Annotated in this window: 46 protein-coding genes (2 of these 46 running past the window's edge); 31 read left to right on the top strand and 15 right to left on the bottom strand. The window is 67.5% G+C overall.

The annotated features are described in order from the left end of the window. The 4 genes from JNO53_RS09720 to JNO53_RS09705 all read left to right on the top strand — a co-directional run. On the top strand, positions 1–2,647 hold the 3' portion of the coding sequence (locus JNO53_RS09720; protein WP_203110254.1) for a TonB-dependent receptor. It extends 119 nt beyond the left edge of the window; the window shows 2,647 of its 2,766 coding nt (coding positions 120–2,766); its start codon lies beyond the left edge, outside the window; the stop codon is at positions 2,645–2,647. Positions 2,648–2,803: 156 nt separating this feature from the next. Next, on the top strand, positions 2,804–3,868 hold the full coding sequence (locus JNO53_RS09715) for a phosphatidylinositol-specific phospholipase C1-like protein (protein ID WP_203110253.1): 1,065 nt from the start codon (positions 2,804–2,806) through the stop codon (positions 3,866–3,868). 36 nt (positions 3,869–3,904) lie between these two features. Further along, positions 3,905–5,347 carry an alkaline phosphatase gene (phoA, locus tag JNO53_RS09710; protein ID WP_238401800.1) on the top strand — a complete coding sequence of 481 codons (1,443 nt, stop codon included), beginning with the start codon at positions 3,905–3,907 and terminating at the stop codon, positions 5,345–5,347. A gap of 101 nt (positions 5,348–5,448) precedes the next feature. After that, complete coding sequence (locus JNO53_RS09705) at positions 5,449–5,934, top strand: hypothetical protein (protein WP_203110252.1); 486 nt, start codon at positions 5,449–5,451, stop codon at positions 5,932–5,934. On the opposite strand, the gene JNO53_RS09700 is transcribed toward JNO53_RS09705, so the two are convergent. Genes JNO53_RS09700 through JNO53_RS09690 form a run of 3 tightly spaced genes read right to left on the bottom strand, consistent with a single transcriptional unit; the run spans position 5,879 to position 10,218 of the window. After that, on the bottom strand, positions 5,879–8,200 hold the full coding sequence (locus JNO53_RS09700; protein ID WP_203110251.1) for a CHASE2 domain-containing protein: 2,322 nt from the start codon (positions 8,198–8,200) through the stop codon (positions 5,879–5,881). The two genes, JNO53_RS09705 and JNO53_RS09700, sit on opposite strands and share 56 nt — an antisense overlap. Next, positions 8,197–9,519 (bottom strand): FecR domain-containing protein, encoded by a 1,323-nt coding sequence (locus JNO53_RS09695; protein WP_203110249.1) that lies wholly within the window; start codon positions 9,517–9,519, stop codon positions 8,197–8,199. Before JNO53_RS09695 ends, JNO53_RS09700 begins: the two co-directional genes overlap by 4 nt. A 12-nt stretch (positions 9,520–9,531) precedes the next feature. Continuing rightward, positions 9,532–10,218: a response regulator transcription factor gene (locus JNO53_RS09690; protein ID WP_203110247.1), complete on the bottom strand. Its 687-nt coding sequence runs from the start codon at positions 10,216–10,218 to the stop codon at positions 9,532–9,534. Between the two features lie 337 nt (positions 10,219–10,555). Between JNO53_RS09690 and JNO53_RS09685 the strand changes: the two genes are divergently transcribed. From JNO53_RS09685 to JNO53_RS09670, 4 genes are all read left to right on the top strand, one after another. Beyond that, the gene (locus JNO53_RS09685) at positions 10,556–11,179 is read left to right on the top strand and encodes a hypothetical protein (RefSeq protein WP_203110245.1); all 624 of its coding nucleotides are present in this window, start codon (positions 10,556–10,558) and stop codon (positions 11,177–11,179) included. 82 nt (positions 11,180–11,261) lie between these two features. Continuing rightward, positions 11,262–12,542 carry an Nramp family divalent metal transporter gene (locus JNO53_RS09680; RefSeq protein ID WP_238401799.1) on the top strand — a complete coding sequence of 427 codons (1,281 nt, stop codon included), beginning with the start codon at positions 11,262–11,264 and terminating at the stop codon, positions 12,540–12,542. Between the two features lie 16 nt (positions 12,543–12,558). Then, positions 12,559–13,188, top strand: coding sequence for a uracil-DNA glycosylase family protein (locus JNO53_RS09675; protein ID WP_203110242.1), 630 nt, complete (start codon positions 12,559–12,561; stop codon positions 13,186–13,188). Further along, complete coding sequence (locus JNO53_RS09670; protein ID WP_203110240.1) at positions 13,185–13,730, top strand: DUF488 family protein; 546 nt, start codon at positions 13,185–13,187, stop codon at positions 13,728–13,730. The genes JNO53_RS09675 and JNO53_RS09670 overlap by 4 nt, the downstream gene beginning before the upstream one ends. Here JNO53_RS09670 and JNO53_RS09665 read toward each other — a convergent pair whose 3' ends face one another. The 3 genes from JNO53_RS09665 to JNO53_RS09655 are packed head-to-tail and all read right to left on the bottom strand — an operon-like array spanning position 13,731 to position 16,749. Further along, the gene (locus JNO53_RS09665; RefSeq protein WP_203110238.1) at positions 13,731–14,990 is read right to left on the bottom strand and encodes an adenosylmethionine--8-amino-7-oxononanoate transaminase; all 1,260 of its coding nucleotides are present in this window, start codon (positions 14,988–14,990) and stop codon (positions 13,731–13,733) included. It lies immediately after the preceding gene. After that, the gene (gene bioD / locus JNO53_RS09660; RefSeq protein WP_203110235.1) at positions 14,987–15,613 is read right to left on the bottom strand and encodes a dethiobiotin synthase; all 627 of its coding nucleotides are present in this window, start codon (positions 15,611–15,613) and stop codon (positions 14,987–14,989) included. The genes JNO53_RS09665 and bioD overlap by 4 nt, the downstream gene beginning before the upstream one ends. Beyond that, the gene (locus tag JNO53_RS09655) at positions 15,610–16,749 is read right to left on the bottom strand and encodes an 8-amino-7-oxononanoate synthase (RefSeq protein WP_203110233.1); all 1,140 of its coding nucleotides are present in this window, start codon (positions 16,747–16,749) and stop codon (positions 15,610–15,612) included. The genes bioD and JNO53_RS09655 overlap by 4 nt, the downstream gene beginning before the upstream one ends. 102 nt (positions 16,750–16,851) lie before the next feature. On the opposite strand from JNO53_RS09655, the gene JNO53_RS09650 reads away from it, so the two are divergent. The 11 genes from JNO53_RS09650 (at position 16,852) to JNO53_RS09600 (ending at position 28,773) form a co-directional block, all read left to right on the top strand. Next, a complete protein-coding gene (locus tag JNO53_RS09650; protein ID WP_203110231.1) occupies positions 16,852–17,316 on the top strand; it encodes an Rrf2 family transcriptional regulator in 465 nt (154 codons plus the stop codon). Beyond that, the gene (locus tag JNO53_RS09645; RefSeq protein ID WP_203110229.1) at positions 17,306–18,199 is read left to right on the top strand and encodes an NAD(P)/FAD-dependent oxidoreductase; all 894 of its coding nucleotides are present in this window, start codon (positions 17,306–17,308) and stop codon (positions 18,197–18,199) included. The genes JNO53_RS09650 and JNO53_RS09645 overlap by 11 nt, the downstream gene beginning before the upstream one ends. 3 nt (positions 18,200–18,202) lie before the next feature. Then, positions 18,203–18,880, top strand: a complete 678-nt coding sequence (locus tag JNO53_RS09640; RefSeq protein WP_203110227.1) for a class I SAM-dependent methyltransferase — start codon at positions 18,203–18,205, stop codon at positions 18,878–18,880. A 49-nt stretch (positions 18,881–18,929) separates the two neighbouring features. Next, positions 18,930–19,526 carry a TetR/AcrR family transcriptional regulator gene (locus JNO53_RS09635; RefSeq protein WP_203110225.1) on the top strand — a complete coding sequence of 199 codons (597 nt, stop codon included), beginning with the start codon at positions 18,930–18,932 and terminating at the stop codon, positions 19,524–19,526. Positions 19,527–19,822: 296 nt separating this feature from the next. After that, on the top strand, positions 19,823–21,088 hold the full coding sequence (locus JNO53_RS09630) for an efflux RND transporter periplasmic adaptor subunit (protein ID WP_203110223.1): 1,266 nt from the start codon (positions 19,823–19,825) through the stop codon (positions 21,086–21,088). 47 nt (positions 21,089–21,135) lie between these two features. Beyond that, on the top strand, positions 21,136–24,315 hold the full coding sequence (locus JNO53_RS09625) for an efflux RND transporter permease subunit (RefSeq protein ID WP_203110221.1): 3,180 nt from the start codon (positions 21,136–21,138) through the stop codon (positions 24,313–24,315). 8 nt (positions 24,316–24,323) lie between these two features. Beyond that, positions 24,324–25,733, top strand: coding sequence for an efflux transporter outer membrane subunit (locus JNO53_RS09620; protein WP_203110219.1), 1,410 nt, complete (start codon positions 24,324–24,326; stop codon positions 25,731–25,733). 244 nt (positions 25,734–25,977) lie between these two features. Beyond that, positions 25,978–26,433 carry a carboxymuconolactone decarboxylase family protein gene (locus JNO53_RS09615; RefSeq protein ID WP_203110217.1) on the top strand — a complete coding sequence of 152 codons (456 nt, stop codon included), beginning with the start codon at positions 25,978–25,980 and terminating at the stop codon, positions 26,431–26,433. Then, positions 26,430–27,290 (top strand): sigma-70 family RNA polymerase sigma factor, encoded by an 861-nt coding sequence (locus JNO53_RS09610; RefSeq protein WP_338015335.1) that lies wholly within the window; start codon positions 26,430–26,432, stop codon positions 27,288–27,290. The genes JNO53_RS09615 and JNO53_RS09610 overlap by 4 nt, the downstream gene beginning before the upstream one ends. Positions 27,291–27,391: 101 nt before the next feature. Then, the gene (locus JNO53_RS09605) at positions 27,392–27,931 is read left to right on the top strand and encodes an NADPH-dependent FMN reductase (protein ID WP_203110214.1); all 540 of its coding nucleotides are present in this window, start codon (positions 27,392–27,394) and stop codon (positions 27,929–27,931) included. After that, positions 27,928–28,773, top strand: a complete 846-nt coding sequence (locus tag JNO53_RS09600; protein WP_203110212.1) for an arylamine N-acetyltransferase family protein — start codon at positions 27,928–27,930, stop codon at positions 28,771–28,773. Before JNO53_RS09605 ends, JNO53_RS09600 begins: the two co-directional genes overlap by 4 nt. A 3-nt stretch (positions 28,774–28,776) precedes the next feature. Here the strand turns inward: JNO53_RS09600 and JNO53_RS09595 are convergent, their stop codons facing one another. The 3 genes from JNO53_RS09595 to JNO53_RS09585 form a co-directional block, all read right to left on the bottom strand. Continuing rightward, positions 28,777–32,070 (bottom strand): glycoside hydrolase family 3 N-terminal domain-containing protein, encoded by a 3,294-nt coding sequence (locus JNO53_RS09595; protein ID WP_238401798.1) that lies wholly within the window; start codon positions 32,068–32,070, stop codon positions 28,777–28,779. 46 nt (positions 32,071–32,116) lie between these two features. Further along, entirely contained in the window at positions 32,117–33,166 is a 1,050-nt protein-coding gene (locus JNO53_RS09590; RefSeq protein WP_203110210.1) for a LacI family DNA-binding transcriptional regulator, read from the bottom strand. Between the two features lie 133 nt (positions 33,167–33,299). After that, positions 33,300–36,569 carry a TonB-dependent receptor gene (locus JNO53_RS09585; protein ID WP_238401797.1) on the bottom strand — a complete coding sequence of 1,090 codons (3,270 nt, stop codon included), beginning with the start codon at positions 36,567–36,569 and terminating at the stop codon, positions 33,300–33,302. Positions 36,570–36,731: 162 nt separating this feature from the next. On the opposite strand from JNO53_RS09585, the gene JNO53_RS09580 reads away from it, so the two are divergent. Both JNO53_RS09580 and JNO53_RS09575 read left to right on the top strand, forming a co-directional pair. Next, a complete protein-coding gene (locus JNO53_RS09580; protein WP_203110208.1) occupies positions 36,732–38,240 on the top strand; it encodes a tryptophan halogenase family protein in 1,509 nt (502 codons plus the stop codon). Positions 38,241–38,462: 222 nt separating this feature from the next. Then, positions 38,463–39,692, top strand: a complete 1,230-nt coding sequence (locus JNO53_RS09575; protein ID WP_238401796.1) for an MFS transporter — start codon at positions 38,463–38,465, stop codon at positions 39,690–39,692. A gap of 15 nt (positions 39,693–39,707) precedes the next feature. On the opposite strand, the gene JNO53_RS09570 is transcribed toward JNO53_RS09575, so the two are convergent. The 4 genes from JNO53_RS09570 to egtB all read right to left on the bottom strand — a co-directional run bounded on the left by JNO53_RS09570 (position 39,708) and on the right by egtB (position 44,379). Then, positions 39,708–41,255, bottom strand: coding sequence for an MFS transporter (locus tag JNO53_RS09570; protein WP_238401795.1), 1,548 nt, complete (start codon positions 41,253–41,255; stop codon positions 39,708–39,710). A gap of 64 nt (positions 41,256–41,319) precedes the next feature. Next, complete coding sequence (locus JNO53_RS09565) at positions 41,320–42,024, bottom strand: retropepsin-like aspartic protease family protein (protein WP_238401794.1); 705 nt, start codon at positions 42,022–42,024, stop codon at positions 41,320–41,322. A 43-nt stretch (positions 42,025–42,067) separates the two neighbouring features. Further along, entirely contained in the window at positions 42,068–43,054 is a 987-nt protein-coding gene (egtD, locus tag JNO53_RS09560) for an L-histidine N(alpha)-methyltransferase (RefSeq protein WP_203110206.1), read from the bottom strand. Further along, positions 43,054–44,379 carry an ergothioneine biosynthesis protein EgtB gene (egtB, locus tag JNO53_RS09555; protein ID WP_203110204.1) on the bottom strand — a complete coding sequence of 442 codons (1,326 nt, stop codon included), beginning with the start codon at positions 44,377–44,379 and terminating at the stop codon, positions 43,054–43,056. Before egtB ends, egtD begins: the two co-directional genes overlap by 1 nt. 293 nt (positions 44,380–44,672) lie before the next feature. On the opposite strand from egtB, the gene JNO53_RS09550 reads away from it, so the two are divergent. Next, complete coding sequence (locus tag JNO53_RS09550; RefSeq protein ID WP_203110202.1) at positions 44,673–46,241, top strand: DUF1570 domain-containing protein; 1,569 nt, start codon at positions 44,673–44,675, stop codon at positions 46,239–46,241. A gap of 40 nt (positions 46,242–46,281) precedes the next feature. Here the strand turns inward: JNO53_RS09550 and JNO53_RS09545 are convergent, their stop codons facing one another. Together JNO53_RS09545 and JNO53_RS09540 are read right to left on the bottom strand one after the other, a co-directional pair. Then, positions 46,282–47,655, bottom strand: a complete 1,374-nt coding sequence (locus JNO53_RS09545; RefSeq protein ID WP_203110200.1) for a class II 3-deoxy-7-phosphoheptulonate synthase — start codon at positions 47,653–47,655, stop codon at positions 46,282–46,284. A 102-nt stretch (positions 47,656–47,757) separates the two neighbouring features. Beyond that, positions 47,758–50,703 carry a M16 family metallopeptidase gene (locus JNO53_RS09540; protein WP_203110198.1) on the bottom strand — a complete coding sequence of 982 codons (2,946 nt, stop codon included), beginning with the start codon at positions 50,701–50,703 and terminating at the stop codon, positions 47,758–47,760. Positions 50,704–50,791: 88 nt separating this feature from the next. Between JNO53_RS09540 and JNO53_RS09535 the strand changes: the two genes are divergently transcribed. From JNO53_RS09535 to JNO53_RS09495, 9 genes are all read left to right on the top strand, one after another. Next, positions 50,792–51,370 (top strand): NifU family protein, encoded by a 579-nt coding sequence (locus tag JNO53_RS09535; RefSeq protein WP_203110497.1) that lies wholly within the window; start codon positions 50,792–50,794, stop codon positions 51,368–51,370. Between the two features lie 24 nt (positions 51,371–51,394). Continuing rightward, a complete protein-coding gene (locus JNO53_RS09530; protein WP_203110196.1) occupies positions 51,395–52,003 on the top strand; it encodes a malonic semialdehyde reductase in 609 nt (202 codons plus the stop codon). A gap of 128 nt (positions 52,004–52,131) precedes the next feature. Further along, positions 52,132–52,743, top strand: coding sequence for a tRNA (adenosine(37)-N6)-threonylcarbamoyltransferase complex dimerization subunit type 1 TsaB (tsaB, locus tag JNO53_RS09525; protein ID WP_203110193.1), 612 nt, complete (start codon positions 52,132–52,134; stop codon positions 52,741–52,743). Beyond that, a complete protein-coding gene (rimI, locus tag JNO53_RS09520) occupies positions 52,740–53,195 on the top strand; it encodes a ribosomal protein S18-alanine N-acetyltransferase (protein ID WP_203110187.1) in 456 nt (151 codons plus the stop codon). The genes tsaB and rimI overlap by 4 nt, the downstream gene beginning before the upstream one ends. Before the next feature lie 151 nt (positions 53,196–53,346). Beyond that, a complete protein-coding gene (locus tag JNO53_RS09515) occupies positions 53,347–53,787 on the top strand; it encodes a MucR family transcriptional regulator (protein ID WP_203110181.1) in 441 nt (146 codons plus the stop codon). Between the two features lie 75 nt (positions 53,788–53,862). Beyond that, positions 53,863–54,294 carry a Fur family transcriptional regulator gene (locus JNO53_RS09510; RefSeq protein ID WP_203110179.1) on the top strand — a complete coding sequence of 144 codons (432 nt, stop codon included), beginning with the start codon at positions 53,863–53,865 and terminating at the stop codon, positions 54,292–54,294. Next, complete coding sequence (locus JNO53_RS09505) at positions 54,294–55,142, top strand: lysophospholipid acyltransferase family protein (protein ID WP_203110177.1); 849 nt, start codon at positions 54,294–54,296, stop codon at positions 55,140–55,142. Before JNO53_RS09510 ends, JNO53_RS09505 begins: the two co-directional genes overlap by 1 nt. A 55-nt stretch (positions 55,143–55,197) precedes the next feature. Continuing rightward, positions 55,198–56,541 carry a tRNA (N6-isopentenyl adenosine(37)-C2)-methylthiotransferase MiaB gene (gene miaB / locus JNO53_RS09500; protein WP_203110175.1) on the top strand — a complete coding sequence of 448 codons (1,344 nt, stop codon included), beginning with the start codon at positions 55,198–55,200 and terminating at the stop codon, positions 56,539–56,541. Between the two features lie 117 nt (positions 56,542–56,658). Next, a protein-coding gene (locus tag JNO53_RS09495) for a PhoH family protein (RefSeq protein ID WP_203110173.1) crosses the window boundary here: on the top strand, positions 56,659–57,671 show its 5' portion. It continues 16 nt past the right edge of the window; the window shows 1,013 of its 1,029 coding nt (coding positions 1–1,013); its start codon is at positions 56,659–56,661; the stop codon falls past the right edge of the window.

The raw sequence follows: 57,671 nt of genomic DNA, 5'->3' as shown, positions 1-57,671 counted from the left end.
GCCAGCCGAGGCCGAAGCAAACGCGATCGTCGTCACCGGCTACCGCCAGAGCCTGCAGGAAGCGATCGACATCAAGCGCGAGACGATCGGTTTTTCGGATTCGATCGTCGCCACCGACATCGCCGATTTCCCCGAGCAGAACCTGTCGGAGGCGCTGCAGCGCATTCCGGGCGTCACGATCGAGCGCGAGAAAGGCCTCGGCACCCGCGTCAACGTGCGCGGCCTGCCGACCGAGTTCACGCTGGTTACGATCAACAATCTCGCCACCGCGTCCGGCTCGGGCGGTCGCGACGTCGAGTTCGACATCTTCGCGTCGGAGCTGATCCAGTCGGTCACCGTCCAGAAGTCTCCGACCTCGGCGGACGAGGAAGGCGGCATCGCCGGCTCGGTGAAGATCAGAACGGCGCGCCCGTTCGACAATCCCGGCCTGCGCGTGGTCGGCTCCGTGGAAGGCGCATACAACTCGATTTCCGAAGAGATCGATCCGCAGTTCTCCTTCCTTGCGAGCGACACCTTCGGGGACTTCGGCGTGCTTCTCTCGGTATCGAAGGGGCAGCGGACCAACCGCACCGATTCCAACTCGGGCATCAACTTCCGTCCCATTTCGCGCTGGACCGACCGCGGCGACGCGCAGACCGACCAGGCTCTCGAGGTGCTCGAGCGTGACGCCGGCATCGTGTTCGACGACGTCAACGATGCGAACGAAGTCGACCGGGTGGTCTTCCTCGACAAGGTCGGCGACCGGATCTACCTCAACGATCAGGACAAGCTGGGCTTCTCGGGATCGCTGCAGTACCGCCCGAGCGATCAGTTCAGCCTGACGTTCGACGCCTTCCTCGGCTCGTTCGACACGGTCGAGGACGAATACGACGCCGCCGCCTATTCCGCGTCCAGCCGCTCGACGCTCGGCATCATCCACGATTACGACGATACGACCCTGTCGGAGCACGGCATCGTCGTCCTGCGCGACGTGTCCTACACCGCCACCCAGCACGAGTTCCTGAGCAAGGAACGGATCACCGAGACCGACTACCGCCAGTTCGGCGGGGAGATGAATTGGGAAACCGGCAACTGGGAAATCGACCTGCTCGCCGGTTACTCGGGCGCGAGCAAGTCGCGCGACAACGCCAATCTGAAGCACGTCGCCTATGCCCCGTCGCGCACCCGCTACACCGAAACCGGCGGCGAAACGATCCCGAGCGACGATCCGAACACGATCGACATGTACAACTCGCCCGAATCCTATCTCTTCGAGGCCTACGAGACGACCTACGAGGAGATCGAGGACGACAAGTACACCGCCCAGCTCGATGTCACCTACAACTTCGACAGCGTGCTGAAGCGCATCAATTTCGGCTCGCGCTACACCAACAAGACGACCGAGCGTCAGTACGGCGAGGAGAAGATCCAGGGGCCGACGCGCGGCGACACGTCGTACGTGAACGAGCGGACGCTGGCGGACAGCGAGCTCGGCTATGTGACCGATATCGTCGGCGGCAAGGACTATCAGGCGCGCGACCTCGACTGGCAGCAGATCTCGAACGACTATGCGCGCGATTTCTTCCGGCCCGAGGGCTTCCTCTCGCCGTTCGACGACGGCCAGTTCTACCGCGTGAAGGAGGAGACGATCGCCGCCTACGGCATGGCCGATTTCGAGTTCGACATCGCCTCGATGCCGGTCTTCGTGAATGCCGGTGCGCGCTACATCAAGACGACCGTGCGCTCCTCGGGCTTCCATCAGGTGCAGAACCCCGACGGCTCGACCGGCTACACCGACGAGCCCGTCTCGAGCGAGGGCAGTTACGAAAAGGTCCTGCCGTCCTTCAACGCGCATATCGAACTGGCGGACGACCTGCTGGTCCGCGCGGCCGCCTCGCAGACGCTGATCCGCCCGGCGCTGACCGATCTCGCCTACAAGCGCACGGCAAGCTGGAACGATTTCCGCTTCACCGACGGCAACCCCAGCCTGAAGCCGACCTATGCCGATCAATGGGAAGTCGGCATCGAGAAGTATCTCGGCAGCGACGGCCTGCTCGCCGCGTCCTACTTCTGGAAGAACATCAAGGGCGTGGTGCAGAACGAGCTGACCGGCGTGGTCGAGGACGTGACCAAGTACAACGCCAACGGCACGATCGACGGGGTCTACGACTTCGACGTCTATCAGCCGGTGAATGCCGAGGGGTCGTACAAGGTGAGCGGCGTCGAGCTGGTCGCGGTGGTGCCGTTCTGGTGGTTCCACGAGTCGCTGGAAGGCTTCGGCGTGAACGCCAACTACACCTTCCTCGACAGCTCGCTGACGGGCGAATCCGATCTCGACATTCCGACCTCGCCGATCGGCCTGTCCGACAACACCTACAACGCGACGCTGTTCTACGAACGCGGCCCGTTCGCGGCGCGCGTGTCCTACAACCACAAGAGCGCTTATGTGGAGCGGATCGAGCGGAACATGTATCCGGTCTATCGGGATGCCTACGGGCAAGTCGACCTGTCCGTCAGCTATCAGGTGACCGACAACTTCCGGGTCGAACTCCAGGGCATCAACGTGACCGACGAAGCGACCACGGGGTACACGATGGATCCCGCCTTCCCGACCACCTACGAATTCTCGGGAAGCCGCATCAGCCTGGGCGTTCGCGCTCAGTTCTGATCGCCGGGCCGGCGGTTACAGGAGCGCCCTCACGCCTGGCGTGAGGGTGCCCCACCCCTTGCCTCGGCCGATCGTCTCACAAGCTTAACATGGGCCGCCTATCGGCGCGGCAGCCGGCGAGATCTCGGCCCTCTCCGTCACCACAGGAGTAAAGACATGTTTTGGCTGAGCGCCATCCTCCTGATGCTCGATCCTCTGCCAGTTGCGGCGGAGGAGCCGGTCAGGATCAACGATCTGGTGATGGTGGGCACGCACAACAGCTACAAGCTAGCAATGCCGGACGAGCGTATGGCGCGGCTGCGCGAGCACGACCCGCAGGCCGCGGACTCGCTCGATTATGCGCACCGCCCGCTGACCGAGCAGCTCGATGCAGGTGCGCGGCAGATCGAGCTCGACGTCTATTACGATCCGCACGGCGACCATTTCGCCGAGACGTCGGACGATCCCGCGCTTCGGCGGCCCGGGTTCAAGGTCCAGCACATCCCGGGCCTCGACGACCGCACGAGCTGCCCGACCCTGGTGCAGTGTCTTGCCGTCATCAAAGGATGGTCGGACGCCCATCCGGGCCATGCGCCGATCCTCGTCATGATGAATGCGAAGGACAGCACCGGCGACGCCACCCCGATCGTGGAGGCGCTGCCGTTCACCGAAACCGCCTTCGACGCGCTCGACCGCGAGATCCGGTCGATGCTCCCGGCAGACAAGCTGATCGTCCCCGACGACGTTCAGGGCAGCTATCCGACGCTGCGTGAGGCGGTGCTCGCCGACAACTGGCCGACGCTGGACGCGGCGCGCGGGCGCCTGATGTTCGCGCTCGACGAAGGTCCGGAGAAGGTCGCGCTCTATCGCGGCGACCGCGTGTCGCTCGAAGGGCGCGTGCTGTTCGTCAACACCGACGAAGATTCGCCCGCGGCGGCCTATCTCACGCTGAACCATCCGATCCGTCAGGCGGAGCGCATCCGGCGCGCGGTCGAGGCGGGTTTCATCGTGCGGACCCGCGCGGACGAAGGCACCGCCGCTGCACGGACCGGCGACACGCGCCAGCGCGACGCGGCACTCGCCAGCGGCGCGCAGTACGTCTCGACCGATTACCTCTGGCCCGATCCCCGCTTCGGCACCGCATATCGCGTCGGTTTGCCCGGTGGGGCCGCCGTCGCCTGCAATCCGGTGAGCCGCCCGCAGGGTTGCGGCACCGATCCGCTCGAAGCGCCCGCGCGCTGACCGCCCTTCTCAACATCACACATCAGGATAACGCCAATGCCGCTTCCGCTTCGCCGCCCTTCGATCATGCTGCTCTGCGCGCTCGCCGCAGTGCCTGCCGTCGGTCAGGATCAGACCGCCTCGCCCGCGGCCGATCCGACGCGCGCGGCGCAAGGCGATCTGAGCGTACCAGCGGGTGCGCGCCGCATCGGCGACGACCTGACCGACCGCTATCGCGATATGCTGTCCGAGCGCGAAGTCCGTAATGTGATCCTGCTGATCGGCGACGGCATGGGCGATTCGGAGATCACCATTGCCCGCAACTATGCCGAGGGTGCCGGCGGCGCGTTCAAGGGCATCGATGCGCTGCCGGTCTCCGGCCAGTACACGCACTATGCGCTCGATCGCGAGACGGGGAAGCCCAACTACGTGACCGACTCCGCCGCTTCCGCGACCGCCTGGGCCTCGGGCGTGAAGACCTATAACGGCGCGATCGGCGTCGACATCCACGCCCGGCCGCATCCGACACTGCTAGAGATGGCGAAGGCGGCGGGCCTCGCCACCGGCAACGTCACCAGCGGCGAGATCGAGGATGCGACACCCGCGGCGCAGATCGCGCATGTGACCCAGCGCAAGTGCTACGGCCCGGTGGCGACGAGCGAGGTGTGCCCGGCCAATGCGCTCGAAAACGGTGGCGCCGGGTCGATTGCGGAACAGGCGCTGGCGCTTCGGCCCGACGTGCTGCTGGGCGGCGGCGCGGCCACGTTCGCGGAGGTCGCCAAGGCAGGTCCGTTCGAAGGCCGCACGCTGTTCCAGCAGGCCGAAGCGCGCGGTTACGCGATCGTTCGCGACGCGGCGGAATTGCAGGCGGCGGGCGAGGCGGACCAGCGCCGGCCGCTGCTCGGCCTGTTTGCGCCCGGCGTCATGCCGGTGCGCTGGACCGGTCCGAAGGCTTCGTACCACGGCAATATCGACCAGCCGCCCGTCCGCTGCGCCGACAATCCCGAACGAACCGAAACCATCCCGACGCTCGCCGCCATGACCGCGAAGGCGATCGAACTGCTGAAAGGCGACCCGGACGGCTTCTTTCTCCAGGTCGAGGGCGCCTCGATCGACAAGCAGAACCACGCCGCCAACCCGTGCGGCCAGATCGGCGAGACGGTCGATCTGGATGAGGCCGTGCAAGCCGCCCTCGCCTTCGCGCGCGCCGACGGGCACACGTTGGTGATCGTCACCGCCGACCATGCGCACACCAGCCAGATCGTCGGCAACGGCACCCGCGCACCGGGGCTGACGGCTGCGCTCAAAACGCACGACGATGCGGTGATGACGATCAGCTACGGCACCGCCGAAGAAGGATCGCAGGGCCACACCGGCGCGCAGCTTCGCGTCGCCGCATACGGCCCGCGCGCGATCAACTTCACCGGCCTGACCGATCAGACGGATATGTTCTACATCATCCGCGACGCGCTGGGTCTCGGCGGCATGGGAGAGAACTGACGCCGCGGGCGGGGCTGCCGATTGCCCGCCCGGAGAGGCAGTTCCGCAAATATCCGCTGACGGAGGATGACGGCGAGCCGCGAGCGGACTATCGCGCTCTCATGCGCAAGTTACCCATGCTCCCCGCCCTGCTCGCGCTCGCCGGACTGGCGGGCTGCGCGACGCATGAACCGATCGTGACCTCGCAAGGCGCCTTGCCGCCGGGAGGGACTTACGGGATCCTTTCGCAGGATGCCCCTCCTCACATGCAGGACCTCGTCTCACAGCAGCTCACCGCGCTCGGATTCGAGCAATCCGGGGAGCCCGCCTATCTCGTTCAGATCGGCACGTTCGATCGTCCCGCGACGGTCGGAGCACTCGTGCCCGAGCCCGACGAGCAGCAATGGCTCCGCAGGCCTTGGCTCGGCAGTCGGCAGGTCGTGCGCGGCGTGACGGTCAGTCTGAGCGAGCGCGAGAGCGGGCACGAAGTTTACCGCTCGGCTGCCGCCGTCAGGAGCAACCCGGACGATGTGCAAGAGCATCTGGAACCGCTCATTGCGACGATGCTGACGCCCCGTCCTGAGCAGGATCCTCCGTCGGTTCGCTGAGCAGCGGAAGGCCGAGCACGAAGGTCGAGCCGCCTCCCACCCGGCTTTCGCAGCGGACCCAGCCGCCGTGGCGGACCGCGACGGTGTGGACCTGAGCGAGACCCAGGCCGACGCCGTTCCCCCGGCCTTTTCCAGGCGCCTGGCGAAACCGCTCGAACAGAGCGGCAAGATGATCCGGTGCGATGCCCGGTCCCTCGTCAGCGATCGTGCAGGTCGCCATGGGAACGCCCTGCTCCTCGATCACCTCGATCGAGCAGCGCAGACGTGCGCCGGGCGGACTGTGATAGACGGCGTTGTCGATCAGGTTGACGACGGCCCGCGTCAGCAGCGAGCGTTCGCCCGCCACGAAGAGCGTGGCATCTTCGCCCGCCAGTTCGGCCTTCAGGTCCTTGGCGGCGATGCGCGGCCATAGCTGGTCGAGGGCGTCGACGAGCATGTCGGCTACATTGACCGGCTCCGCTTCATAGGGAAGCGACTCCGCGCGGGCGAGCTGGACGAACCCTTCCGCCAGCGCGATCGTGCGCCGGGCATGGCTCTCGATCCGCCCCGCGATCTGCGGGTCGATCCGCTTTCCGTCCGCGTCCGTGAGCAGCGCCAGGATCGAGGTCTGGGGTGAGCGCATGTCGTGGGAAAGGAACTCCAGCATGTCTTCGCGCTGCCGCTGCGCCTCCCACAAAGTGGTGATGTCCGTCGTCCGCACCACCCAGCCGAGCAGTTCGCCCTGGGCGGATCGGCGCGGCGCGACGCGGATTTCGAAAGAGCGACCGCCGGCCGAACGCGCGCGATAGCGGCCCGGCTCTAGCGGAGCGGGCCACGGCGGCAGATCGCTCCCTTCGGGTTCGAGCCGCCCCTCGGCCAGAGGAATGGGCTGGAAGCGGGCATAGAGTGCAGGCAGGGTCCGCTCGTCCGCCGCGAGCCGCAGTTCCTCCGCCAACGCTTCGGCTTCGGCGTTGGCGAGAACGATCGCACCGCTGCGATCGGCGATGAACACCCCGTCGGGCAGTTGGCGAAGGCTCTCGGTCACGAAGCGGCGCAGATTGCGGCTCTGTCCGATCGCATCGTTCAGCAGTGCCATCTGCCGCGATACCGGATCGGGAGCGGACGGCAGGGGACCGGCGGGAGCGAGGAGGTCCGGCTCCGCACGGAAGCGCTCGAGTTCCTCGATCATGTACCTGTTCGCGGCCGCCAGCCGCCGCCAGCCCCACAACGGATAGACCACCGCGAGCGCGGCGAGCCCGGGCATGGGCGTCAGCCACAGGCGGAACCCCAGCAGCACCGCTGCAGCCGCAGCGAGCAGGAGGACGACCAGCCCCGCGATCAGCGCAACGAGCGCCGAGGGCTGCATCACGCGCAAGGCGATGAGCAGAATCCAGAGCGGCACGAGCGCGAAGGCGGCCCGTGGCCAGAAGCCGCTCTCCGCAATCATCCGGTCCGACAGAAGGCCATCGAGCAGGTGCGCCTGGACTTCGATGCCGGGCAGAATGCCGCCGGGATTGCCCCCGCCCGTGGCGTAGCGATCGCCGAGTCCCTCTGCCGTTGCACCGACGAGCACGAGCCGGTCGCGCAGCAGCTCGGCCGGCACCTGCCCGCGCAAGACCGACGAGGCGCCGATCGTCGGGAAGTGTCCCGCCGAACCCGCGAACGGGATCAGGAGTGGCCCCTCGCCTTCCTCCGGCAAGTCGGCAGCGGGATCGGCCGCGCGCTGCGTCAGCACCATCAGATGCGGCCAGCGGCCCCGTTCGTCCCCCGCAACCAGCCGTGCACGCCTGACTTTCCCGTCACTGTCGAGGAGCAGATTGACATGCCCGATCGCGGTCGCTCCATCGCGCACCTCGGAAACGGGCGGGATGACGTCGAAGGGCGTGCCATTGGTGCCCGGCGCGCGCATCAGCAGCGGAACGAAGACCCTTGCCGGACCGGCCATGGCGCGTCCGAGCGCGGCGTCTCCGGCCTTGGGATTGAGGAGCAGGACGTCGTAGGCGATGGCGGCCGCCCCGGCGTCGGCGAGCTTCTCCACGAGTTCCGCCTGCACCTCCCGCGGCCAGGGCCAGGCGCCCGTCTCGCGCGTGCTGTGGTCGTCGATCGCCACGATCAGAATGCGCGGATCGGGATCGCTGCCGTCGAGCTGGAGAAGGAGATCGTAGAGCAGCGTGTCCAGCCGCTGCGTCGTGCGATCGTGGACGAGGAACAGCGCAAGTGCCGAGGACAGCAGCGCGACGAGCCACCACTCGGCGGCCAGGCGCCGCAGCCCGGTCCGCCGGATCATTGGTCGGCGCTGATGGTCAGTCGTTCGGTTGGCGACCAGTTCTCATGCACCTCGCCGTCCGCGAACTGCAGCGCCATGACCCGCCAGTAGTAAGTCCCCGGCGGAAGGTCGGTCACGACGAGGTGCTGCTCGGTCAGCCCGACTTCATCCATGATCGGATCGCCCCCGTCTTCCTGCCGCGAGAGCTGGAAGCGGTATTGCCGCTCCCCGTCGCCCATCACCCGCCAGCGGAAGAGGTACTGGCGGTAGCCGCCTGCGCGAGACTCGGCGACAGTGCCCGAAATATCGTTCAGTCGCCGCTGGAAGCCGTAAGTCTCGTACATCCCCTCGAGACCTCGGCCGTCGATGGCGGCCACGCGCACGAACCAGGTTCCATCCTCGATCGGCGGCAGACGGACTTCGGTCGTCTGCGTCACGGCTTCGGCCACGACCTCGAGGAACCCCGCGTCCTGCGCGATCTGGACCCGATAGGCCTCCGCCCCGGCAAGCGGCTCCAGCGCAAACGCGAGTTCGCGTTCGTTCTGGATCTCGCCGGGCGAGACGAGGCGCGGTGCAGGAAGGAGCGAGACCGGCGCGCTCAGCTCCGCACCCGCGGCAACCGCGCCGAAGCCGGCGGGAAGGTCGCGGCTCGTCTCTCCAGCGCCGGACATCGTCACTTCGCCCGAGAGCGTTTCGGTCGCCGCACGTTCGGTCGCCGCGTCGTAGCGGACGCGGAACTCGGTCCCGCGCACGGCCGAAACGCTGATCGGCGTCGAGATCTGGAACTCGTCCTCCTCGCCCAGCGGCGAGACGACCGCCTTGGCACGCCCCTGCTCGACCGAGAAGAGCCGTTCGACGGCGCCGGTCAGCGACATTTTGCGCAGGCGCCGGACGGTGACCCTGCTCTGCGACGGCAATGCCACTGCGGAACGGTCCGGAAGCCCCATGGAGACGAAGGAGTTCGCTCCGGTCGCCAGTTCATCTCCCTCGCGCACGGCCATCCCCGGCGATACGGCCAGCAGGCGACCCTCGCGTCGAAGCTGCACGTTTCCGCGGAACGAGATGATGCGGGCCGCAACGGGTTCGTGCCGCAAAAGGTGCTTGGGAATGCGAACGGTCCGCCCGATCGCGATGCGACGGGGATTGCGGATACGGTTCAGCCGCTGGACGACGACGTAGTCTTCGATACGCCGGAAATGCCGCTGCGCGAGATCGTAGAGGCTATCGCCTTTGCGCATGTGGTAGACGACGATCGCCGTCTCGTCGGACCGCTGGGCGCTTGCCGGACCGGCCTGCAGCGTAGCCGCAAGGAGCGGCAGAAGAAGAAGTCGCCAGCGCATGGTGCCCCCAAGCTAACCCGTCGGTTCGAGCCGGTACCCATAGCCGTATAGTGGAACAACCCGAAAGCCGTGATCGGCGCGAAGCTTCAGTTTCGCCCGCACCTTCGAAACGTGTGTATCGACCGTGCGCGTCTGCACGTTGGGGTTTCCGCCCCAGACGGATTCGAAGATGTACGATCGCGACAGGCTGCGGTTGAGATTGCGGAAGAGGAGGAGCGCGAGCAGGAACTCTTTCATCGTGACGGGTATGACCTCGCCGGCAACGCTGACTTCCTTCGACTGTATATCGAAGCGATAGAAGCCGAACTGTTCGAACCTGTCCTTCGGCGGCTCCGGATAGGCGCGGCGGACGACGGCATCGATCCGCGCCAGCAGGACGGCGGGCTGGATCGGCTTGGTCACGTAGTCGTCGACGCCCGCACGGAACGCTGCGAGGATGTCTTCCTCGACCGAGCGGACGGTGATCATCACGATCGGCGGCGGCGCTTCGAAGGTCTCGTTCACCCAGCGCGCGATCTCGAGGCCCGAGGCATCCGGAACGTTCCAGTCGAGCAGGAGCATGTCGATCGTCTCGCCGCGGAGGAACTTCATCAACTGCTTCCCGGTCTCGAAGGGGAAGCAGTGATGCCCCGCTGCCGACAGCGTGGTGTTCAACTGGGTCGCAACGGTGGGATCGTCTTCAAGGATCGCTATGCGCATCGCTTTTCATTTGCCCCTGGAGGAAACGCCGAAACAAGCGTCAGGTGGTCGCACGGGAGCGTTCCGCATTCCCTTGCGTCAAGTCCGCGTCCTCAGGACATCGTGACGATCCGTATTCCAAGCGCCAAGGCGTCGATTTTACATTCCTTTACAGTTTCAAGACACCGGCCTCGCACTCCCGTCGTCCTTTGCAGATCGAGCGTCGCCATTCCACAGCCTTCGCTGAATTTCTTTGGGCTTGTGCGATCCCCGCGTCGCTGCTCTGACTTCAGGTGGAGGGGGACACCGTATGGCAACGTGCAATCACTGGCGCTGGCGCTGGGCGGCCGTACTGACCGTGACCGTCTTCGCGGCGTCGATGACGCAAGCGCAGGAGCAGCCGTGCGGCTCCGGCGCGCAGTCCGCCATCTGCTTCGGGGCGATCGACGTGCCCGACGATCAGCGGGCGACCTTCACGCTTGCCGCGCGGCAAGCCATCGACGCCATCCATTCCCGGGAATTCGCGGAGGATCTCAGGAATTTCGCAACCCGCCACGCGGCGCATGGCGACCACGCCGCCGCATGGGCCGGGGTGGACCCGGTCGCAACGATCGCGGCTCTGAAGGCCGGCGTGCCGGGACAGAGGGTCGCCACCTACGGCGGGCTGCGCGGCTGGTTCCTCAGGACCTTCTTCGGCAATATGGCCTACGATGGGTCGGCGGAGGGCCCCATCCTGCTGAACAGGGCGGCCTTGCCGCGTTCGGCACCATCGATCGCCAACACGTTCGCTCACGAAATCGCGCACCGTGCGGGCTTGCGCCATCCTCACAGCAGCCGGGATCTCGCCACGGCCCGCTGCGAGCCGCCCTATGTCATTGGCACGCTCGTGGAGAAGCACGCCGCCGGTCAGGAGTGGCGGGCCGACAGCGACGATTGCCATCTGTTTCGCGGACTGACCGACAGTGGCCATCAGGGCACCTAGGCTGTAGAGCCGGAAACACGAAGGGCGCCGAGGGACGGTGCGAGCCTCGTCGCGAGGCGTGTTTCCGAGCGGGGAGCGACAGTTGCAGTCAGAGGATCGTGCGGCGGGCGAACCGGAAAGCGGATGCACCTACCCGCCGCGCACGAGCCGCTGGAAGCTGATCGGCCCGGGTCTCGTCGCCGCCGCGACCGGCGTGGGTGCGGGCGATCTGGTGGCGACGCTCGTTGCAGGCTCGCGGTTCGGCTATGCGCTGCTGTGGGCTGCCGTGCTCGGCTGCGTGGTCAAGATCGCCCTGTCGGAAGGCGCGGCGCGCTATCACCTTGCGACCGAATCGACGATCTTCGAAGGCTGGCGCTCGCTGGGCGCGTGGACGAGTTGGTACTTCGGCATCTACATCGTCGTCTGGGGCTTCATCTACGGCGCGACGGCAATGAGCGCGACCGCTCTGCCGCTCGCCGTCCTGTTCCCGATCCTGCCCTTGCCGGCCTGGGCGATCGTCGCAGGTGTCGCCAGCTTCCTGTTCGTCGCACTGAACCGGTACGAGACCTTCGAGCGTGTGATGAAAGTGCTCGTCGCCGTCATGTTCGTGGTCATCACGGGCCTCGCCGTGCTCGTCGCGCCGCGCCTCGGCGACGTGCTCGGCGGCCTCGTTCCGTCCCTGCCCGAAGGATCGGTGTTCTACACGCTCGGCCTGATCGGCGGCGTCGGCGGGACGATCACGACCGCCGCCTACGGGTACTGGGTGAACGCCAAGGGCTGGCGGGGGCCGGCGTGGATCCCGATGATGCGGCTCGACAATGCGGTTGCCTATGTCGTCACCGGGACTTTCGTGGTGGCGATGCTGATCGTGGGCGCCGAGCTGCTGCACAGCGCGCAGATCGCCCTCGCGGCAGGCGACCGGGGCCTGCTCAACCTCAGCGACGTGCTCGAGGACAGGTTCGGCCAGCCCATAGCGATCGCCTTCCTCGTCGGATTCGCGGCGACGGCGATGTCGTCGCTGTTCGGGGTCTGGCACGGCGTAAGCCTGCTCTTCTCCGACTTCGTTGAGCATATGCGCGGGCAGACCGAACGAAGCGAACGCCCCGAACGCCGATGGCCGTTTCGCACCTATCTCGCCTGGCTCACCTTCCCGCCGATGCTGCTGCTGTTTTTCGACGAGCCGTTCCTGCTCGTCATCATCTACGGCGTGGTCGGCGCCATCTTCATGCCGTTCCTGGCCGTCACGCTTCTCCTGCTGCTGAATTCGAAGCGCGTTCCGGACCAGGACCGCAATGGCTGGCTGTCGAACGGCGTGCTCGCCGCGTCGGCACTGCTGTTCGTCGTCCTGTGCGTGCAGCAGATCTGGTCGTTCCTCGCAGCATGAGGGCGCGTGGGATGGCATGGATAGTTTCGCCTGGCCGTTCGTTCCCTATCGTGTGACGCTCCCTGTGACCGACTTCGACGAACTAGCCGCATCCGCCCGAGCCTGCCGCGCATGCGCCGCCGTGCTGCCGGTGGAGCCGCGGCCGGTGTTCCAGATCTCGCCGACGGCGCGGCTGCTGGTCGCCGGTCAGGCGCCGGGGAGCAAAGTGCACGCATCGGGCGTTCCCTTCGCCGATGCTTCGGGCGACCGGCTCCGCGAGTGGATGGGCGTCACGCAAGCCGAGTTCTACGACGCGCGCCGCATCGCGATCCTGCCGATCGGGTTCTGCTATCCGGGGCGCGCGAAGAGCGGCGACGCGCCGCCTCGCCCGGAATGCGCGAAGCTCTGGCGCAAGGACCTGCTGGCTTTGATGCCCCAGATCCGCCTGACCCTGCTGGTCGGCACGTACGCCCAGCAGGACGCGCTCGGACCGGGCAAGATGCGCGAACGCGTAGGCCGCTTTCGCGATTTCCTGCCCGACTATTTCCCCCTGCCCCACCCGTCCTGGCGCTCCCACATCTGGATGCGCGACAACCTCTGGTTCGAAGCCGAGGTCCTGCCGGAGCTGCGCGCGCAAGTGCGGCACGCGTTGGAGGCCGCGGCGTGAACTCGGAAACCGGCGCGAACCCGGTCTGTACGATCGGCCATTCGACCCGAACTCTGGAGGAGTTCGTCGAGATCCTGCGCGCCGGCGACGTCCGCTGCGTGGTCGACGTGCGGAGCATCCCGCGGTCGCGCACCAATCCGCAGTACAACCTCGACACCCTGCCCGACTCGCTGAGCGAGCGGCAGATCCGGCATCGCTACATCGCCGAGTTGGGTGGCCGGCGGTCGCGGCAGCGCGAGGTGGACCCCGAGGTCAACGCCTTCTGGCAGAGCCAGAGCTTCCACAACTATGCCGACTATGCCCTGTCCGAGAGCTTCCGCACTGGTCTGAGCGAACTCGAGGCGCTTGCCGACGAGACACCTTGCGTCATCATGTGCTCCGAAGCCGTCTGGTGGCGCTGCCATCGCCGTATCATCTCGGATTACCTGCTGTCGCGCGGGCGGACCGTCCTTCACCTCATGGGACAGGGACGAATCGAGCCGGCGCGGATGACCGATGGCGCGCGGGTCGCGGAGGGAGGCGTCGTCTATCCTGGCGGATGATCAACCGGCAAGTTCGTGCAGCGCGCCGGCTATTCCCGCGTATAGCGCCGCGAGGTCCGGCTCCTCGATGCAATAGGGCGGCATGACATAGACGGTATTGCCGAGCGGGCGGAGCAGCAGCCCCGCGTCGCGGAAGCGGGCCAGCATCCTTGGTCCGACCGCCGAGAGATAACCGGTGTCCCGCACCTCGACATCGAGCGCGGCGATCGTTCCGATCCGGCGCGCACGCGCAACGCCGGACAGCGATGCCACGTCATCCAGATGCCGCGCCTGCCGGGCCGCAAGATCGTCGATGCGCCCGCGAACGGATTCCTCCCGCCAGACCGCGAGGTTGGCGTTGGCGGCCGCGCAGGCGATCGGGTTCGCGGTATAGCTCGACGAATGGTAGAGCGCGCGCGACCGGTCGGGGGAGTAATGCGCGTCGAAGATCGCCGGCGTCGCCATCGTCACCGCGAGCGGGATGGCCCCTCCGGTAAGCCCTTTCGACAGGCACAGGATGTCCGGCACGACATCGGCCTGCTCGCAAGCGAGCAAGGTGCCGGTCCGGCCCCAGCCGGTCATGACCTCGTCCGCGATGAAGAGCACGCCGTGCCGGGCGCAGATCGCGCGCATCTCGGCGAGCACCCGCGGAGTGTAGATCAGCATGCCGCCCGCGCCGAGGATCAGGGGCTCGACGATCAGCGCCGCAGGCACTTCGTCGCGGCAGATCGCCTCGAGCCGGTCGAGTGTCGCCTGCTCGGCTCCCTCGTGCGGGAACGGGATCTCGGTCACGTCGAACAGCAGCGGCGCATAGGCGCGGTTGAACACGCCGCGCGCGCCGATCGACATCGCGCCGATCGTATCGCCGTGATAGCTGTGCTCCATCACCACGATCCGGTGGCGCGGCTCGCCCCGGTGGAGCCAGTAACCGAGCGCCATCTTCAGCGCGACCTCGACGCTGGTCGAACCGCTGTCCGAGAAGAACACGTGCGCCAGCGGATGGGGCATCAGATCGACGAGGCCGCGGGCCAAGGTCTCGGCCGGCTCGTGCGTCCAGCCGGCGAAGATGACCTGATCGAGTTTGCCCGCCTGCTCGGCGATCGCCTGCACGATCCGCGGATGGCCATGGCCGTGCGTGGTGACCCACCATGAGGAAATGCCGTCGATGACCCTCTGCCTGTCCTCGGTCCACAGAATGGCACCCTCGCCGCGTGTCACGAGCGGAACGGGTTCGCGCAGTCCATGCTGGGTGAATGGGTGCCAGACAGGGCTGCGCGTCATCGGAAATCCTCGAGGTCGAAGTTGGCGCTGAACGCGGCGCGCAGCGCGGCGCCATCGAGCTTGGGCAGTTGCGGTAGCCGGCCGAGGCGCGTCACGCCGCCGATCCTGCAGATGACCGCTTCGCTGTCCTGATGGGGCTCGCCGACGAAGGCGATGCCGTGAATGGCGATCCCGCGCGACCGCAGCGCCTCTATCGTCAGCAGGCTGTGATTGATCGTGCCGAGCGCCGTGCGCGCCACGATGATGACCGGCGCGCGCCATTCAGCGAAGAGGTCGAGATAGAGGTAATCGGCACGGAGCGGGACCGCTGCCCCGCCCGCGCCCTCAACGACAAGCGGCCCGGCGACTTCGGGCATTCGCAGTCGAGCAGGATCGATCTCGATCCCGTCGATCTCGGCGGCGCGATGCGGCGAGCACGGTGTGGTGAGCCGGTAGGCTTCGGGCAGGATTCGATCCGCCGGCAAGCCCGAAAGACTTGCTGTGGTTTCGGTATCGCTGCCTTCGTCCAGCCCCGCCTGGACCGGCTTCCAGTAGAAGGCCCCGAGGCTTCCCGCGAGCGCCGCGGAGAACACGGTCTTGCCGACGCCGGTGTCGGTGCCCGTCACGACGAAGGTCCGGCTCATGCCAGCACCTCCCCGAGCGTGGCCGCGAGGCCGGCGATATCGTCGAAGCTCGCGTTCAGCGTGATCGAGATACGCAGCCGCGCAGTCCCCGCAGGCACCGTGGGCGGCCGGATGCCGCGCACGTCGTAGCCGGCAGCCTGGATCGCCGCTGCAGCCGCCATCGCGCGGGCATCGTCACCTACGATGAGCGGCAGGATCTGCGTCTCCCGGCAGACCGCGCCGAGGGGGGCAAGAAGGCGCTCTGCCTCGTCGATCCGCGCAACGAGCGCCTGCCGGCGTTCGGGCTCACCGGCGAGAATCCGCAGCGCCTCGCGCACCGCGCTCGCCATCAGCGGCGATAGGGCGGTCGAGAAGATGAACCCGCGCCCGCGGTTGACGAGGAAATCGCGCATGAAGGCAGGACCGGTCAGCAGCGCGCCCTCGCAGCCGAGCGCCTTGCCGCAGGTCCGCAGGACGATGACGTTCTCCAGCCCTTCCAGGTGCGCCGCGAGCCCGCGGCCCTGCGGTCCGAACACGCCGGTCGCATGCGCTTCGTCGACGAGCAGGAAAGCCTCGTGCTCGTCTGCGAGGGCGCGGAACGCGTCGAGCGGGGCCCTGTCGCCGTCCATGCTGTAGAGGCTCTCGAGCGCGATCCAGACGCGGCCCCTTCCGCCGCCGCTGCGCCAGGCGCGGATCACGTTGCCGAAGGCTTCGGGGTCGTTATGCGCGGCGGCGACGCACTCGGCGCGGCCCAGGCGCATGCCCTCGTGCGCGCTGGCATGGACCAGGGCATCGTGGACCACCAGATCGCCGCGCTGCGGCAGCGTCGCGAACAAAGCCGCGTTCGCCGCAAAACCGCTCGAAAAGAACAAGGCCGCCTCGCTTCCGAAGAAGCGCGCCGCTTCCTCCTCCAGCAGCTCATGCTCCGGATGATTGCCCCGCAGCAGGCGCGATCCGCCCGATCCGGTCGGCACGCCGCGGTCCAGCGCCTCGCGAATGGCGCGGGCGATCCGCGGCGATCCGGCCAGCCCGAGATAGTCGTTCGACGAGAAGTCCACGCCGCTGCGCGATATCAGCCGGCGCAGGCGCTGCCGCTCCCCAAGCTCGGCAAGCATGCGCCGGTGGTCTGCCGCGAAGTCCGTTGCTTCCGAAATCATCCGAGCGCCGTAGCGTCACGCTCTCCGATGACCAGTCAAATTTCCTTGCTCCGGAGCGAAGAGGGATTGACGTAGGCCGACTCACGTATCATTTAAAGTTACATGAAGCGCGATAGCCGCCTCTCCGGGGTCCTTCACATCCTGCTGCACATGGCGCGGCAGCCAGGGCCCCAAACATCCGAGACCCTCGCCCGCGCGATGGAAACCAATCCGGTCGTGGTCCGGCGCCTGATGGCCGGGTTGCGCGAGCGGGGCCTTGTCCGCTCCGAGAAAGGACACCGCGGGGGCTGGATCATCGCCCGCGAGCTCGACCGGATCACGCTGCGCGACATCTACGAGGCGCTGGGCGAGCCGGAGATCCTCGCGATGGGCAATCGCACCGAGGCGCCGGGCTGCCTCGTCGAACAGGCGGTCAATGCCGCGCTCGGCAGCGCATTCGACGAGGCCGAAGCGCTGCTGCTGCGCCGCTTCGGCGAAGTCACCCTGTCGCAATTGAGCGCCGACGTGGCCGCCATGATGCCCGGTGCCGCGGAGGCCATTACCCTGGAGAACGCACATGAAGCATGATGCCGTCATCGTCGGCGGGGGCTTTGCCGGGCTCGCCGCGGCGACTTATCTCGCGCGCGCCCGGCGCAGCGTCTGCGTGATCGACACGGGTCAGCCGCGCAACCGCTTTGCCGAAGCGTCGCACGGCTTCCTCGGGCAGGATGGCAGCGATCCGCGCCGGATCCTCGAAACGGCGCGCGCACAGCTTGCCGCTTACCCGAGCGTGGGGATGCTGGACGACGAGGCGGTTCAGGCCCATGCGGACGGCGACGGCTTCCGGGTCCTGCTGGCCGGCGGCGCCGCGCTGGCCGCGAGCAAGCTGATCCTGGCCTTCGGGCTGCGCGACATCCTGCCCGAGATTCCCGGTCTTCGGGAGCGCTGGGGCAAGTCGGTGCTGCACTGTCCCTACTGCCACGGGTTCGAGTTCAGCGATCGCGCGCTGGGGGTCCTCTACCGCACCCCGATGTCGGTTCATCAGGCGCTTCTGATCGCCGAATGGGGGCCAACGACGCTATACCTCAACGGTGCCGATCTCGATCCCCTGGATGCGGAAACGCTCGCCCAGCGCGGTGTCGCAGTGGAGCCGGGTGCGGTCACGCGTCTCGAGGGCGACGGCACCGCCCTCTCGTCAATCGTGTTCGAGGACGATCGACGCCGGCCCGTGGAAGCGCTCTATATTGCCCCGCAATCCTGCCTCTCCAGCCCCCTCGCGGAACAACTGCGCGTTGCGATCGAGGACAGCCCGTTCGGACCGCTGATCGGCACCGACGAGAACAAGATGACCTCCGTTCCGGGTGTCTATGCCGCCGGCGACATCGCCCGCGCGCCGCACAGCGTGAGCTGGGCCGTCGCGGACGGGGTGACGGCGGGCACCTCGACTCACCGTGCGCTCGTGTTCGGCTGACACATGGATCTGCTGTCCCCCTTCACCGATCCTGCCACGGTCGCGCACTACGCGCAGAGCACGCCGCGGAAGGTGCCCGGCTTCGCGGACCTCCAGCGCATGGCGATGCTGCTGCTCGCGGAGCATGCGCCCGGCCCGGCGGACATCCTCGTGCTCGGCGCGGGCGGCGGGATGGAGCTCAAGGCCTTCGCCGAGGCGCAGCCGCGGTGGCATCTGGTGGGCGTCGACCCTGCGGCGGCCATGCTCGATCTCGCCCGCGACGTTCTCGGCGCGCGCATGGCGCAGGTTCGGCTGGTGCAGGGCCTGATCGACGATGCTCCGCCCGGCCCGTTCGACGGCGCGACCTGCCTGCTCACCCTCCACTTCCTGCCCAGGGCGGAACGGCTGCGCACGCTGCAGGAACTACGGCGGCGCATGGCGCCCGGCGCGCCGCTCGTGGTCGCGCACCACAGCGCGCCGCAAGGGGGCGACGCCCAGACTTGGCTGACGCGATCCATTGCCTTCGCGAACCGCGAGACTAGCGACTTCTCGCAAGCCTCCGCGACCGCCGCCGCCATGGCCCAGCACCTGCCCGTCCTGCGGGCCGAGGAAGACGAAGCTTTGCTCGCCGAAGCGGGCTTTTCCGACATCGCCCTGTTTTACGCCGGCTTTTCGTTTCGCGGCTGGGTCGCTGCCGCATGACGGTCATCCGCTGGACTCTCGGTTGCGACGGTATTACATACCGATCGATATGGAACAGGTGGTTCAGAGAGGGCGTCCCCGCGAATTCGACACGGACGAGGCGCTTGCCAGCGCTCTGCGCGTCTTCTGGGCGAAGGGGTACGACGGTGCCTCGCTTACCGATCTGACCGAGGCGATGGGTATTACCCGGCCCAGCCTCTACGCCGCGTTCGGCAACAAGGAAGCGCTCTTCAAGCGCGCCCTCGATCTCTACCAGGAAGAAAAGCTCGCTTATGTCGAGAGCGCGCTGGAGGCGCCCACCGCCCGCGGCGTGGCGGAGCGCATGCTCACCGGCACGATCGACAACATCACCAGCGAATGCCGCGGCTGCCTGGGCGTGATCGCGACGGTCAGCTGCAGCAACCAGGATTCGCCCATCCGCGACGACGTGCAGGCGCGCGTTCAGTCTGCCCGCTGCGCGATCGACGAGCGCATGCAACGCGCGATCGACGAGGGGGATTTCACCATTCCCGTCGAGGCGGAAGCGATGACGCGCTACCTTCTTGCCCTGCTGCAGGGCATCTCCGTTCAGGCTGGCTCTGGCGCGAGTCGGGACGAACTGGAACGCGTCGCAGAGGCTGCTTTGACCATCTGGCCCGGGCGCTAAACGCCTGAAAATGCTGCGCTGCAGAAAAAAGTATCGGTCGGTACAGAACTAGCCCTTGACCTGAACGCCAGATTACATACTTATCAGTATAGAACGTTGCGGAGCGGTTCTGCCGGGGGGGGCTTTTCGTGTCTCCGCGCGGCTGGTTCGCAGCGTCTTTGCCCGACATCCACGCCCGGCCTTCCGGGCCTCTGATTGCTCGAACAGTTTTACTCCTCCGGGTGCCTCGCTCCCCGGAACGACTGCGTGCGCCCATCGAACAGGGACGGCAGGCGTGCAGAATTGAGGACCGCCAGATGAATGACCTGACGCCCATCGAGATGACGCAACTGGAAGATGCCGAGGACGCGGACCTCGGCTCGCGGTCACAATCGCGCCGGCGGCTGATGTGGATCGTTCCGCTCGTCGTCGCCGTCGCGCTCGCGTGGTACCTGCTGCGGGGCGATAGCGCCCCCGCGGCGGTCCCGCCTCCGCCGGTCGTGACGGTTGCCACTCCGCTGCAACAGGAAGTGACCGAGTGGGACGACTACATCGGCCGCTTCGAGGCAAGCCGCAGCGTCGAGCTGCGCCCGCGCGTGTCCGGCGAGATCACCGCCGTGCATTTCCGCGACGGACAGATCGTGCGCAAGGGGCAGCCGCTGTTCACGATCGATCCGCGGCCCTACCGCGCGGCCCTGGCCGAAGCGCAGGCCGGCGTCGCCACCGCGCGCAGCGATCTCGCGCTCGCCACGACCGAACTCGAGCGAGCGCGGCGCCTGATCGACGACAATGCCGTCGCCCAAAGCGAGATCGACGCTCTGGAGGCCCGCGCGACGGCCTCGCGCGCCGCACTGGCGGCCGCCCAGGCGCGGGTGCGTTCGCGCAGCCTCGATGTCGAGTTCACCACCGTCCGCGCGCCGATCACGGGGCGCATTTCCGACCGGCGCGTCGATCCCGGCAACCTCGTCGCCGCGAGTGACGGGCCCTCCGCCACGCTGCTGACGACGATCAACGCGACCGACCCGCTCTATTTCGCTTTCAACGGATCCGAAGGCCTGTTCCTCGAGGCGCGCCGCGAAGGGCGCGAGCGTGGGGCACAGGTCGACATTCGGCTGCAGGACGAAGCCGAATACGCCTGGCACGGAACGCTCGATTTCACCGACAACGGGCTCGACCCCGACTCCGGTACGATCCGCGCACGCGCCGTGGTGCGCAACCCCGACAACTTCCTCGCACCCGGGATGTTCGGCAACATGCGCATGGCGAGCGGCGGCACGGTCCAGGCCTTGCTGGTGCCCGACACCGCGATCCAGACCGACCAGACGCGCAAGCTGGTGCTGGTCGTCGGGAAGGACGGCACCGTTGCGGCCAAGGAAGTCGAACTCGGCCCGGTAATCGACGGCCTGCGCGTCGTCCGCGGCGGGCTGGCACCGAGCGACCGGGTCGTCATCAAGGGCACACAGATGGCCTTCCCCGGCGCCAAGGTGACCGCACGGCGCGGTCGGATCGACCAACCCGCGGCCGCCAAGCCGGACGCCGCCGTTGCCGGAGCACCTCCCGGCGAGGCGACCATCGCCGGCTGACGGCTCTCACCTCTTCCTGACCTGACCGATTCCACCAGGAGCCCGAAATGCGCCTGTCCCGTTTCTTCATCGACCGGCCGATCTTCGCCGGGGTGATCGCCGTCATCATCACGCTGATCGGTGCGATCTCGTACTTCTTCCTGCCGGTCTCCCAATATCCGGAGGTCGTGCCGCCCACCGTCACGGTGATGGCAACCTACCCCGGCGCCTCGGCCGAAACAGTGGCGGAGACCGTCGCCAACCCGATCGAGCAGGAGATCAATGGGGTCGACGGCATGCTCTACCTCTCGAGCCAGTCGACCGGCGACGGGCGGGTGACGATCACCGTCACCTTCGAGCAGGGCACCGACCTCGACGAGGCGCAGGTGCTGGTGCAGAACCGCGTCGCCATCGCGGAACCGCGCCTGCCGGAGGAAGTGCAGCGCCTCGGCATCGTCACCCGCAAGACGACGCCGGACTTCCTGCTGATCGTCAACCTGATCTCGCCCGACGGATCGCTCAGCCGCGAATACATGTCCAACTACGCGCAGACCCGGATCAAGGACCGGCTCGCGCGGATCGAGGGCGTGGGCGACGTGCAGCTCTTCGGCAGCCGCGAACTGGCCATGCGGATCTGGATCGATCCCGGCCGCGCGGCGGCGCTCAATCTGACCGCCGGCGACATCGTCTCCGCCCTGCGCGCGCAGAACGTGCAGGTCGCGGCGGGTATCCTCGGTCAGCAGCCGAGCCCCGAGAGCGCCTTCCAGCTCAACGTCGAGACACAGGGACGCTTCACCGATCCCGCACAGTTCGGGAACGTGGTGATCCGCACCGATGCCGATGGGCGGCAGGTGCGCGTGAACGACGTCGCACGGGTGGAAATCGGCGCTCAGGACTACAGCACCTCGGCCTTCCTGAACGACAGCGAGTCGGTGATCATCCCGGTGCTGCAGGAGCCCGGCTCCAACGCCCTCGCCTCGGCCGAAGTGGTCAAGGCCACGATGGACGAGCTTGCCGCCGACTTCCCCGCCGGCCTCGAATACCGCATCGTCTACAACCCGACCGAGTTCATCCAGCAGTCGGTCGACGCGGTGGTCGACACGCTGCTCGAAGCGGTCGTGCTGGTCGTGCTGGTGATCGTCGTATTCCTCCAGAAATGGCGCGCCTCGCTGATCCCGGTGCTGGCGATCCCGGTCTCGCTGATCGGCACGTTCGCGGTGCTGGCGGCGCTCGGCTACTCGCTCAACAACCTGTCGCTCTTCGGGCTCGTGCTGGCGATCGGCATCGTGGTCGACGACGCGATCGTGGTGGTCGAGAACGTCGAGCGCAATCTGGAGGCGGGCATGTCCCCGCTGCAGGCCGCGCGCACCTCGATGGACGAAGTCGGGGCGGCGCTGGTCGCGATCGTGCTGGTGCTTTGCGCCGTGTTCGTGCCGACGCTGTTCATCGGCGGCCTGTCGGGCGCGTTCTACCAGCAGTTCGCGGTGACGATCTCGGCGGCGACGGTGATCTCGCTCATCGTCTCGCTGACGCTTTCGCCCGCGCTCTCCGCCCTGCTGCTTCGGCCGCATCAGCACGCCCCCGAGGGTGCCCGCTGGCGGCGGATGGTCGAGCGGGCCGGCGAGGCCTTCAACCGCGCCTTCGACCGCTTCAGCGAAAGCTACGGCCGGTGGACGGCGCGGATGGTCGCCATGCCGCGGCGCATGATGGCCGCCTATGCCGGGCTGATCGCGCTGACCGGGGCCGCGCTGTGGATGACACCGACCGGCTTCGTTCCGCAGCAGGACCAGGCCTATTTCCTGACCGTCGTGCAGTTGCCCGCGGGCTCGGCGACTTCGCGCACCGAGGCGGTGATGAAGAAAGTCGCCGACCGCGTGCTGCCGATCGACGGGATCGACGGCGTGGTCATGCTCTCCGGCTTCGACGGTACGTCCGAAACGCAGTCCGCGAGTTCCGCCGCCGCCTACTGGGTGCTCGACGACTTCGACGAGCGCGCGGACAAGGGGCAGACTGTCGACGCGCTGATCGCCGAGGCGCAGAAGGCGACCGCCGACATCAACGAGGCGCGCCTGATGATCGTCAAGCCGCCCGTCATCCGCGGCATCGGTTCGGCCGGCGGCTTCCGCATGATGGTGCAGGACAAGAACGGCCAGGGCTACCGCGAGCTGGAGAAGATCGCGCAGGCGGTCATCGCACAGGCGAACCAGCAGGAGGGGCTGGCCGGTGTCTACACCTTCTTCGACACCGGCACGCCGCGCGTGCGCGCCGATATCGACCGCGACAAGGCGCAGATCCTCGGCGTTTCGCCGTCGAGCATCTTCAACACGCTGCAGGTCTATCTCGGCTCGGCCTTCATCAACGACTTCAACCTGCTCGGCCGGACCTATCGGGTGACCGCGCAGGCCGACGCGCCGTTCCGCGACAACCCGGCCGATATCGCCAACCTGCACATGCGCTCCGCCAATGGCGCGATGGTCCCGCTGGGATCGGTCGCGACGCTGAGCGACACGACCGGGCCCTACCGGGTAACCCGCTACAATCTCGCCCCGGCGGTCGCCGTCGACGGCGACACGGCGCCCGGCTTCTCCACCGGCCAGTCGCTGGAGACGATGGAAGCGGTGGCCGCCGAAGCGCTGTCGCGAGGCTACGACTTCGAATGGACGGGCATCGCCTACCAGCAGAAGTTTGCCGGCAACACCGCCGCGCTGGTCTTCGCGCTCGCCGTGCTGCTCGTCTTCCTCGTGCTCGCGGCGCAGTACGAAAGCCTGGTCATGCCGCTCTCGATCATCCTGATCGTGCCGATGTGCCTGCTCGCCGCGATGATCGGGGTGAATCTGCGCGGGATGGACAACAACGTGCTGACGCAGATCGGCCTCGTCGTGCTGATCGCGCTGGCGGCGAAGAATGCGATCCTGATCGTAGAGTTCGCCCGTCAGGGCGAGGAGCAGCACGGGCTCTCGCCGGCTCAGGCCGCTGTCGAGGCGGCCAAGACCCGCTTGCGCCCGATCCTGATGACCAGCTTCGCCTTCATCCTCGGCTCGGTGCCGCTGGTGATCGCGACCGGGGCCGGCGCCGAGCTGCGGCAGGCGCTGGGAACGGCAGTGTGCTTCGGCATGCTGGGCGTGACCGGCTTCGGCCTGATCTTCACCCCGACCTTCTACGTCGTCTGCCGCGCCCTGGGCGATCGCATCGCCCGCCTGCGCGGCGGCCGCAGCAGCGGCGATTACGCCCTGCAGCCTGCCGAATAGGTGCCCTGATGAAGTTCCGTTCCCTCGCTCTCTCGACCCTTTCCGCGCTCGCCCTTTCGGGGTGCGCGGTGGGGCCGGACTACGCCCCTGCTCCCCCCCGCCCCGCGTCGTCCGGCCCCTTCCTTTCCGCCGGAGATCCGGCCTTCGCGCCGGCACCGCTGCCCGCCGACTGGTGGCGTCTCTACGACGATCCCGTGCTCGACTCGCTGGTACAGGATGCGCTGAGGGCAAACACCGACGTCCGCCAGGCGCTGGCCCGCATCGAGCGGGCACGCGCGGGCCTGCGCGGTGCGCGCGGCGACCGCCTGCCGCAGAGCGCGATCGGCGCCGGCGCGACTTACGGCCAGGTGCCGGAGGGCCAGGTGCCTCCCGGCGCGGACCGGGAGGACTGGTCCTACGACGCGGGGATCGACGTTTCGTACGAAATCGATCTGTTCGGCCGGGTGAGCCGCGGGGTCGAGGCGGCGCAGGCGGACCTCGCGGCGAGCGAGGCCGATGCGGACGCAGTGCGGGTCATGGTCGTCGCCGACACCACCCGCGCCTATGCGGACGCGGCCTCGGGCGCCGAGAGACTCCGCGTCGCGCGCGAGATCGTCGAGCTGCTCGACCAGTCGCTCATGCTGACCCGCAAGCGTTATGACGCCGGGCTCGAAAGCGGCCTTGCTGTGGCCCGCATCCAGACGCTGCGCGATCAGCGTGCGGCGGAGATCCCGTTACTCGAGGCCGCCCGCGCCGCTGCCTTGTTCCGCCTCGCCACCCTGACCGGGCGCGCGCCGGCCGAATTGCCGCCGATCGCCGGGGAACGCAGTATCGTGCTCGAAATCGAGCAGCCGCTGCCGGTCGGCGACGGGGTCCTGCTCTTCGCCCGGCGGCCCGACGTGCGCGCGGCCGAGCGACGCCTCGCCGCATCGACCGCGCGGATCGGGGTCGCCACGGCCGATCTCTATCCGCGGATCACCTTCGGCGCCTCGGCCGCATCGACCGGGCCCGACATCGGCGATATCTTCACCGGCGGTCCGCTGCGCTGGCTGCTCGGCCCTGTGCTGAGCTGGACGTTCCCCAACCAGGAACCGGTGCGCGCGCGGATCGACGCGGCCGAAGCCGATGCTAAGGGTGCGCTGGCGGCCTTCGACGGCGCCGTCCTCACCGCTCTGGAGGAAACCGAAACGGCGCTGTCCAACTATGCCCGCGCGATCGAGCGCCGCCGTGCGCTGCAATCGGCCAGCGAAGCGGCCGAAAGCGCATTCCGCATCGTCCGCGCGCAGCAGAACGAAGGGCAGATCAACTCGCTCGACCGGCTCGATGCCGAACGCACCCTGGCTGAGACCCGGGCCCAGCTCGCGGCACAGGACGCCGAAGTATCGCGCGCGCAGATCGACGTGTTTCGCACTCTGGGCGGCGGATGGTCCGGCGGTTGAGACGGTAGTCCTCACGAGGGAGACGCCGCTTGCGCATGCCTTGAGCGAAGGATGTCAGGCCCACCCCGCTGCGACTAGCCTCGCCTGCGGCTCGGCAAGTCTCGCTCCCCTCCCGCTTGCGGGAGGGGCTGGGGGTGGGTGACGCGCCCTCGCAGGCGATAACCACCAAACTTTTTTCGCCCCGATGTCACATCTGGCGGGGGCCATCTCGTCTTGGTTGCGGAACCCACAAGGAGAACCGACCATGACTGCCAAGATGGACCTTTTCGCCGCCGCTCCCGCACTGATGAAGGACTGGCTCGATACCTCGACCCGCATCGCGGGCAGCCTCGAGCCGACGCTGATCGAGCTGGTGAAGATCCGCGCATCGCAGATCAACGGCTGCGCCAACTGCATCAACATGCACACCGCCGAGGCACGCGCCAAGGGCGAGACCGAACAGCGCATCTATCTGCTCTCGGCCTGGCGGGAGGCACCGTGCTATACCGACCGCGAGCGGGCCGCCCTCGCGTGGACCGATGCATTGACGCGGCTGTCCGAAGGGCACAACCATCACGACGCCCTTGAAACCCTGCAGGCACAGTTCACGCAAGAGGAGCAGGTGAAGCTCACCCTGATGATCAACGTAATCAACGGCTGGAACCGGCTCGCGGTCGGCTTCGGGCTTTGGTACGAGCCCGCCGCGAAGGCGGCGGCGTGAGCGGCACGGCAGATGCCGACGAGGCCGCGGCGGGTTTCGACCCGCTGCGGCCGATGCTGCTCCGTCTCGGCTATCGCATGCTCGGCTCGGTCGCGGATGCAGAGGATGTCGTGCAGGAAGCCTTCATCCGCTGGATGCGCTCCGACCGAGCGGAAGTGCGGGAGCCTGAGGCTTTCCTGCGCAGGACCGTGACGCGGCTGTGCCTCGACCAGCTCAAGTCTGCGCGGCACCGCAGGGAGACCTACGTCGGCCCCTGGCTGCCCGAACCCATTGTGGAGGAAGAGGACGAGGAAGACGTCACCCTGCCCCTGATGCTGGCGCTCGAACGGCTTTCGCCGCTGGAGCGCGCGGCGTTCCTGCTGCACGACGTGTTCGGCCTGTCCTTCGACGAAGTGGCGACCACCGTGGGACGCGATACCGCCGCGTGCCGGCAGCTCGCCTCGCGGGCCCGCGCGCACGTCCGCGATGCGCGGCCGCGCTACAAGCTGGAGAAGAAGCGCGGGCTGGAGCTGGCCGAAGCGTTCTATGCCGCCTCGCGGAGCGGCGACATGAGCGCGCTCGGCGCTTTGCTGGCCGCCGATGTCAGCTTGCACGCCGACGGCGGCGGAAAGCGCCCGGCGGCGCCACAGCCGATCATCGGGTTCGATCACGTCATGAAGGTGCACAAGGCGCTGGCCGCCCTGTTCGTCAAACGCGGATCGACGCTGGTGCAGACCGGCTTCATCAGCGGGCTGCCCGGCTTCGTCACGCGCGAATCCGACGGCGAGCTGCAGACGACCGCGTTCGAGATAGAGGGCGACCGGATCGTCGCGATCTACATCATGCGCAACCCGGACAAGCTGAAGCATCTCCACTAGGCTGATCTCTGTGACCGGAATTTCCGCTCATTCGGCGCTTGACCTAAACCTTACTTGAAGTTTCATAAGCACGTCCTCTACACGTTTGAAGGAGGAACACGATGCATCATCCGCTACGGCTCGGCCTTGTCTACGGAAGCGCAAGGCCGGGCCGCTTCTGCGACACCATCGCCGCCTGGATCACGGAACGCGTGGACGCCGACGGCGGGTTCGAACTCGACCCGATCGATCCCCAGGCTGCCGACAATCCTGCGCTGGTGGAGAGGATCGGGCGCGCCGATGCGTTCATCGTCGCCACGCCCGAGTACAATCACAGCTACACCGGTCCGCTCAAGGAACTGATCGACGCCGCCCGCGGCGAATGGGAGGCGAAGCCGGTGGCGTTCGTCTCCTACGGCGGCCTCTCCGGCGGCCTGCGCGCGGTCGAGCATCTGCGCGGCGTCTTCGCGGAGCTGCACGCGGTCGGCATCAGGGACACGGTGAGCTTCGCGAGCGCGTGGGAGCAGTTCGATGCCGAAGGCCGGCTGCGACATCCGGAGAGAGCCGAAGCGTCGATGCGCCTTATGCTCCGCCGGCTGGTCTGGTGGAGCCTCGCGTTGCAGGAAGCCCGCGCGGCGCGGCCCTATGGAGAGGCAGCATGAGCGTGGTCACACATTCCGAATCCACTTCACCCGCCGTGGACCTTCGGGCCTATTGCGCCCGGATCGGCTATTCGGGGCCGCTCACGCCCACGCTGGAAACGCTTGCGGCTCTGCAGGAGCTCCACCCCGCTGCGATCCCGTTCGAAGCAATCGACGTGCTGCTGGACCGCGGCGTCGACCTCGCCCCGGCCGCGGTCGACGCCAAGCTGCTCGGCGCGCGGCGCGGTGGATACTGCTATGAGCACAATGGGCTGTTCAAGCGCGTGCTGGAGGCGATCGGGTTCGAAGTCGAGGGCCTGATCGCGCGGGTCAACTGGATGGCGCCGCCCGACGCGCCGCTGCGCCCGCCGTCGCACATGACTCTCCGCGTCACGATCGACGGCGAGGCGTGGATGGTCGATGTGGGTTTCGGAAGCTGCATTCCAACGGCGCCGCTGCGTCTCGACAGCACGGAGCCGCAGCAGACCGGGCATGAGGCCTTTCGTTTTGTGCCCGTCGCGGGCGAATTGCAGCTCGAGGCGCTGATCGAGGACGAGTGGCGGACGAGCTACCGGATCACCGGCGCGCCGCAGCTGGACGTCGATTACGAGCTTCCCAACTGGTACACGGCGACCCATCCCAGCTCGCATTTCCGCCACCGGCTGATCGTCACCCGCACCACTCCGGAGGCGCGCCATGTGCTCGCCGGGCGGCGGCTGACAGTGCGCGCGCCGGACGGCATGATCGAACGCCGCATGCTCACCGCCGACGAGATCGAGCGGGAACTGGCCGAGCGCTTCACCCTGCCGGTCGCGCCGGAATGGCGGCCGGTGATCGAACGTGCAGCGGCGACGGAGGACTAGGGGTCACTCGCCCGCGTGTACGCGGACCCAGTCCACCTCCATCGTGATCTCACCCGCCTTGATCCGCTCGACCGTCTCGGCCGGCAGGCCGTTGTACGGTTCGTCGATCCCGTTGGTCTTGAACGGGTAGGCGCCGCCGAGCGCGAAGTTGAGGATCACGAACTTGGGCGTATCGAAGACCCATTTGCCATAGTGCTCCACCATCGGCCGGGTGGCACGGTAGATGGTGCGGTCGTCGACGGTGAACACGATCTCGCTGTCGGACCATTCGACCGCGTAGACGTGCCACTGGGTGACGTCCGCACCATCTTCGAAGAAGTACTTGTTCACCAGCGGGGTCTCGCCCGAGTAGCCGGGGCCGTGCAGCGCGACGCCGACCCAGTCCTTCTCGCCCACGTATTCGAGGATGTCTATTTCGCCGCTGTCCGGCCAGTTGCCGTTGCCGAGGAGCCAGAACGCCGGCCACACCCCGGTCGCGTCGGGCATCCGGATGCGGGCGGCCGCGCGGCCGTGGGTGAAGTCGAACTTGCCGCGGGTATTGATGCGGCCCGAGACGAAGTCCGCCACGCGCCCGCTCGGCGTCTCGAAGCCTTCGCTGAAGCGGGGCTGCAGCACGAGCACGCCGTCTTCCGCGCCGGGCACCGCGCCCGCGGGGAGGAAACGGATCGTCTCCGGCGAGTCGACATAGACCTGCTGCTCGTTGTTCACCCAGAATTCGGGGCCGACGACGTTCCACTTGCTGCGGTCGAGCGATCCGGAGTTGAAATCGTCCGAGAAGATCAGCGCGCCCCGATCCTGCGCTTCCGCGCCCGACCAGCGCGTGCAGTCGGCATCGCCCTTCCCCTCTTCCAGTCGCGCTTCGAGCAGCGTCAGCGCCAGGCCGCGATCGCCGTCGATCCGGACGACGTTGCCGACCGCCTCCAGCGCCTCGCCCTCCGCGAACAGGCAGCGCAGCGGTACGCGCAGCGTGGATACCTCGCCGCGCGGCGCCGTCTCGAGCCAGGAGGCCAGCGGGACCGACTGACCGTGCATCGCCAGCCGCGCATCGCCGCTGCCCGGGTCGTCCACCCGCAGCTCGATCCGCAGGACGTCGCCCACCTCATGCTGCGCCGAGAGATTGGCCGGCGGCCCTTCGATCAGGACCTGGCCCGCACCGCTCCAGGTGAAGGCCTTGCCGTCTTCTTGCGCGGTCACGTCGACCGCGCGAACGGCGACGGCGCCGCCCGGGCTGGCTGCCGCGGCCGGCCCGACCGGGCGCTTGCCGCCCGCATCGGCCACCGCCAGCACCCAGGGGTCCTGCGCGCGGCCGTCGGCGAAGAAGGTCTCCAGATTGAGCGCCTCCGCCAGATCGATGCCGAGGTCTTCGGGCAGCGCCGGAACGGTTTGCGCCGACGCATAAGTCAGGCCGTAGCCGCGCTCGAACAGCGGCTCCGTGACCGGAGAACGCGCATCGGCGGGCCAGGCAAACGGCAGCGTGCCGGTGAAGTCCCGCACCGGCTCGCCCGAGCGGCGCGCCACGAGAACGTCGGCAATGCCGTTCGCCTGCGTGCCCGGCAGCCAGGCCGCGACGAAGGCATCGGACGCGTTGATCTCCGGGCTGGTGAACATCGGGCGGCCCGAGAGGAATACCGAGACCACGGGAATGCCCTGCCCCTTCAGGCGCCGGAGCAGCGCGAGGTCTTCGGCCCCGACGGGCTGGTAGTCGAGCGTGGGAACGTCGCCCTGCATCTCGGCATAGGGAGTCTCCCCGAACACGACCACGGCGACATCGGGGCGGCTCTCGAACGATCCGTCTGCGGACAGCGTGGCCGTGCCACCGGCATCGTCTATCGCGCTCGACAGCGCCTGCCAGATCGTCTGGCCGTTAGGGAAGTCGGCCTTGGTCACGTCCGTGCCCTGCCAACTGATGGTCCAGCCCCCGTTCTGCATCGCCATGTCGTCGGCGCCGGGACCCGCCACCAGCACCTTCGCGCCGGGGCTGATCGGCAGGACCGAGCCGTTGTTCTTGAGCAGGACGAGCGACTTGGCGACCGCCTCCCGCGCCAGGGCGAGATGGTCGGCCGAGCCGATCGCCGAATAGTCCGCCCGCTCGCGCAGCGGGTCATCGAGCAGGTCCAGCTTCGCCTTGACCCGCAGGATGCGGCGCACCGCATCGTCTATGCGCGCCATCGGGATCGTGCCGTCGCGCGCCTGGGCGAGCGTACTAGTGTAAAGCGCTTTCCAGCTATCGGGCGCCATGAACATGTCGAGCCCCGCGTTGATAGCCGCGGCACACGAAGTGACCGTGCAGCCGGCAACCTGCCCGTGACCGTTCCAGTCGCCGACCACGAAGCCGTCGAAGCCCATGCGCTCCTTCAGCACGTCGGTCAGCAAGCTGTGATTGCCGTGATGCTTGACGCCGTTCCAGCTCGAGAAGCTGGCCATGACCGTCAGCACGCCGGCTTCGATCGCCACCGGGTAGCCGGGGGCGTGAAGCCGCACGAGTTCCTCTTCGGAAATCGTCGCGTCGCCCTGGTCGATCCCGTTGTCGGTGCCGCCATCTGCGAAGTAATGCTTTGCGGTAGCGGCGACCCGATCGTCGGCAAGTGGGGCGCCTGCCTTCAACTCGCCCTGCAATCCCTGCACCATCGCCCCGGCATAGGCCGCAACCAGTGCCGGATCGGAAGAGTAACCCTCGTAGGTCCGCCCCCAGCGGGGGTCCTGCGGAACCGCCAGCGTCGGGGCGAAGGTCCATTCGATCCCGCTCGTCGCGATCTCGCGCGCGGTCGCCACGCCGATGCGGCGGATCAGGTCGGCATCGAGCGCCGCGCCGAGCCCGATATTGTGCGGAAAGACGGTCGCGCCGGGAATGTTGTTATGGCCGTGAACCGCGTCGACCCCGAAGATGATCGGGATCGCGACCCCGTTATCCGCATTGGCGAGCGAAGCGGTGCGGAACTCGCGCACGAGCCGGTTCCAGTCCGCGGCGCTCGCGCGTTCGTCGCCGTAGGGCCCGCTGTTGCCGCCCGCGAGGATCGAGCCGATCGGATACTCGGCCAGATCGGCCGGCTGGATCGCGCTGATGTCCGCCTGGATGAGCTGGCCGACTTTCTGCTCCAGCGTCATCCGCGCGAGCAAGCCTTCGATCCGCTTCTCGGTTGCAGGATCGGTCAGTGCATCGGGCGAGGAAGCGGCCGGCCACAGCCGCGGATCGGCCTGGGCCTGCGACGCCGGGGCCGACGCTGCGTCCTGCGCCATGGCGCCCGCACAGGCCGTGACCAGCAAGCCCAATGTCGCCATTCCGATGCGCCAGTTCATCCCGATCCTCTCCCGATGCGAATGATTTTCTCGAAGTTGGCGTGCGTCAGACCGGCGGCGGAGCAGTCGAACTCCGTTCGATCAGCGCGCCCGATACGGTCACGACATCATCCGGCCGCTCGCCTGTTTTCACCGCTTCGATCAGCAGTTCCACGGCACGCGCCACCGTCGCGGCGATCGGCTGGTCCACGGCGGTCAGCGCCGGCCGCGAGAAGCGGACGATCGGCGTGTTGTCGAAGCTGACGAGCGACAGGTCGCGCGGCACGCTCAAGCCGGCCTTGCTCGCCGCCTCGAGCGAGGCGAGCGTCATCTGATCGCTGCTCGCCACGATGGCGGTGGGCCGTTCGCCCCGCGTCAGCAGCGTGTTCGCGGCAGCGAGGCCTGAATCATAAGTGAAGTCGCCGCGGGCGAGCAGCCCCTCGGTCACCAGTCCGGCGGCCTCCATCGCCTCGCGCCAGCCCGCGATACGCCACTCGCTCAGCGAATACTCTGCCGAGCCCGCGATGAAGCCGATCGCGCGGTGTCCGAGCGCGATCAGGTGCTCGGTCGCCACGCGCGCTGAACCCTCGTCGTCCATCGTCAAGGGGATGCCGGCGCCTGGCGCTTTCGAGCCGATCCGCGCAAAGGGAATGTTGTGCTCGTTCAGCAGCTTGACGATCAGCGGATTGTCAGAGTGCGGCGGGGTCAGCACGACACCGTCGGGGCGCAGCGACGCCAGCGTGGCGGCCAGCTCGCGCTCGACGTGATCGTTGTGCGTATCGACGAGCTCGAAGATCAGACGATAACCCAGCTCGGCGCATTTCAGCATTCCGCCCAGCAACATCTGGTCTACCCAGTCGCCGCCCTCGCGGCTGCGCCAGTCGGCGATCGTCCGCTCGCGGTCGTTGATGGCGAGGATCAGGTAGGAACGCTTGCCGCTCATCCGGCGTGCGGCGATCGAGGGGACATAGCCGAGCTTGTCGATCGACGCCTGCACCCGCTCGCGCATCGCAGGGCGGACGTTTGGGCCGTCGTTGAGCACACGGCTGACGGTTTGCAGGGATACCCCCGCATCGGCGGCGACGTGCTTGATGGTCACGGCCTGGCGGCGGCTCATGTCTGGTCCGATCTATCCAAATAACGGGTCAGGGCAAACGGGCTCGCCCCCGAATAACAGCGATACGCATCGCCGGAAGGGCCGGGTCTCATCAGATGACACCCGGCCCCGTGCCGCCGATCCGATCGCATGGTCAGAAGTCGAACCTCGCGACGAATGTGAAGCGCCGGTCGTTCCGGAAAGCCGATCGCGTGACGCGCGTGCCGTCGAAGTCGATCACCTGCGAGGTTCGCGTCACCTCGTCGAGCAGGTTCACGCCCTGCACGCCGAGCTTGATGCGGTCGGTGAGCGCAAAGAAGATCGAGGCATCGAGCTGCCCTGTCGCCTCGCCGTAGATCGGCGAGAACGGGAAGATGACGTCGCGCGGGGTCTGCAGGAATTCCGACCGCCAGTTATAGGCCGCGCGCGCCGACACCGGCCCTCGCTCGTAGAAGACGACGGCGTTGACCGTATGCTTGGAGACGCCAGCCAGGGGCTGCCCCTGCGCGAACGGACTCTGCTCGGCCCCCAGCGTGGGATTGTCGAAGGCGCTGGCGTCGACATAGGTGTAGGTGAGCTGGGACCCCAGCCCGCCTAGTAAGCCAGGCAGGAAGTCGTAACTCTGCTGATAGGCGACTTCGAAGCCCTTCAGCCTCCCCTCGTCGGCGTTGTAGGGGCCGTTGACCAGGACTTCGGTCGTCGCCCCGCTCGGGCTGGTGAAAGTCCTGACCGCGGCACCCTGGTTAACGACGTTGTTGATGTCCTTCATGAACAGCGACAGCGTCAGCGAGCCCACGTCGTCGAAATACCATTCGGCGGAGAGATCGTAGTTCCACGATTCGATCGGCATCAGGAACCGGTTGCCGGTGGATATCTGGAACAGCGGACCCGTCTCCAGCGTGCCCTGGGCGCGCAGGTTGCCCGTGTTGTCGCCGATCACACCGCCGCTGCGGTAGGCCGCGAGATCGGGACGCGAAAGCCCCTTCGAGATCGCACCGCGGAAGAGCAAGCCGCCGCCGACGTCGAGCTTCACATTGAAGCTCGGTAGCCAGTGTTCGTACGATAGATCGGTGTTGTCGCTGATGACCTCGCCGGTGTAGATCGACGCGAATTCGGCCAGGCGCGCATCGGACAAGCTGCAGTAGCCGCCCTGCTGCTGACCCGGCTGGACATTGGCACAGGCTGCGAGGATATCGCTCACTTCCACGACGCCATCACCATCGCCAGGGCTGGCCGCGTTTTCTGGATCGCCATCGTCGAAGATCAAGGGCGTCGGATAGCCGATCGAGCCGACCGTGCGCACTTTCGTTTGAACATAGCGAAGACCGAAGTTGCCATCCAGTATCCAACCCTTTCCGAACACGTCGTCCATGCCGAAATCAACGCGGAAGTATGCGGCGAAGGAATCCTCGTCGACGTTGGAAATCTCGCTCGGCAGGTACGGCGTGCCCGCGACGAGACCGGCGCGGTTGTACATCAGCGGCCGGCCTTCCGGCGTCAGCGTGAACGCGTGGATCGCGGCGATCTGTTCTTCGGTCAGGCCGCTGAGATATTCCTCGACCAGGTTGTCCCCCCCGAAGAAGAACGCCGATCCGTCGCCGATCGGGGTCGGGGCGTTGCCGCGCTGGAAACCGTCGCCGAACGGGTCGTAGACGTTTGCGAAATCGGGGAAGTCGGTGACGTACGCGCCGCCGGGGCCGAACGCTCCGGGCGGATACAGGCAACCTTCGGGGTTGGTCGGGTCGGCCGATGTCCAGCATCCGTTGCGGCCGGTCCAAGCCGCCCCCAAGTTGCTCCAGTTGGAAAAGTTGCCGCTGCGCGTGATGCGGTTGCGGCTGGCCCAGCGCGCGCCGAAGCTCGCACGCTTGAAGAAGCCCTCGCCGATCTCGTAATCCGAATCCAGCCGCATACTGGTGAGATCGCCCTCGTTGCGGACCTGGTTGTCGATGTTGAACCAGTAATAGAGCAGATCCGGATCGGTGAAGTAGCCCGCCGGCGATTCGCCGGTTTGCGGCTTCAGGAACTGGACGATCGGCGTTTCGCCCGAATTGTCGAGGTAGATGTCGGTGAAGGTCTGCAGCGCGGCGATGAATCCATTCTCGTTCCGGTCCGAGCGGATGTGCTGCACCTCGAAGTTGAACGACAGGCGGTCGGTCGGCTCGAGATCGATGTCGATCGAGAAATCCTCGGTCATGGCATCGTCTTCGCGCTGGAACCGCAGCATCTCGGTCGGGATGCCGTCCACCTGGTTCGGCGAAACCTGCGTCAGCGTGATGGTCTGGACCATCCCGTTCGCGAAGGTCGGCGTCGTGCCATCCGCGACGATCGGAAACAACGCGTCGTCATTGACCTGCGCCAGCACCGCGAACTCGTTGAGCGTCGCCTCGGTCTCGGCCCGCAGGTATTCGAGCGTGACCCGCGCGCGGCTGTCGTTGCTTTCCCACTGCGCGACGCCGGAATAGGCGCGCCGGTCGCGCGTCAGGTCGGTGGTGCGCACGCCGGCACCCTTGGGAACGATGACGCTGCCGGCCGGCGGGAAGTTGCTCTCGTCGAAAGCCTCGCCGCCCGAATAGCCGCCGGAGCCGACGGGACGAACGCGAAGGCAACCCGCTTCGAGCGATTCGGCGCGGTAGCAGGGATCGGTCACCTGCGAGGCATCGGTGCGCGTGACGAGTTCCTGCTGCGCATAGCCGAACTGGATGCCGAACCTGCCGATGCCGGTATCGAATGTGTTCGACGCCAGCACGGAAAAGCCCGGCGACCACTCTTCGGCCAGGTCGCCGTAGTTCGCCTCGACCGTGCCCGCGAGCTTGAAGCCCGGGTTGTCGAGCGGCTTGCGGGTGACGAGATTGACCGTCCCGGCGATCCCGCCCTCGATCATGTCGGCGGTCAGGTTCTTGAACACCTCGACCCGGCCGAGCAGCTCCGGTGAAATATCGTTGAAGCTCAGCGCCCGCCCGCCGTTGGCCGAGAAGATGTCCCGTCCGTTCAGCTCCGAGCGCACGTAAGGCAGGCCGCGAATGATGACGCCCGAGCCCTCGACCGAGAAGCGATCGGGGTCGTCGCGCTGCTCGAAGCGCGAGATGTTGACACCTGGGACACGCTGCAGCGCCTCGGCGACGGAACGGTCGGCCAGCGCGCCGATGTCCTCCGCCGTGATCACGTCCACGAACGTGTCCGCCTCGCGCTTGATGTTCTGTGCCGATTCGAGCGAGGCCCGGAAGCCCGAGACGACGATCACGTTCTCCGCATCGTCCACCGCCTGCGGCGTCCCGCCGGGCGTTTCCTCGGCGGGGCTTTCGCCGTTCTCCTGCGCCAGCGCGGGCGCGCCCAGGCCGAGACACAGCGCGAGGCCGGAGACCGTCCCGAGGGCCAGTCGGCGAACGTCGACAGGATTTGCGGAATGCTGGCTGAAGCCCGACAAGATAACCTCCCCTATACGTAGCGGCGGGGTGGCCCCGCTCTTTCACGAATCGTCGTCTACGCGCCGTTGTGATCGTTCTCAAGAAAAAAATGAACGTTCACAATTTTGCCGATCGGAGTTACGCTGGCTGCCAAGACAAAAAGGACGAGGGGGATTTTGGGCATGGCAATCGAGTCGATCGTGATCGTCGGCGGCGGGACCGCGGGGTGGATGGCGGCGGCCACGCTCTCGCGGCTGAAGGCCGGGCGCGACATCGAGATCAAGCTGGTCGAATCCGAACAGATCGGCACCGTCGGCGTCGGCGAATCGACCATCCCTCCCTTCGTCAATTTCAACCAGTTGCTCGAGATCGACGAAGCGGAGCTGCTCGCCGCCACGCAAGGCACCTTCAAGATCGGAATCCAGCTCTCCAACTGGGGCCAGGTGGGCGACCGCTACATCCACCCCTTCGGCGGATACGGCTACGAGATCGACGGCGTTTCCTTCCACCACATCTGGCACCGCCTGCACCAGAACGGCGACCGGCGGCCGATACAGGTGTTCAACCTCGAGACCATGGCCGCCTACTTCGGCAAGTTCGCGCGCACCGAAGACTATGCGCGCGAGGATCTGCCGCCAATCAACTACGCTTACCACATCGATGCCGGCCGCTATGCGGCCCTCCTTCGCCGCTATGCCGAGGCGCGCGGGGTCGTACGGCACGAAGGCAAGGTCGCCGACGTCATGCTGGACGGCGAGAGCGGCTTCGTCACCGCGCTCAAGCTGGAGGACGGCAGCGAGATTTCCGGCGACCTGTTCGTCGACTGCTCAGGCTTTCGCGGCCTGCTGATCGAACAGGCCCTCGGGACAGGCTACGAGGACTGGCGGCACTGGCTTCCGTGCGACCGCGCGGTGGCCCTGCCCTGCAACCGCGACGACGGCAGCGGCCCGCCGCCCTTCACCAAGGCGACTGCGCACTCCGCCGGGTGGCAATGGCAGGTTCCGCTGCAGCACCGCAACGGCAACGGCCATGTCTATTGCAGCGAGTTCATGGCCGACGACGAGGCGCACGGCATCCTCGTCGCTAACATGGTCGGCAAGCCGACCGCGGACCCGAACTTCCTGCGCTTCGTGAGCGGGCGACGGAAGAAGTTCTGGAACCGCAACGTCGTCGCACTGGGCCTCGCCGCGGGATTCATGGAGCCGCTCGAATCCACCTCGATCCATCTTATCCAGACGGGCATCAGCAGGCTCGTGGCAGTGCTGTCGTTCGACGGCGTGTCGCAAGTGCAGGAGGATGCGTACAACCGGCTGACCGGCGTCGAATATGCGCGGGTCCGCGATTTCCTGATCCTGCACTACCACGCGACCGAGCGCGACGATTCCGAGTTCTGGAACCACTGCCGGACGATGGCCGTGCCCGACACGCTGACCGAAAAGATCGCGCTCTTCCGCAAGAACGGCCAGGTCTTCCGCGAAGAAGACGAGCTGTTCAACGAAACGAGCTGGGCCGCGGTCATGATGGGGCAGCGCATTGCCATGGGCGGGCGCAACGTGATGGCCGATGCGTTGCCGATGGACCGGTTGAGCAGCGAGATCGACGGGATCGAGAAATCGATTCGCTACCTCGCCGGCGTCATGCCAGCGCACGGCGACTATCTGAAAAGCTACTGTCCCGCCCCGGGCGCATGATGCCGCCTCTCCCCACAGCGGCGTTGACCGCGGAGGGAAAAGGGTTTCGAACGGGAACTGCGACGTCGCAAAACGGAACCCGAATCGCGGGCCTGCGATCTCGCACATGGGAGAGCGCCGTCATGATCCGAAACGCCCGCAGTCCGTCGATCGCAGTAGAGCGGGCCTGACAGGCCGGAAAATCGCCGCTCGATGACCTCCGGACGCACGGACAGCATGTCGTTGACCGCGCCATCCCTTGCGGCGGACGAACCGCAAGATGCCGCGCCGCCCCTGCGGCAGTCCTCCCGCTTCCTCTACCTCTATGCGCTTGCCGCCGCGGGCGGCGCGGTCGCCTACGTTCCCTTTCTCACGATCCTTCTTCCGGTCAGGGTGTCGACGCTTGCCGGCGACGATGCCGTTTCGGTGCTCGCCTACGCCGCCTTCGCCGGGGCGACCGCGGCGAGCCTGGCGAACATCGCCTTCGGCTGGCTCAGCGACCGGACCGGCGATCGCCGTCCGTGGATCGTCGCGGGGCTCGTCCTCTCGTGCCTGCTGCTGTTATCGGTGAGGACGGCGACCAGCGTGCCGGTGCTGATCGCGGTGATCGTGCTCTGGCAGATCTGCCTCAACATGATGCTGGCGCCGCTCGCGGCATGGGCGGGGGACCTCGTGCCCGACGGCCAGAAAGGCCTGCTGGGCGGCCTCCTTTCCTTCGCACCGGCGCTCGGCGCGCTGTCGGGTGCGCTCGTCACTTTGCCGGCGATGGCCTCACCTGACGAGAGGCTCGGCCTCGTCGCGGCGATGGTCATCGGTCTTGTCCTGCCCGCCCTCCTCTTCGGTGCGCCCCGCCCCATGCCGCAGCTCATGGCGCGGCGGGAGCCTGCGGAAGCCGATGAGAGCAAGGCTGCCGCAGGCGGAACGGCGGTCGCGCGGATGTGGCTGGCGCGCCTGCTGGTCCAGATCGCGGAGGCCATGCTGTTCGCCTACCTGCTGCTCTGGTTCCGCAGTATCGAGCCCGGCTACAGCGACAACGACACCGCCACGCTGCTTTTCATCGTCCTCGGCGTCGGGGTGCCCCTGGCGCTGCTGACCGGCCGCTGGTCCGACAAGGCCGACCGGCCGATCGCCCCGTTGGCCGCGGGCGCCGGTATAGTGGCGGTCGGACTGCTGGTCATGGCGCTCGCCCCTTCATTGGCCCTGGCGATCGCCGGCTACGTGGTCTTCGGCCTCGCCAGCACCGTGTTCCTCGCGCTCCATTCCAGCCAGACCCTGCGCGTCCTGACCAAGCCTCAGACGCGGGGGCGGGATCTCGGACTGTTCAACCTGACCAATACCGTCCCGTCGCTCATCATGCCGTGGTTCGCGCTGGCATTGGTGCCTGCCTTCGGTTTTGCCGCGCTCTTCCTGCTACTCTCCGGTCTGGCGCTGCTGGCGTGCATTCTGCTGCTGAGCATAGCGCGCCGGACCTAGCGCACAGCCGAGTGTCTAGGCCTCCAGATCGCGCAGGCTGCGGCCGCGCGTCTCGCGCCCGGCCCAGGCGACGAGCCCGCCCGAGGCGGCCATCGGAACGAGCAACCCCAACGCCGCCCCACCTAGAGTCGGGATCAGGCCGACCAGGGCGAAGACCTGAACGGCGACGCCGCCGAACTTGCTGCTGGCCGCCACCAGCCCGGTTGCCCGCCCCCGCGTGCCGAGCGGATAGTTCTCGGCGGTATAGGGCAGGAGCACCGCGATCATCCCGTTCGTGCCCATGATCAGCATGGCGATCACCACCAGCAGCAGCGGCTCCCACGAGAGCAGCTCCGGCGGAAGCAGCGCGCCGACTAGGCCGATCAGCGTGAGCGCGATCGTCCCCACCAGCGTCCACTTGCTGCTCCAGCGGCTGTAGAGCCAGGCGGCCAGCATCACCGTCGGCAGAGCGACCAGGGCCGAGCTCGCGATCGTCCCGCTCGCCAGTTCGGCCGAGTAGCCGCGCGCCTGCAGGTCGCTCGGAAGCCACAGCAGCAGGCCGAAGTTGACGAAGCTCCACGACAGCGCTGCGATCGCAAGCGCGAGCGTCAGGCGGCCATGCCGCTGATGCGCGACCGGTGCGTCCGGGGGCGGCGGTGCACGATCGCGCGGCACGATCCCGTATTTCTGCTGCATCCGCGCCAGCTCGGCGTGACGCCCCTGCTCGGCCAGGAACCGCGGCGATTCCGGGATGAGGCGGGCCAGCGCCAGCAGCAGGATCCCGGTCGGAAATCCCTGAAGCCAGAGCGCCCGCCAGCCGAACACGGGCTCGAAGAGATGGGCCGCGGCGCTCGCGGCGAGGTAGCCTCCGACGAGGCCGGTCCCGCCCACCAGGACCAGAACCCAGCTCCTGTGCCGGGGCGGCATGACTTCCGCGAGCAGCGCATAGACTACGGGCAACATGCCGCCGGCGGACACGCCCATCAGGAAGCACATGACGAGATTCCACTCGAACGCCGGCATGGCGCCGCAGATCGACGTCGAGACGAACAGGATGGTGGACAGCAGGATCGAGACCCGCCGGCCATAGACGTCGGCAAGCCAGCCCCAGATGAAGGAGCCCACGGTCGTCCCGATCAGCGCGATCAGGGGCAGCAATGCTGCGATCGAAGGGCTGATCCTGTATTCGCCGATCATCCCCGGCAGCACGAAGCCGAGCGTCGCCGGCTTCATGACATCGATCACCAGCCCGAGCGTGAGGACGATCAGCACGCCGGCGTGCCACCGGTTGAGCGGCGTGGAATCCGGCGCCTCGTAGCTGGTCCCGGCGTCGTTTGAATGCCGCGGCTTCCGCCGGGGCAGCGCGCCGTAACAGGCGAGCGGAGCGCCGATCGCGATCAGCGCCATGCCGAGGTACATCCACGGGTCCATCGGCATGCCCGCCAGACGGTTGCCCATGGCGTGAGCATGCGCCAGCATCGGCAGGTGGAGCAGCACCCCCGCGCTGATCGCAGCGCATCCGGCCCAGAACCAGGCCCCGCGCTCACCGATGACCGAACCCGGCCGTCCCCCCACCTCGTCCATAACTGCGCGCCTAAGCCGCTTTGCGCCGGGCATCAATGGCGCGCGGATAGGCCAGGCAGCCAGGTTACCAGTCCGCCGGCTCCTGAGGGTAATGGGGGACGAGGATCAGCGTGTTGTCCTCAACGCGCCACGACTGGAGGCGCGAGAGGAGATTCATGCCGATCACGCTGGTCTCGCCGAGATTCGGGGCGATCACCGCGTCGAGGCCGCGCGCGGCAACGTTGCCGAAGCGCAGTTCGTCGATCGTGGCGATGTCGGCCGAGATCGTGCCGTTGGCCGTGTTGAGCCGCACGGGAATGCCGCCGGTGCGGGGCTCGAGCCCCACGCGTTCGGCGACTTGCGTGGACACCGCGGTCAGCGTCGCGCCGGTATCCACCATGAAGGCGACCGGCTCTCCGTTGACTTCGGCGCGGAGCCAGAAATGGCCGTCGGGCGCCAGGGGAATGCGGGTCTCGCCGCCTTCCACGACCTGCTCGGGCAAGCCGATCTGCGGGACGGCGAGCTCGATCCGCGGATCGAAACGCGAGAGCTGGAGCACGAGTATGACCAGAATACCGCCGAGCGCGAGCGTGCTCAGGCGCCGGATGAACAGACCCAGCGGCACGTCCCGCCGCGCCATGATCGAACCGGCCCAGCCGGCGAGCAGCGCGGCGACGGTCGCCAGCAGGAGGCCGGACCGCGGGACTTCCGCGATCACTCCGGCGACGGCATTGAAGAGGGCCTCGAGATCCACGTCGGGGATATAGTGGCTCGCCGCCCCCGGTTCCATGCCGAACGTTCGCGACAATGCCGAAGCAGGCGTCCACGCGGGATCAGGGCGCGCTGCGCGGGATGGTCGCTTCGGCGAGGATCAGCGAGAAGCGCTCTCCACTGTCGGTCCAGCGGCATGCCGGGGTCCACTGACCGGCCAGCAGCAGCGCATTGGCGCTGCGGCGGGAGAACTTGTGGCTGTTCTCCGTATGGATCGTCTCGCCCTTCGCAATCGAGAACTCTTCGCCGGCGACCTCGAACGTCATGTCGCGCTGCGCCTCGAGATGCATCTCGATCCGCGCGAAGTCGTCGTTCCAGCGCGCGACGTGGCGCAGGTCGTCGACCGGGATCGTGCCGCCCAGCTCGCGGTTGATCCGCCGTGCGAGGTTGAGATTGAACTCGGCGGTCACGCCGGCAGCATCGTCGTAGGCCGCCACCAGCACCGCCGGGTCCTTGATCAGGTCCATGCCGATCAGCAGCTTCGCGCCGGCCCCCAGCGTCGCCCGCATGGTGCGCAGGAGATCGACCGCGGTGCGCGGAACCATGTTGCCGATCGTCGAACCGGGGAAGAAGCCGAGCTTGGGCATCCCCTCGACCGCCGCCGGCAAAGCGACTTCGCGCATGAAGTCGGCCTCCACCGGATAGACCGGCAGGCCGGGAAACTTGGCCGACAGTTCGCCCGCCGCGGCCCGCAGGAAATCGCCCGCGATGTCGAGCGGAACGTAGGCCGCGGGATCGATCGCCCGCAGCAGCAGCGGTGTCTTGACCGAGCTGCCGCTGCCGAACTCGACGACGGCGCGGCCGGGGCCGATCTCCCTTGCGAACTCCGTACCGCGCGTGCTCAGGATCTCGGTTTCCGCGCGGGTCGGGTAGTATTCCTCGAGCTGCGTGATGTCCTCGAACAACTGCGAGCCCGCATCGTCGTAGAGCCAGCGGGCGGGCACGGCCTTCTGCGGCTGCCGCAACCCGGCGAGGACATCGGTGCGGAACGCCCGGTCGACCCCCTCCCCATCGAGATCAACGAGCGTCATCCCCTCGTTTGCGGCCATCAAATGTCCCTTGCGAGCCGCAGGCCGGTGAACTGCCAGCGCTGGTGCGGGTAGAAGAAGTTGCGGTAGCTGGCGCGCGAATGGCCGCGCACGGTGGCGCAGCTCGCGCCTTTCAGCACGAACTGGCCGCTCATGAACTTGCCGTTGTATTCGCCGACCGCGCCGGCCGCCGGCGCGAAGCGGGGATAGGGCAGATAGGCCGAGCGGGTGAACTGCCAGCAGTCGCCGAACAGCCCTTCACTGCCGATGGGGAGCGGCGGGGCGGCGCCATCGAGCTGGTTGCCGCCGGCGGGATCGTGCGCGGGCGCTGCATCGGCGTGCTGACCGCGGGCGATGGCTTCCCATTCGAACTCGGTCGGCAGGCGCGCGCCGGCCCAGGTCGCAAAGGCATCGGCTTCGAAATAGGAAATGTGCGTGACCGGCGCCTCCGGGTCGCGCGGCTGCCAGCCGGCATGGGTAAACTGTTCCCCCTCTCGCCAGTAAAGCGGCGTCTCCACGCCATGCCGGTTCACCCAGGCCCACCCGTCGGAGAGCCACAGCCGCGCCTCGCGGTAGCCGCCGTCGGCGACGAATTCCGCCCATTCGCGATTGGTGACGAGGTGGCGGGAGAGCGCGAAGGGTTCGAGCAGGACGCGGTGCCGCGGGCCTTCGTTGTCGAAGGCGAATCCGTCGCCCCCATGGCCGATCAGCGCGACCCCGCCGGGATGGCTGTGCCAGTTGTCCGACCCCGAGCCCCCGCGAAGGCGGGGGCCTCCGGCCGCCTGTCCGTCCGCTTGCTGCCTGAGGTCCCCGCCTTCACGGGGACTCGGACCATTATCGTTCTGCCACATCGCCGGGCCGAGCGGGTTGTGGAACAAGGCGTGCTTGATGTCGGTCAGCAGCAGTTCCTGATGCTGCTGCTCGTGCGCGATACCGAGCGCGATCAGCGGCGCGCATTTCGGGTCCCCGAGCAGGTCTTCCATCGCCGCGTCGACATGCGCGCGCCATTCGAGCACCTCGGCCAGAGTGGGCCGCGAAAGCAGTCCGCGCCGCCCGCGCGCCACCCGCTCGCCCTCGGCCTCGTAATAGGAATTGAACAGGAACGGCCAGTCGCCGCGCCACAGCTCGTAGCCCGGCTTGCGGTCGCGCAGGAGGAACGTCTCCCAGAACCACGTCGTGTGCGCGAGGTGCCATTTGGCGGGCGAGGCATCTTCCATCGACTGGATCGTCGCATCGGCGTCCGACAGCGGCGCGGCAAGCGCTTCGCTCAGCGCGCGCGTGCGGCGAAAGCCGCCGGCCAGGCTTGGCGCCTCCACCGCTCGGGGGGCCGCTTCGGGCTGGGGCACGGAACTCTCCTGTCGCTACCAGTCCGCAGCAATGATGACGCAAACGGCTGATGAAAGAAAGGGCCGGGTCGACAGCGAACGCCGATGCCGTGTCTGCGGCAGGCGTGCGAAATCGTCCGGCACGTCCCGGACATAACGCCGTGAAAAAGCAGCGGATCCGCGCAGTCGGCGCATTCCAGCCCGGCAAGTGCAATTCGCCGGCCAGGATCCCGGCCCGCGCAGGGAACGAGAGGGTATTCACCCGCAGGCGCTTTGCCACTATCGTTCCCGCGGGGAAAAATGGGGGGAGGCCAATGAAATACCTGGTCGCATTTCTGCTTGCGCTGGGCGCAAGCTCGCCGGCTCTTGCGCACTGGCACGAGGCGCAGTCCGAGCACTTCGTCGTCTATGCCGACGACAGCGCCGAGGACGTGAAGAAATTCGCCGAGATGCTCGAGCGCTACCATTCGGCGCTGCGGTTCCTGACCAAGCGCGACACCCCGCCACCAAGCCCGTCGAACCGGCTGACGATCTTTGCCGTCGGCAGCGAGCGCGACGTACGCAGGCTCGCGGGAGAGGAAGCAAGCAATGTGGCGGGGTTCTATATTCCCCGCGCCGGCGGGTCGCGCGCCTTCGTGCCGGACGTGCGCATTTCGCATGGCGAGCCGCATTTCTCGTTCATCGTGCTCCTGCACGAATACGCGCATCATTTCCTGATCGGCAGCTCGCGCTACGCGATGCCGCGCTGGCTGAGCGAGGGCGCGGCGGAATTCTTCGCATCGAGCCGGTTCCCGCGGGACGGCTCGATCCAGATCGGTCGCCCCGCCTACCACCGCGCCGGTGAGCTCTACTACGCTGCCGACGTCACGGTTCAGGAGCTTCTCGATCACGAACTCTACGAACAGAATCGCGGCAAGGGCTACGACGCCTTCTACGGCCGCGCCTGGGCGCTCTATCACTATCTGACCTTCTCGGACGAGCGGAGCGGCCAGTTGACGCAGTACTGGCAAGCGATCGCCGACGGCACCGCCCCGAAAGCGGCAGCCGAGCAGGTCTTCGGGGATCTCGACGCGCTGGAGCGCGAACTCGATTCGTACCTGCGGCAGCGGCGGATCAGCACGTTCAACCTGAAATCGGATTGGGTCCCCATCGGAACGGTCACGGTGCGCCGGCTGAGCGACGGCATGGACGAGGCCATGCCCCTGCGCATCCGCTCCCAGCGCGGCGTCACGCGCGAACAGGCGCTCGAAATCTTGCCCGACGCTCGCAAGGTGGCCGCGCGCTATCCGGACGATGCCGGGGTCCTGGCGATGCTGGCGGAGGCGGAGCACGATGCGGGCAATGACGCGGAAGCCATCGCCGCCGCCGACCGCGCGATCGCCATCGATCCCGCGGTCAAGAACGCCTATGTCCAAAAGGGTTTCTCGCTGTTCCGCATCGCAAGCGAAGCGGACGATCCGGATGCCGCCTACACCGCCGCGATGGTGCCGTTCAGCAAGCTCAACAAGCTCGAGAACGATCATCCGCTACCGCTGGTCTACTACTACCGCAGCTTCCTCGAACGCGGCGAAACGCCGACCGAGACGGCGAAGCACGCGCTCGAACGGGCGGCAGAGCTGGCGCCGTTCGACCGCGACCTCGCGCTGAATGCGGCGGTCATGCAGATGGGCGAAGGCAAGATCGACCTCGCGCGCTACAACCTCCAGCCGGTCGCCGCCGATCCGCACGGCGGCGGCATGGCGGACCAGGCGCGCGCGCTTCTGGCGAAGCTCGAGGGCGTCGAAGAGGGGACCGCGCTGCTCGGCGGCGAACTATGGAGCGAACCGGAGGCGGCCGCGAGCGATACGCCCGCGGAACCCACCGAAGAGACGCTGCACGACTAGCGCGCCGTGCCTCGCGCAGCGGTCATTTCGGCGCGCGGATCTAGGCTGCGTCCGCCTGGCGGCCGCCCGCCTCCAGCCGGATCATGTCGGCGAGGAGGAAGGCGAGCTCCAGCGACTGCGCGGCGTTGAGGCGCGGATCGCAGTGGGTGTGGTAGCGGTCGCCCAGGGTCTCGTCGGTGATCGCGATCGCGCCGCCGGTGCATTCGGTCACGTCCTGTCCGGTCATCTCAATGTGGATGCCGCCCGCGTGAGTGCCCTCGGCGCGGTGGACCGCGAAGAAGCCCTTCACTTCGGTCAGGATGCGGTCGAACGGCCGGGTCTTGAAGCCGCTGTCCGACTTGACGACGTTGCCGTGCATCGGATCGCAGCTCCACACCACCGGATGCCCTTCGCGCGCAATCGCGCGCACGAGGCGCGGCAGGCCGGCTTCGACCTTGTCGTGCCCGAAGCGGCTGATCAGAGTGATCCGCCCCGGCTCACGCGCGGGGTTGAGGGTGTCGAGCAGCGTCAGCAGGTCGTCCGGCTCCAGGCTCGGCCCGCACTTGAGGCCGAGCGGGTTGCCGATACCGCGCGCGAATTCGATGTGGGCGCTGCCGGGGAAGCGCGTGCGGTCGCCGATCCAGACCATGTGCGCGCTGGTGTCGTACCAGTCGCCGGTCAGCGAATCCTGCCGCGTCATCGCCTGCTCGTAAGGCAGCAGCAGGGCCTCGTGGCTGGTGTAGAAGCTTGTGCCCTGGAGCTGCGGCACGGTGGCCGGATCGACCCCGCAGGCTTCCATGAAGTCGAGCGCTTCGCCGATCCGGTCGGCCGTCGCGGCGAACTTCTCCGCCCAGGGGCTGCGGCCCATGAAGTCGAGCGTCCACTGGTGGACCTGCCGCAGGTTGGCGTAACCGCCCCCGGCGAAGGCGCGCAGCAGGTTCAGCGTCGCCGCGGCTTGCGAATAGGCGCGCACCATGCGCTGCGGATCGTTGCGGCGGCTTTCGGGCGTGAATTCGATGCCGTTGACGTTGTCGCCGAGGTAGCTCGGCAGTGTGACGCCGTCCTTGGTTTCAGTGGGCGAGCTGCGCGGCTTGGCGAACTGGCCCGCCATCCGGCCGACCTTCACCACCGGCAGCTTGCCCGCGAACGTCAGCACGACCGCCATCTGCAGCAGCACGCGAAAGGTGTCGCGGATGTTGTTCGGGTGGAATTCGGCGAAGCTCTCGGCGCAGTCGCCGCCCTGGATCAGGAAGCCCTCGCCCCGCGCGACTCCGGCAAGCTCGGCCTTGAGTGCGCGCGCCTCGCCCGCGAACACCAGCGGCGGGAAGTTGCGGAGTGCCTCTTCCGCCTCGGCGAGCGCCTGCGCGTCGCCGTACTGCGGCAGGTGCCGTGCTTCCTGCGTCTTCCAGCTATCCGGGGTCCAATTGCGAGCCACGACCGATCTTTCCGTATTTCCAGAGCCGCGCATTGAAAGCCAATGCGCGGCGTGCCGCAAGGGCAATTAACTTACAGCCGCTGATGGCTGCGCTATGCGCGGTCAGCGGCCGGCGACCTCCGCTTGAGCCGGGGGTGCCGCGCGAACCAGTTCCTGCCCCTGAGGGATAACCGCGAGGCGGAAACCCGGACGGACGGCAAGGTGCCGCTGTGCAAGCTGCTGCATCGCCTGCGGAGTGGTCACCGTATAGTCGTTGAGCAGCGAGCGCACCAGTTGCACCCGGCGCGGATCGCGGGTCGATCCCTCGAGCTGGTACATCCAGAACATGTTCCCGGTCGAGGCGCGGTTGATGAGCTGGCGCAGCGGTTCGGTGACACGGGCGAGCTCGTCCTCGGTCGGCGGGTTGGCGGCGAGGTCGGCCGCGATCTCGTCCGCCGCGGCGAAGAAGGCCGGCACGTCTTCGGGTCGAAGCTGGGCGATGGCCGTCAGGCGCCCGCCCTCCTGCAAGTCGGTCGGCCAGGTATTCATGACCTGCGGCGCATAGCTCGCCCCCGCCCGCTCGCGCATGGCGTCGATCAGCCGGTTGTTGAACAGATTGGCGAGGATCTCGAGCTGGCGCGATTCGGGCAGCCGCTCGACGCCGCCGCCCGTCGGCCAGGCGATAACCGCAGCGGCCTGGTTGGCGTCGCCGCGGTGATGGAGCACCACCGTGTCGGCCGAGGGCGCCGGGAAATCGGGCGTGCGCGCGGCGACTTCGGCCGGGATCGGCGCGCGTTCGGGCAGAGCGCCGAAGGTCTTGCGCAATGCCTCCAGAGCAGTGGCACGGTCGAACTCGCCGAAAATCGCGATCTCGATCGGCCCCTGCTTGAGCAGCGGTTCCCAGACTTCCCGGAAGCCTTCGGGCGTCGCGCCCTCGAGCATGGCGAGGTCGGGCGTCGCATAGCGCGGATCGCGATCGCGGAGATAGTATTCGAGGTCGCGGTTGAGCACCGCGCTCGGGCTGGTGGAGTAGCTCTCGTAAGCAAGCCGCGCGGCCGCCTTGGCACGCAGGACCGGGTTCTCGTCCCACCGCGGCATCGCGAGCTTGGCCGCGAAAAGATAGAGCTGGTCCGCAAGGTCGGCGTTGCGAGTCTGTGCGGAGAAAGTGAAGGTCGAATCCTCCACCCCGAAGTCGAAGCCGAGCTTGCGCCCGGTCGAGATACGGTCGAGCTCTTCCTGGCCGAGCTCGCCCAGACCGGACTGGACCAGCGCCGCTTCGCCCAGCGCGCGGTAGACGGCATCGCTCTCGTCGAACGCCCGGTGCCCGGCGCCGAAGCGCACGCGCACGGCCACGCGGCCGGGTTCGGCATCGTTGGCCCAGAGAATGGCGGTGACGCCGTTGTCGAGCTCGATCCGCTCGATCCCGAGCAGGCCCAGCGGCGCCTCGCTGACGACCTGGCCCGGCTCTCCGATCGCGGGCAGGTCCGCGAACGAGATCGGCTCGCCTTCCAGCCGGGCGCTGGGATCGGGTGCGACTTCCGCTTCCAGCGCTGCCTTGAGCGCGGCGGCGTCGGCTTCGCCGGTGGCGGGGGTGACGTAGACCGAACGCACCACATCGCCGGAGAACAGCGTGCGGGTATGCTCGAGCACGGCTTCGGGCGTGAACTTGTCCTTCATGCCGCGGAACACCGACAGCACGGTCTCCGGCGAAGCGACCGTCTCGCGGATGTCGACGGCGTTGACGATGTCGTCGGCCAGCTTCGATCCGGCCATGACGGCGCGCTGTTCGACCATGCTTGCGAAGACGACGTCGAATTCGGCCATCTCGCGCGCGATCTCCTCCTGCGACGGCGGCGTCGCGAGCGCGTCGGCGATTACCGCCCGCACGTCGGTCAGCGCACCTTCCCAGTCCTCTCCGAGCGGCGCGAGCGTGATGAACGTGGCGTCGGTCGAACGGCTGACGTCATCCTGCTGGACCTGCGCATAGAGATACGAGCCGCCTGCCCGCGCGCGGGCCTCCAGCCGGCGGTTGATCAGCGCCTGCGACAGCGAGTCGAGCAACAGCCCCTCGTTGTACACGATCGTATCGTCGACCTTCCGCCACGGGCGCATGATCGCGTAAGTCAGCGAGCGCGGCATGTCCGGCTCGACCAGGACGGACGTCTCGCCCACCGGGTTCTCGCCCGTCGCGCCGGGCGGCGGCACGGGGTCGCCGAAGTCCGGCGCTTCGATGTGCGGCCCCTTCCCCTGCCAGTCGCCGAACCACTGCTCGACCAGTTGCGCGAGCCGCACCGGATCGATGTCACCGGCAGCGACGATCACGGTGTTCTCGGGCCGATACCAGCGGTCGTGGAAGGCCTGCACGGCATCGGCCGTGGCGCCTCTCAGCGTCTCCTCGGTGCCGATCGGCATGCGCTCGGCGAGCGGCTGCCCGGCGAACAGCGTCGTGCGCGTGCCTTCGACCACGCGTTCCGCCGCCCCGCCCCGCTCGCGCTTCTCGGCGAGGACGATCGGCACTTCGGCCGCAAGGTTGGTTTCGTTGAGCACCGGCTCGCGGATCATGCCCGAAAGCAGCTTGAAGCTCTCCTCCAACGCCTGCGGCGTAGCGTTGGGCAGGTCGAGCTTGTAGACCGTGTGCGTCGGCGTGGTCTCGGCATTGGTGTCGCTGCCGAACGTCGCGCCGAGCCGCTGCCAGGTCGGGATCGCCATGGCCGGGCCGAGGTATTTGCTCTCGCGGAAGCTCAGGTGCTCCATCAAGTGCGCGAAGCCGCGCTCGTCGTCCTGTTCGTGCAGCGATCCCGCGTCGATGCGGATGCGGATCGAGACCTGGCGCGGCGGTACGCCGTTCTTGCGGACGGCATAGCGCAGGCCATTGTCCATCTCTCCGAACAGCCATTCCTTGTCGCGCGGAACATCGCTCCCGCGATAAATCCACGGCACTTCCTCGCCGGTCTGGAGCGACTCGGGCGCGCCCGCGGGCAGGGCCTGCTGCGCCGTTGCGGACGGCGTCAGGAGCGCAAGGGGGAGGAGGAGCGCGAGGCGCCGGACGGCGCGCGGAAAAAGAGTCATGCATGCGGTTATAGGGAGCCCCGCGATGAAGGGATAGTGAATGCGTGCGGCCCTTGCCCGGCGGGTCCCTCGACCCTACATCGCCGGCATGTTCATCGAGACCGAAACCACGCCGAATCCCGCGAGCCTGAAGTTCCTGCCCGGACGGCAGGTCATGCCTTCCGGCACGCGCGAATTCGCCAGCCCCGAAGCGGCCGAGGCGAGCCCGCTGGCGCAGGCGATCTTCGACACCGGCGAAGTCACCAACGTGTTCTTCGGCGCGGACTTCGTGTCGGTCACCGCGGCGCCGGGCGTCGAATGGTCCTCGCTCAAGCCGCAGGTCGTCTCGATCCTGCTCGACCATTTCATCTCCGAAGCACCGTTGTTCGCGGGCGCCGACGCGAGCGGCATTTCCGTGCCCGGCGAAAGCGAGATGCTGGTGGAGGAAGACCCGGAAGACGCGGATATCGTCGCGCAGATCAACGACCTGCTCGAAACCCGCGTGCGGCCCGCGGTCGCCGGCGACGGCGGCGATATCCAGTACCGCGGCTACCGCGACGGCGTCGTCTATCTCCAGCTCCAGGGCGCCTGCTCGGGCTGCCCGAGCTCGACCGCGACGCTCAAGCACGGAATCGAAGGCCTCCTGAAGCACTACGTGCCGGAGGTCGTCGAGGTCCGCGCGGCCTGATTTTCCAACTTCGGTGGAGTTTCGATGACCAAGCAGTTTCACGACAACGTCTTGTCGGCCGACGCGCTCGACCAGCTTTTCCACGAAGCGCGCAGCTATAACGGCTGGCTCGACAAGCCCGTGTCGGACGATCAGATCCGCGCGATCTACGATCTCATGAAGATGGCACCGACCTCGGCCAACATGCAGCCGGCGCGGATCGTCTGGGCGAAGTCCGCCGAAGCGAAGCAGAAGCTTTCCGACCTCGCTTCGGAAGGAAACAAGAAGAAGATCGAAACCGCGCCGGTCGTCGCCATCATCGGCTACGACATCGATTTCCACGAACAGTTGCCGTGGCTCTTTCCCCACACTGACGCGAAGAGCTGGTTCGAAGGCGACGAGACGGGGCGCGAGCAAGGCGCCTTCCGCAACTCCTCGCTGCAGGGAGCCTATCTGATGCTCGCCGCGCGTGCGCTCGGGCTCGACTGCGGCCCGATGTCCGGGTTCGACAACGCGGCGGTCGACAAGGCATTCTTCGCCGGTCAGCCGCGCGTCCACAGCAACTTCATCTGCAGTATCGGTTATGGCGACGCCTCGACGATCTTCGGCCGCAGCCCCCGGCCCGACTTCGACAAGTTCAACGTCATCGCCTGATTTCCGGGCCTGATTTCCGGCCGTCGGGCGCGCTCGGCGCTTGACGGCTCCTCCCGTCGTTGCAAACGCGCAAGCCGACGCCGTGCGGAAGGGTCGTGCGCGGCGACGGGAAGGACTGAGCGCGAAACATGCGAACGCTGGCGATCGAATGCGCGACCGAGGCCTGCTCGGTCGCGCTGTTCGAGGACGACGAACCGGTCGCGCACGATCACCGGGTGCTTGGCCGTGGCCATGCCGAGCGGCTGGTGCCGATGATCGCGGCCCTGCCCGGACGCGGACGCGCCGGCCGCATCCTCGTCTCGCTCGGCCCCGGCAGCTTCACCGGCGTGCGCATCGGCCTCGCGACCGCACGCGCGCTCGGCTACGCCTGGAGCGCGCAGGTCACCGGTTATCCGACACTCGCCCTGATCGCGGCCATGATCCGGGCCGAGCATGCCGGGGAACCGGTCGGCGTCTGCACCACAGGCGGGCACGGCGAATGGTTCGTGCAGCCGTTCGGCCGCGACGGGTTGCCCGAGGCCGAGGTCCGCTCGCTTCCGCCCGATGAAGCCGTGCGCGCGATCGGCGCCCCGCTGGTCGGCGGAACCCAGGCCGAAGCGCTCGTGGCCCGGCGCGGGAACGGCCGCGCCTTTCCGATTCATCCCGACGCGCGCTTCGCTCTGCAGGTCCCCGCCCCTCTCCTGTCCGCCGATCCGCGACCGATCTACGGCCGTGCGCCCGATGCGAGACCTTCGCCATGAAGGATGATCTCGACCGGATCATGGACGTCATGGAGGCCGCGTTCGACCCGGCCTGGGCGGAGGCGTGGAACCGCCGCCAGGTGTCGGATTCCCTCACCTTGCCGCACACGCACTATCTTCTCGCCGGCGCGGAGGGCGAACCGCTCGCGAGCGAAAGCGACGCGGCCGGCTTCGCCTTGACCCGCTTCGCCCCGGGGGAAGAGGAACTTCTGCTGATCGGGGTGCGGCCCGACTTGCGCGGCAAGGGCATCGGCTGCGCGCTGCTCACCCGCGCCTTCATCGAAGCGCGCGGCCGGGGCGCCGAGCGCATGTTCCTGGAGATGCGCGACAACAACCCGGCCGTCTCGCTCTACCGCCGGATGGGCTTCGAACCGATCGGCCGCCGCAAGGCCTATTATCGGTTGCCGTCGGGGCAGTTTCTCGATGCGATTACGTTCGGACGCGATTTATAACACGAAGGTCTAAAGCGTCCGCGTTTTGATATACGTTCGCAATTCATGAGTATTGAAATATTTATATTCCTAGTCCATGAACCGCGCAGTGGGCAGCGGCTCGCGATTACCAAGTTTACAACAATGACAAAATGTCGCCTCCGAGGTAATAATGGAACAGCAAGAATTTGACATGACCGAAACGTTGATCACGTTGACGTCGGACATCGTCGCAGCTCACGTGAGCAACAACAGCGTCGCGGTGGACGAAGTGCCGGCGCTCATCAGCAACGTTTACGGCGCGCTTGCAGGGCTCGGTGCCGATACTGCGCAAGAAGAACCGACCCCGGAACCTGCGGTTTCGCTTCGTTCGTCGGTCAAGAAGGATCACATCGTCTGCCTCGACTGCGGCAAGAAGATGAAGATGCTCAAGCGCCACCTGATGACCGAGCACGGCATGACGGTGGAGGAGTATCGCCAGCGCTGGAACCTCGGTGCCGACTATCCGATGGTCGCCCCCGACTATGCGGAAACGCGCCGCGATCTCGCCAAGAAGATCGGTCTCGGCCGCAAGCCCGGCCAGAAGCGCGGGCGCCGCAAGAAGACGGACTGAGCGCGGTCCTCGCGCTTGAGAAGAACGCCCCGCCCCGTTAAGGATGCGGGGCGTTTCTACTTTTAAGGTGCCCTCTTGTCCCAGCGGATTGATCTCGAGCAACTCTGCGCCGACCGCGGCCTGCGCATAACCGAGCAGCGGCGGGTGATCGCCCGCGTCCTGTCGGAGAGCGAGGATCATCCCGATGTCGAGCAGTTGCACCAGCGGGCCTCCGCGATCGATCCGAAGATTTCGATCGCCACCGTCTACCGCACCGTGCGCCTGTTCGAAGAGGCGGGCATTCTCGATCGTCACGACTTCGGCGACGGCCGCGCCCGCTATGAGGCAGCGCCCGAGGCGCACCACGACCATCTGATCGACGTCGAGAGCGGCAACGTGGTCGAATTCGTCGATCCGGAGCTGGAAGCGCTGCAGAAAGTCATCGCCGAACGCCTGGGCTATCGTCTGGTCGACCACCGGATGGAACTCTACGGCGTCAGGCTCGATCGCGGCGACAAGCCCGACTGATGGATCCGGCGCTACGCGAGGCCGTGGCGCGCGGGGAAAGTGCGCCGCTGTCCCTCGCAGGTCATCTTCGGTTGGCCTTTCGCGCCCTTGCGATCCTCCTGCTCCTGGCGGCCTTCCTGCCGCTGCATTTCCTCTATCGCCTCTTCGCTTACGGCTCGCCCTTCCCGATGTGGTTCCTCGGGCTCACCGCGCGGATCGCCGGCGCGCGGGTTGAGAAGATCGGCGTGCCGCTGCGGCGCGACGTGTTCTTCATCGCCAACCATGTCTCGTGGCTCGACATCCTTTCGCTCGCCGGTGCGAGCGGCACCGCGTTCGTCGCCAAGCACGAGATCAGCGAAGTGCCCGCGATCGGCTGGCTGTGCCGGCTCAACCGGACCGTCTTCGTCAAGCGCGAGAACCGGCTCGGGGTGGCCGAGCAGATCAACGCCTTGCGCGAGGCGCTGCAGGACAACTGGTCGGTCACCGTCTTTCCCGAAGGTACGACGACCGACGGCCAGTCGCTCCTGCCGTTCAAGACCAGCATGCTGAGCGTGCTCGAACCGCCGCCGCCCGGCGTGCTCGTCCAGCCGGTGCTGGTCGATTACGGCGCCGTGGCAGAGGAGATTGGCTGGATCGGCGAGGAAAGCGGCCTGCACAACGCGCGCCGTATCCTTGCACGCAAGGGCAGCTTCCCCGTTCGCCTGCATTTCCTCGAGCCGTTCAGCCCCGAGGAATTCCGCGGCCGCAAGGCGATCGGCGCCCGGGCCCGCGCTGCGATCGAGGCGGCGCTGCTGACCACGCTCGGCAAACCGCTGCGCGAATTCCGCCACGATGTCGTGCCGGTGCGCTACAACGCACCTGTCGAGTAGCGTCGCTGGACTCATGAGTTTCAAACCGCGCTCGCCTCCGCTATAGGCGCGCGCCATGCGACAGAGTGCCCCTCCGAAGACCTACCGGGTCAAGAGCTTCGGCTGCCAGATGAACGTCTACGACGGCGAGCGCATGGCCGAGCTGCTGGCCGACAAGGGCATCACGCCCGCGCCCGAGGGCGAGGACGCCGATCTCGTCGTGCTCAACACCTGCCACATCCGCGAGAAGGCGGCGGAGAAGGTCTATTCGGACATCGGCCGGCTGGTGAAGTCGGGCGAGCAGGCCGGGAAGAAGCCGCTGATCGCCGTCGCCGGCTGCGTCGCGCAGGCGGAGGGCGAGGAGATCATGGCGCGTGCGCCGGCCGTCTCGATGGTCGTCGGCCCGCAAGCCTACCACCGCCTGCCCGAAATGCTCGACAAGGCCGTGCGTGGCGAGCGCGCCACCGACACCGACATGCCGCCGATCGCCAAGTTCGACGCCCTGCCCGAGCGCCGCAAGAGCCCGCCTGCCGCCTTCCTCACCGTGCAGGAAGGGTGCGACAAGTTCTGCACCTACTGCGTCGTGCCCTACACTCGCGGCGCCGAAATCTCACGTCCCTACAGCGACCTCGTCGTCGAAGCGCAGAAATTGGTCGAAGCCGGCGCGCGCGAGATCACGCTGCTCGGCCAGAACGTTTCGGCCTGGAGCGGCGAAGACCGCCAGGGCCGCGCGATCGGGCTCGCAGGCCTCATCCGCGACCTCGCCGACATCGATGGATTGCTCCGCATCCGCTACACCACCAGCCACCCGGCCGACATGGACGACGCGCTGATCGCGGCGCACGGCGAGATCGCCAAGCTGATGCCGTTCCTGCACCTGCCGGTGCAGTCGGGCAGCGACCGCGTGCTCAAGGCGATGAACCGCAGCCATACGGCCGACAGCTACCTCCGCCTGCTCGAGCGCTTCCGGCAAGCCCGGCCCGACATTGCGCTCTCGGGCGATTTCATCGTCGGCTTCCCGGGCGAGACCGACGCGGAGTTCGCGGAAACCCTCGCCCTCGTCGACGCGGTCGGTTACGCACAGGCCTTCAGCTTCAAGTATTCGCCCCGCCCCGGCACCCCTGCCGCAGCGATGGACGGCCAGATCGCGCGCGAGGTCATGGACGAACGGCTCCAGCGCCTCCAGGCCGCGCTCAACCGCCATCAGCTCGCGTTCAACCAGCGCTCGGTGGGCCGGACCTGCGAAGTCCTGGTCGAGCGCAAGGGCAAGCACCCCGGCCAGTGGCTCGGCAAGTCGCCCTGGCTGCAATCGGTCTGGTTCGAAGGCGAAGCGGCGATCGGCGATCTGGTCGAGGCCGAGCTCGTCGAGGCGGGCCCCAACTCGCTTGCGGGCAAGCTGCGCGAACCGGCACTCGCCTGACGCGCGCGGCGCCTCGCGCCGTTGCAGTTCTATAACAATCCACCGCCGTGTTCAGGCACCAAGCTTGCCTCCCGCGCGTTGCGTTCTAGATTCGGCCCCGCATCACGAAAGGATTGCATGGGACGCAGACCGAACAGCGCCGATCCGGCCATCTCGCCGCCGCCCAGCCCGCAGCGCGAGATCAGGCGCGCCAGGGCCGAGCTGAGTTTCGACGACCAGTCGCTCCTCGTTCCCCTGTTCGGCCAGTTCGACGCGAACCTCGTCCAGGTGGAGAACCGCCTCGGCGTGTTCATCTCGGCGCGCGGCGACAAGGTGCTGCTCGAAGGACCGGAGGACTCGGTCGCTCGCGCGCGAGACGTGCTTCAGGCCATGTACGGCCGTCTGGCGCGCGGGGAGGAGCTGGATTCGGGCGCGATCGAATCGCTGATCGCCATGTCGAACGAACCGACGCTGGAAGGGATCATCTCGGGCGAGAGCGACGGCCCGCCGGTGATGATCCGCACGCGGCGCAAGACGATCGTGCCGCGCAGCGCCGGACAAATACCTTATATGCGCCAACTCGCCCGCGACGAGCTGATCTTCGCGCTCGGCCCGGCAGGCACGGGCAAGACCTACCTCGCGGTCGCGCAGGCGGTCAGCCAGCTCATCACCGGCAGCGTCCAGCGCCTGATTCTCAGCCGCCCGGCGGTCGAAGCGGGTGAGAAGATCGGCTTCCTGCCCGGCGACATGAAGGAGAAGGTCGATCCCTACCTGCGCCCGCTCTACGATGCGCTCTACGACTGCATGCCGCCCGAGCAGGTCGAGCGGCATCTGATGTCGGGCGTGATCGAAGTGGCGCCGATCGCCTTCATGCGCGGGCGCACGCTGGCCGATGCCTTCGTCATCCTCGACGAAGCGCAGAACACCACGCGCGAGCAGATGAAGATGTTCCTCACCCGCTTCGGCCAGAACAGCCGCATGGTGGTGTGCGGCGATCCGCGGCAAGTCGACATTCCCGGTGGCGACAAGATGAGTGGCCTGGCGGATGCCGTCGGGCGCCTCGAAGGGCTGGAGGGCATCGCCGTCAGCCGCTTCACCGCCGCCGACGTGGTCCGCCACCCGATCGTCGGGCGGATCGTCGAAGCTTACGA

Source organism: Altererythrobacter sp. C41, assembly GCF_016803135.1.
In the GTDB taxonomy this organism is placed as follows: Bacteria; Pseudomonadota; Alphaproteobacteria; order Sphingomonadales; family Sphingomonadaceae; genus Pelagerythrobacter.
Note: the sequence above shows the minus strand (reverse complement) of the source record. Positions and strands in the feature narration are given on the sequence as shown.

Excerpts from the sequence above, each read along its gene's own strand:
- JNO53_RS09715 (WP_203110253.1), top strand. The coding sequence starts at position 2,804 with ATGTTTTGGCTGAGCGCCATCCTCCTGATGCTCGATCCTCTGCCAGTT.
- phoA (WP_238401800.1), top strand. The coding sequence starts at position 3,905 with ATGCCGCTTCCGCTTCGCCGCCCTTCGATCATGCTGCTCTGCGCGCTC.
- JNO53_RS09705 (WP_203110252.1), top strand. The coding sequence starts at position 5,449 with ATGCGCAAGTTACCCATGCTCCCCGCCCTGCTCGCGCTCGCCGGACTG.
- JNO53_RS09700 (WP_203110251.1), bottom strand. The coding sequence starts at position 8,200 with ATGATCCGGCGGACCGGGCTGCGGCGCCTGGCCGCCGAGTGGTGGCTC.
- JNO53_RS09695 (WP_203110249.1), bottom strand. The coding sequence starts at position 9,519 with ATGCGCTGGCGACTTCTTCTTCTGCCGCTCCTTGCGGCTACGCTGCAG.
- JNO53_RS09690 (WP_203110247.1), bottom strand. The coding sequence starts at position 10,218 with ATGCGCATAGCGATCCTTGAAGACGATCCCACCGTTGCGACCCAGTTG.
- JNO53_RS09675 (WP_203110242.1), top strand. The coding sequence starts at position 12,559 with ATGGATAGTTTCGCCTGGCCGTTCGTTCCCTATCGTGTGACGCTCCCT.
- JNO53_RS09665 (WP_203110238.1), bottom strand. The coding sequence starts at position 14,990 with ATGACGCGCAGCCCTGTCTGGCACCCATTCACCCAGCATGGACTGCGC.
- bioD (WP_203110235.1), bottom strand. The coding sequence starts at position 15,613 with ATGAGCCGGACCTTCGTCGTGACGGGCACCGACACCGGCGTCGGCAAG.
- JNO53_RS09655 (WP_203110233.1), bottom strand. The coding sequence starts at position 16,749 with ATGATTTCGGAAGCAACGGACTTCGCGGCAGACCACCGGCGCATGCTT.
- JNO53_RS09650 (WP_203110231.1), top strand. The coding sequence starts at position 16,852 with ATGAAGCGCGATAGCCGCCTCTCCGGGGTCCTTCACATCCTGCTGCAC.
- JNO53_RS09645 (WP_203110229.1), top strand. The coding sequence starts at position 17,306 with ATGAAGCATGATGCCGTCATCGTCGGCGGGGGCTTTGCCGGGCTCGCC.
- JNO53_RS09640 (WP_203110227.1), top strand. The coding sequence starts at position 18,203 with ATGGATCTGCTGTCCCCCTTCACCGATCCTGCCACGGTCGCGCACTAC.
- JNO53_RS09635 (WP_203110225.1), top strand. The coding sequence starts at position 18,930 with ATGGAACAGGTGGTTCAGAGAGGGCGTCCCCGCGAATTCGACACGGAC.
- JNO53_RS09630 (WP_203110223.1), top strand. The coding sequence starts at position 19,823 with ATGAATGACCTGACGCCCATCGAGATGACGCAACTGGAAGATGCCGAG.
- JNO53_RS09625 (WP_203110221.1), top strand. The coding sequence starts at position 21,136 with ATGCGCCTGTCCCGTTTCTTCATCGACCGGCCGATCTTCGCCGGGGTG.
- JNO53_RS09620 (WP_203110219.1), top strand. The coding sequence starts at position 24,324 with ATGAAGTTCCGTTCCCTCGCTCTCTCGACCCTTTCCGCGCTCGCCCTT.
- JNO53_RS09615 (WP_203110217.1), top strand. The coding sequence starts at position 25,978 with ATGACTGCCAAGATGGACCTTTTCGCCGCCGCTCCCGCACTGATGAAG.
- JNO53_RS09605 (WP_203110214.1), top strand. The coding sequence starts at position 27,392 with ATGCATCATCCGCTACGGCTCGGCCTTGTCTACGGAAGCGCAAGGCCG.
- JNO53_RS09600 (WP_203110212.1), top strand. The coding sequence starts at position 27,928 with ATGAGCGTGGTCACACATTCCGAATCCACTTCACCCGCCGTGGACCTT.
- JNO53_RS09595 (WP_238401798.1), bottom strand. The coding sequence starts at position 32,070 with ATGAACTGGCGCATCGGAATGGCGACATTGGGCTTGCTGGTCACGGCC.
- JNO53_RS09590 (WP_203110210.1), bottom strand. The coding sequence starts at position 33,166 with ATGAGCCGCCGCCAGGCCGTGACCATCAAGCACGTCGCCGCCGATGCG.
- JNO53_RS09580 (WP_203110208.1), top strand. The coding sequence starts at position 36,732 with ATGGCAATCGAGTCGATCGTGATCGTCGGCGGCGGGACCGCGGGGTGG.
- JNO53_RS09570 (WP_238401795.1), bottom strand. The coding sequence starts at position 41,255 with ATGGACGAGGTGGGGGGACGGCCGGGTTCGGTCATCGGTGAGCGCGGG.
- JNO53_RS09565 (WP_238401794.1), bottom strand. The coding sequence starts at position 42,024 with ATGGAACCGGGGGCGGCGAGCCACTATATCCCCGACGTGGATCTCGAG.
- egtD (WP_203110206.1), bottom strand. The coding sequence starts at position 43,054 with ATGGCCGCAAACGAGGGGATGACGCTCGTTGATCTCGATGGGGAGGGG.
- JNO53_RS09550 (WP_203110202.1), top strand. The coding sequence starts at position 44,673 with ATGAAATACCTGGTCGCATTTCTGCTTGCGCTGGGCGCAAGCTCGCCG.
- JNO53_RS09540 (WP_203110198.1), bottom strand. The coding sequence starts at position 50,703 with ATGACTCTTTTTCCGCGCGCCGTCCGGCGCCTCGCGCTCCTCCTCCCC.
- JNO53_RS09535 (WP_203110497.1), top strand. The coding sequence starts at position 50,792 with ATGTTCATCGAGACCGAAACCACGCCGAATCCCGCGAGCCTGAAGTTC.
- JNO53_RS09530 (WP_203110196.1), top strand. The coding sequence starts at position 51,395 with ATGACCAAGCAGTTTCACGACAACGTCTTGTCGGCCGACGCGCTCGAC.
- tsaB (WP_203110193.1), top strand. The coding sequence starts at position 52,132 with ATGCGAACGCTGGCGATCGAATGCGCGACCGAGGCCTGCTCGGTCGCG.
- rimI (WP_203110187.1), top strand. The coding sequence starts at position 52,740 with ATGAAGGATGATCTCGACCGGATCATGGACGTCATGGAGGCCGCGTTC.
- JNO53_RS09515 (WP_203110181.1), top strand. The coding sequence starts at position 53,347 with ATGGAACAGCAAGAATTTGACATGACCGAAACGTTGATCACGTTGACG.
- JNO53_RS09505 (WP_203110177.1), top strand. The coding sequence starts at position 54,294 with ATGGATCCGGCGCTACGCGAGGCCGTGGCGCGCGGGGAAAGTGCGCCG.
- miaB (WP_203110175.1), top strand. The coding sequence starts at position 55,198 with ATGCGACAGAGTGCCCCTCCGAAGACCTACCGGGTCAAGAGCTTCGGC.